General features: G+C 66.4%; 54 protein-coding genes and 1 tRNA gene (2 of these 55 only partly in view). 23 read left to right on the top strand and 32 right to left on the bottom strand.

The window, feature by feature from the left end; all coding sequences use genetic code 11:
• Both moaA and ASF26_RS19350 read left to right on the top strand, forming a co-directional pair.
• Positions 1–933, top strand: the 3' portion of a protein-coding gene (moaA, locus tag ASF26_RS19355; protein ID WP_056257884.1) for a GTP 3',8-cyclase MoaA. It extends 102 nt beyond the left edge of the window; 933 of the gene's 1035 nt are visible here — the last part of the coding sequence; its start codon lies off the left edge, out of view; the stop codon is at positions 931–933.
• A gap of 75 nt (positions 934–1008) precedes the next feature.
• Positions 1009–1875 carry an NAD(P)-dependent oxidoreductase gene (locus ASF26_RS19350; protein ID WP_056258206.1) on the top strand — a complete coding sequence of 289 codons (867 nt, stop codon included), beginning with the start codon at positions 1009–1011 and terminating at the stop codon, positions 1873–1875.
• Here the strand turns inward: ASF26_RS19350 and miaA are convergent.
• Entirely contained in the window at positions 1853–2806 is a 954-nt protein-coding gene (gene miaA, locus ASF26_RS19345; protein ID WP_056257880.1) for a tRNA (adenosine(37)-N6)-dimethylallyltransferase MiaA, read from the bottom strand. The genes ASF26_RS19350 and miaA overlap by 23 nt on opposite strands.
• 16 nt (positions 2807–2822) lie before the next feature.
• Between miaA and serB the strand changes: the two genes are divergently transcribed.
• Positions 2823–3719, top strand: a complete 897-nt coding sequence (gene serB, locus ASF26_RS19340) for a phosphoserine phosphatase SerB (protein WP_056258203.1) — start codon at positions 2823–2825, stop codon at positions 3717–3719.
• 10 nt (positions 3720–3729) lie between these two features.
• Here the strand turns inward: serB and ASF26_RS19335 are convergent, their stop codons facing one another.
• The 7 genes from ASF26_RS19335 to ASF26_RS19310 form a co-directional block, all read right to left on the bottom strand.
• Positions 3730–4095 carry a hypothetical protein gene (locus ASF26_RS19335; RefSeq protein ID WP_056257877.1) on the bottom strand — a complete coding sequence of 122 codons (366 nt, stop codon included), beginning with the start codon at positions 4093–4095 and terminating at the stop codon, positions 3730–3732.
• Positions 4096–4232: 137 nt separating this feature from the next.
• Positions 4233–5759 (bottom strand): Do family serine endopeptidase, encoded by a 1527-nt coding sequence (locus tag ASF26_RS19330; RefSeq protein ID WP_056257874.1) that lies wholly within the window; start codon positions 5757–5759, stop codon positions 4233–4235.
• Positions 5760–5841: 82 nt separating this feature from the next.
• Positions 5842–6795: a protease modulator HflC gene (locus tag ASF26_RS19325; RefSeq protein WP_056257869.1), complete on the bottom strand. Its 954-nt coding sequence runs from the start codon at positions 6793–6795 to the stop codon at positions 5842–5844.
• Entirely contained in the window at positions 6792–7967 is a 1176-nt protein-coding gene (gene hflK, locus ASF26_RS19320) for an FtsH protease activity modulator HflK (RefSeq protein ID WP_056257866.1), read from the bottom strand. Before hflK ends, ASF26_RS19325 begins: the two co-directional genes overlap by 4 nt.
• Before the next feature lie 185 nt (positions 7968–8152).
• The gene (locus ASF26_RS19315; RefSeq protein WP_056257863.1) at positions 8153–8647 is read right to left on the bottom strand and encodes a dihydrofolate reductase; all 495 of its coding nucleotides are present in this window, start codon (positions 8645–8647) and stop codon (positions 8153–8155) included.
• A gap of 30 nt (positions 8648–8677) precedes the next feature.
• A complete protein-coding gene (locus ASF26_RS22255) occupies positions 8678–9472 on the bottom strand; it encodes a thymidylate synthase (protein ID WP_082477717.1) in 795 nt (264 codons plus the stop codon).
• A gap of 134 nt (positions 9473–9606) precedes the next feature.
• Positions 9607–10458 carry a CPBP family intramembrane glutamic endopeptidase gene (locus ASF26_RS19310; RefSeq protein ID WP_244475995.1) on the bottom strand — a complete coding sequence of 284 codons (852 nt, stop codon included), beginning with the start codon at positions 10456–10458 and terminating at the stop codon, positions 9607–9609.
• 272 nt (positions 10459–10730) lie between these two features.
• On the opposite strand from ASF26_RS19310, the gene ASF26_RS19305 reads away from it, so the two are divergent.
• Positions 10731–11375, top strand: coding sequence for a ClpXP protease specificity-enhancing factor SspB (locus tag ASF26_RS19305; protein WP_056257854.1), 645 nt, complete (start codon positions 10731–10733; stop codon positions 11373–11375).
• A gap of 313 nt (positions 11376–11688) precedes the next feature.
• Here ASF26_RS19305 and ASF26_RS19300 read toward each other — a convergent pair whose 3' ends face one another.
• Positions 11689–13083: a cytochrome P450 gene (locus tag ASF26_RS19300; RefSeq protein WP_056144107.1), complete on the bottom strand. Its 1395-nt coding sequence runs from the start codon at positions 13081–13083 to the stop codon at positions 11689–11691.
• A 138-nt stretch (positions 13084–13221) separates the two neighbouring features.
• Between ASF26_RS19300 and fumC the strand changes: the two genes are divergently transcribed.
• From fumC to ASF26_RS19285, 3 genes are all read left to right on the top strand, one after another.
• On the top strand, positions 13222–14646 hold the full coding sequence (gene fumC, locus ASF26_RS19295) for a class II fumarate hydratase (RefSeq protein ID WP_056257849.1): 1425 nt from the start codon (positions 13222–13224) through the stop codon (positions 14644–14646).
• A 27-nt stretch (positions 14647–14673) separates the two neighbouring features.
• Complete coding sequence (locus tag ASF26_RS19290; RefSeq protein WP_018042562.1) at positions 14674–14865, top strand: DUF4169 family protein; 192 nt, start codon at positions 14674–14676, stop codon at positions 14863–14865.
• 185 nt (positions 14866–15050) lie between these two features.
• The gene (locus ASF26_RS19285; protein ID WP_056144100.1) at positions 15051–15269 is read left to right on the top strand and encodes a ribbon-helix-helix domain-containing protein; all 219 of its coding nucleotides are present in this window, start codon (positions 15051–15053) and stop codon (positions 15267–15269) included.
• Positions 15270–15281: 12 nt separating this feature from the next.
• On the opposite strand, the gene ASF26_RS19280 is transcribed toward ASF26_RS19285, so the two are convergent.
• The gene (locus ASF26_RS19280) at positions 15282–16049 is read right to left on the bottom strand and encodes a helix-turn-helix domain-containing protein (protein WP_056257846.1); all 768 of its coding nucleotides are present in this window, start codon (positions 16047–16049) and stop codon (positions 15282–15284) included.
• An 86-nt stretch (positions 16050–16135) separates the two neighbouring features.
• Here ASF26_RS19280 and ASF26_RS19275 point away from each other — a divergent pair, with 86 nt between their 5' ends.
• Positions 16136–17110, top strand: a complete 975-nt coding sequence (locus ASF26_RS19275; RefSeq protein ID WP_082477709.1) for an MBL fold metallo-hydrolase — start codon at positions 16136–16138, stop codon at positions 17108–17110.
• Between the two features lie 91 nt (positions 17111–17201).
• Here ASF26_RS19275 and ASF26_RS19270 read toward each other — a convergent pair whose 3' ends face one another.
• The 4 genes from ASF26_RS19270 to ASF26_RS19255 all read right to left on the bottom strand — a co-directional run bounded on the left by ASF26_RS19270 (position 17202) and on the right by ASF26_RS19255 (position 22608).
• Positions 17202–18587 (bottom strand): heterodisulfide reductase-related iron-sulfur binding cluster, encoded by a 1386-nt coding sequence (locus ASF26_RS19270; protein WP_056257841.1) that lies wholly within the window; start codon positions 18585–18587, stop codon positions 17202–17204.
• 192 nt (positions 18588–18779) lie between these two features.
• Positions 18780–19967: an FAD-binding protein gene (locus ASF26_RS19265; protein WP_056257838.1), complete on the bottom strand. Its 1188-nt coding sequence runs from the start codon at positions 19965–19967 to the stop codon at positions 18780–18782.
• Positions 19968–20055: 88 nt separating this feature from the next.
• Positions 20056–21504: a lipopolysaccharide biosynthesis protein gene (locus tag ASF26_RS19260; RefSeq protein WP_056257834.1), complete on the bottom strand. Its 1449-nt coding sequence runs from the start codon at positions 21502–21504 to the stop codon at positions 20056–20058.
• A 102-nt stretch (positions 21505–21606) separates the two neighbouring features.
• A complete protein-coding gene (locus tag ASF26_RS19255; protein ID WP_056257831.1) occupies positions 21607–22608 on the bottom strand; it encodes a magnesium transporter CorA family protein in 1002 nt (333 codons plus the stop codon).
• Positions 22609–22822: 214 nt separating this feature from the next.
• Between ASF26_RS19255 and groES the strand changes: the two genes are divergently transcribed.
• Both groES and groL read left to right on the top strand, forming a co-directional pair.
• Positions 22823–23110, top strand: a complete 288-nt coding sequence (gene groES, locus ASF26_RS19250; protein ID WP_018042554.1) for a co-chaperone GroES — start codon at positions 22823–22825, stop codon at positions 23108–23110.
• A gap of 94 nt (positions 23111–23204) precedes the next feature.
• Positions 23205–24848, top strand: a complete 1644-nt coding sequence (gene groL, locus ASF26_RS19245; RefSeq protein WP_018042553.1) for a chaperonin GroEL — start codon at positions 23205–23207, stop codon at positions 24846–24848.
• A 473-nt stretch (positions 24849–25321) separates the two neighbouring features.
• Here groL and ASF26_RS19240 read toward each other — a convergent pair whose 3' ends face one another.
• Positions 25322–26047, bottom strand: a complete 726-nt coding sequence (locus ASF26_RS19240) for a hypothetical protein (protein ID WP_056257826.1) — start codon at positions 26045–26047, stop codon at positions 25322–25324.
• A 361-nt stretch (positions 26048–26408) separates the two neighbouring features.
• Between ASF26_RS19240 and ASF26_RS19235 the strand changes: the two genes are divergently transcribed.
• On the top strand, positions 26409–26666 hold the full coding sequence (locus ASF26_RS19235; RefSeq protein WP_244476007.1) for a hypothetical protein: 258 nt from the start codon (positions 26409–26411) through the stop codon (positions 26664–26666).
• 142 nt (positions 26667–26808) lie between these two features.
• Positions 26809–28920: an ABC transporter ATP-binding protein/permease gene (locus tag ASF26_RS19230; protein WP_056257823.1), complete on the top strand. Its 2112-nt coding sequence runs from the start codon at positions 26809–26811 to the stop codon at positions 28918–28920.
• A gap of 9 nt (positions 28921–28929) precedes the next feature.
• Here ASF26_RS19230 and ASF26_RS19225 read toward each other — a convergent pair whose 3' ends face one another.
• The 3 genes from ASF26_RS19225 to ASF26_RS19215 all read right to left on the bottom strand — a co-directional run bounded on the left by ASF26_RS19225 (position 28930) and on the right by ASF26_RS19215 (position 30575).
• Positions 28930–29646, bottom strand: a complete 717-nt coding sequence (locus ASF26_RS19225) for an LrgB family protein (RefSeq protein WP_056257819.1) — start codon at positions 29644–29646, stop codon at positions 28930–28932.
• A complete protein-coding gene (locus ASF26_RS19220) occupies positions 29643–30038 on the bottom strand; it encodes a CidA/LrgA family protein (RefSeq protein WP_018042548.1) in 396 nt (131 codons plus the stop codon). The genes ASF26_RS19225 and ASF26_RS19220 overlap by 4 nt, the downstream gene beginning before the upstream one ends.
• Positions 30039–30107: 69 nt before the next feature.
• Complete coding sequence (locus ASF26_RS19215) at positions 30108–30575, bottom strand: TerB family tellurite resistance protein (RefSeq protein WP_056257816.1); 468 nt, start codon at positions 30573–30575, stop codon at positions 30108–30110.
• A 202-nt stretch (positions 30576–30777) separates the two neighbouring features.
• Between ASF26_RS19215 and ASF26_RS19210 the strand changes: the two genes are divergently transcribed.
• The 5 genes from ASF26_RS19210 to ASF26_RS22835 all read left to right on the top strand — a co-directional run bounded on the left by ASF26_RS19210 (position 30778) and on the right by ASF26_RS22835 (position 35352).
• Positions 30778–30853, top strand: a tRNA-Thr gene (locus ASF26_RS19210).
• 236 nt (positions 30854–31089) lie between these two features.
• A complete protein-coding gene (locus tag ASF26_RS19205) occupies positions 31090–31362 on the top strand; it encodes a hypothetical protein (protein WP_056257813.1) in 273 nt (90 codons plus the stop codon).
• A gap of 512 nt (positions 31363–31874) precedes the next feature.
• Entirely contained in the window at positions 31875–33122 is a 1248-nt protein-coding gene (locus ASF26_RS22840) for a hypothetical protein (RefSeq protein ID WP_156463050.1), read from the top strand.
• On the top strand, positions 33122–34636 hold the full coding sequence (locus ASF26_RS22250; protein ID WP_082477708.1) for an FAD-dependent oxidoreductase: 1515 nt from the start codon (positions 33122–33124) through the stop codon (positions 34634–34636). Before ASF26_RS22840 ends, ASF26_RS22250 begins: the two co-directional genes overlap by 1 nt.
• Positions 34637–34650: 14 nt before the next feature.
• Positions 34651–35352: a hypothetical protein gene (locus tag ASF26_RS22835; protein ID WP_156463049.1), complete on the top strand. Its 702-nt coding sequence runs from the start codon at positions 34651–34653 to the stop codon at positions 35350–35352.
• A 269-nt stretch (positions 35353–35621) separates the two neighbouring features.
• On the opposite strand, the gene ASF26_RS19195 is transcribed toward ASF26_RS22835, so the two are convergent.
• The 5 genes from ASF26_RS19195 to ptsP all read right to left on the bottom strand — a co-directional run bounded on the left by ASF26_RS19195 (position 35622) and on the right by ptsP (position 43897).
• On the bottom strand, positions 35622–36854 hold the full coding sequence (locus ASF26_RS19195) for a diguanylate cyclase (protein WP_056257804.1): 1233 nt from the start codon (positions 36852–36854) through the stop codon (positions 35622–35624).
• A gap of 146 nt (positions 36855–37000) precedes the next feature.
• A complete protein-coding gene (locus ASF26_RS19190) occupies positions 37001–38362 on the bottom strand; it encodes a carbohydrate porin (protein ID WP_056258187.1) in 1362 nt (453 codons plus the stop codon).
• Between the two features lie 251 nt (positions 38363–38613).
• Entirely contained in the window at positions 38614–40335 is a 1722-nt protein-coding gene (locus ASF26_RS19185; protein WP_056257799.1) for a fructose-specific PTS transporter subunit EIIC, read from the bottom strand.
• 56 nt (positions 40336–40391) lie between these two features.
• Positions 40392–41360 carry a 1-phosphofructokinase gene (gene pfkB / locus ASF26_RS19180; RefSeq protein WP_056257794.1) on the bottom strand — a complete coding sequence of 323 codons (969 nt, stop codon included), beginning with the start codon at positions 41358–41360 and terminating at the stop codon, positions 40392–40394.
• Positions 41357–43897 carry a phosphoenolpyruvate--protein phosphotransferase gene (gene ptsP / locus ASF26_RS19175; protein WP_056257790.1) on the bottom strand — a complete coding sequence of 847 codons (2541 nt, stop codon included), beginning with the start codon at positions 43895–43897 and terminating at the stop codon, positions 41357–41359. Before ptsP ends, pfkB begins: the two co-directional genes overlap by 4 nt.
• A 165-nt stretch (positions 43898–44062) precedes the next feature.
• Between ptsP and ASF26_RS19170 the strand changes: the two genes are divergently transcribed.
• Positions 44063–45046 (top strand): LacI family DNA-binding transcriptional regulator, encoded by a 984-nt coding sequence (locus ASF26_RS19170; protein WP_056257787.1) that lies wholly within the window; start codon positions 44063–44065, stop codon positions 45044–45046.
• A gap of 42 nt (positions 45047–45088) precedes the next feature.
• On the opposite strand, the gene ASF26_RS19165 is transcribed toward ASF26_RS19170, so the two are convergent.
• Complete coding sequence (locus ASF26_RS19165; protein WP_244475994.1) at positions 45089–46069, bottom strand: AraC family transcriptional regulator; 981 nt, start codon at positions 46067–46069, stop codon at positions 45089–45091.
• A gap of 199 nt (positions 46070–46268) precedes the next feature.
• Between ASF26_RS19165 and ASF26_RS19160 the strand changes: the two genes are divergently transcribed.
• Together ASF26_RS19160 and ASF26_RS19155 are read left to right on the top strand one after the other, a co-directional pair.
• Positions 46269–46712, top strand: a complete 444-nt coding sequence (locus ASF26_RS19160) for a hypothetical protein (protein ID WP_056257782.1) — start codon at positions 46269–46271, stop codon at positions 46710–46712.
• 44 nt (positions 46713–46756) lie between these two features.
• Positions 46757–47308 carry a DUF2380 domain-containing protein gene (locus ASF26_RS19155; RefSeq protein ID WP_244475993.1) on the top strand — a complete coding sequence of 184 codons (552 nt, stop codon included), beginning with the start codon at positions 46757–46759 and terminating at the stop codon, positions 47306–47308.
• 138 nt (positions 47309–47446) lie between these two features.
• Here the strand turns inward: ASF26_RS19155 and ASF26_RS19150 are convergent, their stop codons facing one another.
• From ASF26_RS19150 to ASF26_RS19130, 5 genes are all read right to left on the bottom strand, one after another.
• Complete coding sequence (locus tag ASF26_RS19150) at positions 47447–48019, bottom strand: NUDIX hydrolase (RefSeq protein WP_056257777.1); 573 nt, start codon at positions 48017–48019, stop codon at positions 47447–47449.
• 110 nt (positions 48020–48129) lie between these two features.
• Positions 48130–48366 carry a sulfurtransferase TusA family protein gene (locus tag ASF26_RS19145; protein ID WP_056144048.1) on the bottom strand — a complete coding sequence of 79 codons (237 nt, stop codon included), beginning with the start codon at positions 48364–48366 and terminating at the stop codon, positions 48130–48132.
• Between the two features lie 82 nt (positions 48367–48448).
• Positions 48449–48859 (bottom strand): hypothetical protein, encoded by a 411-nt coding sequence (locus tag ASF26_RS19140; protein ID WP_056257774.1) that lies wholly within the window; start codon positions 48857–48859, stop codon positions 48449–48451.
• Positions 48860–49011: 152 nt separating this feature from the next.
• Complete coding sequence (locus ASF26_RS19135; RefSeq protein WP_056257765.1) at positions 49012–50379, bottom strand: glutamate--cysteine ligase; 1368 nt, start codon at positions 50377–50379, stop codon at positions 49012–49014.
• A 129-nt stretch (positions 50380–50508) separates the two neighbouring features.
• Positions 50509–51261 carry a 16S rRNA (uracil(1498)-N(3))-methyltransferase gene (locus ASF26_RS19130; protein WP_056257761.1) on the bottom strand — a complete coding sequence of 251 codons (753 nt, stop codon included), beginning with the start codon at positions 51259–51261 and terminating at the stop codon, positions 50509–50511.
• Between the two features lie 236 nt (positions 51262–51497).
• Between ASF26_RS19130 and ASF26_RS19125 the strand changes: the two genes are divergently transcribed.
• Positions 51498–51977, top strand: a complete 480-nt coding sequence (locus ASF26_RS19125; RefSeq protein ID WP_056257757.1) for a hypothetical protein — start codon at positions 51498–51500, stop codon at positions 51975–51977.
• 38 nt (positions 51978–52015) lie between these two features.
• On the top strand, positions 52016–52972 hold the full coding sequence (gene ubiA, locus ASF26_RS19120; protein ID WP_056257754.1) for a 4-hydroxybenzoate octaprenyltransferase: 957 nt from the start codon (positions 52016–52018) through the stop codon (positions 52970–52972).
• 13 nt (positions 52973–52985) lie between these two features.
• On the opposite strand, the gene ASF26_RS19115 is transcribed toward ubiA, so the two are convergent.
• Complete coding sequence (locus ASF26_RS19115) at positions 52986–53498, bottom strand: DUF6101 family protein (protein ID WP_056258183.1); 513 nt, start codon at positions 53496–53498, stop codon at positions 52986–52988.
• A 322-nt stretch (positions 53499–53820) separates the two neighbouring features.
• Between ASF26_RS19115 and ASF26_RS19110 the strand changes: the two genes are divergently transcribed.
• Positions 53821–54648, top strand: a complete 828-nt coding sequence (locus ASF26_RS19110) for a 3'(2'),5'-bisphosphate nucleotidase CysQ (RefSeq protein WP_056257751.1) — start codon at positions 53821–53823, stop codon at positions 54646–54648.
• Between the two features lie 144 nt (positions 54649–54792).
• On the opposite strand, the gene ASF26_RS19105 is transcribed toward ASF26_RS19110, so the two are convergent.
• Positions 54793–55023, bottom strand: a complete 231-nt coding sequence (locus ASF26_RS19105) for a hypothetical protein (protein WP_018042523.1) — start codon at positions 55021–55023, stop codon at positions 54793–54795.
• Positions 55024–55228: 205 nt separating this feature from the next.
• Positions 55229–55401 carry the 3' portion of a cold-shock protein gene (locus ASF26_RS19100; RefSeq protein ID WP_026175704.1) on the bottom strand. 37 nt of this gene lie beyond the right edge of the window, so 173 of the gene's 210 nt are visible here — the last part of the coding sequence; its start codon lies beyond the right edge, outside the window; it ends in the stop codon at positions 55229–55231.

The raw sequence follows: 55401 nt of genomic DNA, 5'->3' as shown, positions 1-55401 counted from the left end.
CGCTGCGACCTGCGTTGCGTCTACTGCATGTCGGACGACATGAAGTTCCTGCCCAAGCGCGACCTGCTCACACTCGAGGAGCTGGACCGGCTCTGCGGCGTGTTCATCGACCGGGGCGTTCGCAAGCTGCGGATCACGGGCGGCGAGCCGCTCCTGCGCCGTGACATCATGCATCTCTTCCGGCGGCTGTCCCGCCATCTCGGCAGCGGCGCTCTCGAAGAGCTGACGATGACGACGAACGGGACGCAGCTCGGCCGTTTCGCCGCGGAACTCGCCGAGCTCGGCGTCAGGCGCGTGAACGTGTCCCTCGACACCCTCGACCCCGACAAGTTCCGCGCCGTCACCCGGCGCGGCGACCTGAAGGTAGTGCTCGACGGGATCGAGAAGGCGCGCAAGGCCGGGATCAAGGTCAAGATCAACGCCGTGGCGCTGAAGGGCGTCAACGAGGACGAGATCGCCGACATGATCGCCTGGGCGCATGGCGACGGCATGGACATGACCCTCATCGAGGTCATGCCCCTCGGCGAGGTCGAGGGCGACCGCACCGACCAGTTCCTGCCCCTCTCCGTCGCCCGCGCCCGCCTCGAGCAGCGCTACACCATGGTGCCCCTGCCCGACCGGACCGGTGGACCGGCCCGTTACGTGCGCATCGCCGAGACCGGCGGGCGCCTCGGCTTCATCACGCCGCTGACCCATAATTTCTGCGAGAGCTGCAATCGGGTCCGCCTCACCTGCACCGGCAAGCTCTACATGTGCCTCGGCCAGGAGGATGCCGCCGACCTGCGCCATGCCCTGCGCGCCTCGCCGGACGACGCCCTCGTCACGCAGGCCGTCACCGATGCCATCGCGCGCAAGCCCAAGGGCCATGACTTCGTTATCGAGCGCGCCCGTCCGGCCGCCGTGCCGCGCCACATGAGCGTCACCGGCGGCTGATTTCGTCTGGCGTTTGACCCCTCCGGCCATCGTATCTAGACCCGCCTCCATCGAAATGACGGATGGAGACGGATGATGGCGAAGGTCGCGTTCCTGGGCCTCGGCGTGATGGGCGGCCCGATGGCGGGTCACCTCGCCAAAAAAGGTCACGCCGTCACCGTCTACAATCGGACGACGGCCAAGGCGGAAGCCTGGGTGAAGGCCAATGGCGGCGCCTTCGCGGCGACGCCCCGCGAGGCGGCGGCGGGGCAGGAGATCGTCTTCGCCTGCGTCGGCAACGACGACGACCTGCGCGGCGTGACGCTGGGTGAGGACGGCGCCTTCGCCGGAATGGAGAAGGGCGCGATCTTCGTCGATCACACCACGGCCTCGGCCGAGGTGGCGCGCGAACTGTGCCAGGCCGCGTCTGAACTCGGCCTCGGCTTCATCGACGCTCCGGTGTCCGGCGGACAGGCCGGTGCCGAGAACGCGGCGCTGACCGTGATGTGCGGCGGGGACGAGGTCACCTACGCCAAGGTCGAGCCCGCGATCCTCAGCTTCGCCAAGGCCTCGCGGCTGATGGGACCGGCGGGCTCCGGCCAGCTCACCAAGATGGTCAACCAGATCTGCATCGCCGGCATCGTCCAGGGACTGTCCGAGGCGATCCACTTCGCCAAGCGCGCCGAACTCGACGTGGACGCGGTGCTCGACGTGATCTCGAAGGGCGCGGCCGGTTCCTGGCAGATGGAGAATCGCGGCCGGACCATGAATGCCGAGAAATTCGATTTCGGCTTCGCCGTCGACTGGATGCGCAAGGATCTCGGCATCCTGCTGGCGGAAGCCCGGCGCAACGGCGCCAAGCTCCCGGTCACCGCCCTCGTCGACCAGTTCTATGCCGACGTGCAGGCCATGGGCGGCAACCGCTGGGACACGTCGAGCCTCATCGCCCGCCTGGAGAAATAAGGCTCGTTGCCACGGCGAGGGCCGCGTCGGGATCGGTCCAGGCCCAATCCTCGCCCATCTGGTGGCGGAACCAGGTGAATTGCCGCTTGGCGTAGCGCCTTGTATCGCCCTGGCCGCGCTGGATCGCCTCCGCGAGGGGGATCGTCCCGTCGAGATGGGCGATGAGTCCCGGCACGCCGTGGGCGCGCATGATGGGCAGGAGCGGATCGAGGCGGCGCTCCCGCAGGGCCGCGACCTCGTCGAGGGCGCCCTCCTCCATCATCGCCATGAAACGGCGGTCGATCCGGTCGCGCAGGGTCTCGCGCTCGGGAGCGAGGAACAGCTTGACCAGACGTTTGCCCGCCAGGGGCCCGGCGACGCGCTCGCCGTGAAACGCCGAGATCGGCCGCCCGGTGGTGGCGAAGATTTCGAGCGCGCGCATGATCCGGGCGCGGTCGGTGGGGCGCAGGGTTTCCGCCCCAACGGGGTCGACCTCCGCGAGGTCGGCATGGAGCAGGTTGGTAGCCCTCTGCTCCGCCCGCTCGCGAAGCGCGGCGCGCACCTCGTCGGGCACAGGCGGCAGGTCCGACAAACCCTCCTCCAGGGCGCGAAAATACAGGCCGGTGCCGCCGACGAAGATCGGGAGCCGGCCGTTCAGATCGACGAGGAGGCGCGTGGCATCGCGGGCGAAATGCCCGGCCGAGTAATTCACCGCGCCATCCACCTCCCCGTAGAGTCGGTGGGGCGCCAGCTTCTCCTCCTCGACGCTCGGCCGCGCCGACAACCGCCGCAGGTCGGCATAGACCTGCATGGAATCGGTGTTGATGACGACGCCGTCGTAACGGCGCGCGAGTTCCGTCGCGAGGCCGGACTTGCCCGAGGCAGTGGGCCCTGCGATGAGGATCGCCGCCGGGGGCGCCTGTCTGTGTGATCCGTCCGTGACCGGCGGCAAGGCGTGGACACTCCCGATGACCCTCGTCGCGACCCTGATAGCAAACGAGAGCCGGCCCGCCATCACTGATGCGGTGCTGGCGGAAGCCCGTTCCGTGCTGCGGACCGACCATCAGCCGCGCATCCTCCATGGCGAGGTGGCGGCCGAGATCCTGTTTCCGGGCTCTGCGGAGGACGTTTCCGCAATGGCGCGGCGGCTGCGGGCGGCTTTCGCCGCCGAACCGTTCGACGTCGCCGTGCAGGTGGCCGGCGCCCACCGCCGCAAGCGGCTGTTCCTGGCCGACATGGATTCGACCATGATCGAGCAGGAATGCATCGACGAGCTCGCCGGCACGATCGGCCTGAAGGACCGCGTCGCCGCCATCACCGAGCGGGCCATGCGCGGAGAGATCGCCTTCGAACCGGCCCTGCGGGAACGCGTCGCCCTGCTGCGCGACCTGCCGGTGGGCGTGGTGGACGACCTCATCCGGGATCGCATCACCCTGACGCCGGGGGGGCGCAGCCTCGTTAGGACGCTGAAGGCCAACGGCGCCCATACCTGCCTCGTCTCGGGCGGCTTCACCCTGTTCACGGGACCGATTGCGGCGACGATCGGGTTCGACGAGGCCCACGCCACCACCCTCGGGGTGAAGGACGGTCATCTCACGGGCGAGGTGCTGGAGCCCATCGTCGGCAAAGAGACGAAGCGCGCGACGCTCATCGCCCTGCGCTCGCGCTTCGGCCTCGACCGTGCGGACACGCTGGCGGTGGGCGACGGGGCGAACGATCTCGACATGCTGGGCGAGGCTGGCCTCGGCGTGGCGTTCCGGGCCAAGCCCAAGGTCGCGGCGGCGGCGGATGTCCGCATCGACCACGGCGACCTGACCGCGCTTCTCTACCTGCAGGGTTACGGGGCGAACGAATTCGTCGCCTAGCACCGGCCGGTCAGCGGATGATCCGTGCCAATGCGATGACGGCGCCGAGAATGATCAGCGTCTGAAAGCCGATCGTCCCGAACATCCACTTGATGATATCAGCTTTCGTGGCTTCGATCTTCGCTTCCAGCCGTGCCTCGGCTTCGCGAAGGTCTGATCTCGTGGACATCTTGAGCGCTTCGATATCCGCTCGGGTCGACAAGCGGAGCGCCTCGATGTCGACTTTCACCGATCCGATATCGGACTTCGTGACGATGTCGCCCTGAAACAGTTCCGTAAACGCGTCCGCGAGGCCCTCGGCCTGTTCGGACGACAGCTTCGCCTTCTCGCGAAGGGAGCGGGCGAATTTCAAGGTGTCGAAGGCGACCGCCGTCATCGGTTGCTCATCTCTCGAGCGTCGCGATCAGCCTACGCGCCAGCCGCCGAGTCGCACAAGGCGAATGTCCCGGCCGGGCGGCATGGCGAGGCCCATCCCGCGCACGGGACGAGCCGATGTTGTCGATGGGACAGCGCCTATTCGAGACCGATCGCCACGAAACGCACGTCGCCCGATGCGGCGGCCACAAGGAGGAGAACGGATTTGCGGTTCTCCTTCTTCAGCTGATCGACCCGCTTCGTCACATCGGCAGGCGAGGAGACGGATTCCTGGCCGACCTCCACGATGACTTCGCCGGGCTTGATCTGCTTGTCGGCGGCGGTGGAATTCGGGTCGACGCGTGTCACGACCACGCCCTTCACGCTGTCCTTGATGCTGAAGCGGCGGCGCAGCTCGTCGGTGATCCCCGACAGGTTGAGTCCGAGAGCCTGACGGATGGCGGGCTCGGCGGCGTCCGGCTGCTTGGCATTGGCGAGCTGCGGCTTCTCGGGGTCGTCGAGGCGGCCGAGGGTGACGGATTTCGTCGTCTCGACGCCCTTCCGGACCACGATGACCTCGACCACCTTGCCCACCGGCGTGGACGCGACGATGCGCGGCAGGTCGCTGGAGGATTTCACCACAGTCCCGTTGAACTTCGTGATGACGTCGCCGATCTCGAGGCCCGACGTCTTGGCGGGGCCCTTCTCGTCGACGCCCGCGATCAGCGCGCCTTTGGCGCCGCCCTTCAGGCCGAGGGCATCGGCGGTGGCGTCGTCGACGTTCTGGATGCGCACGCCGAGCCAGCCGCGACGGACCTCGCCGAACTCGCGGAGCTGGTCGATGACCTGCGACGCGGTGGCGGAGGGAACGGCGAAGCCGATGCCCACCGAGCCGCCCGTCGGCGACAGGATCGCCGTGTTGATGCCGATGACCTCGCCGTCCATGTTGAACAGCGGTCCGCCGGAATTGCCCTTGTTGATGGCCGCGTCGGTCTGGATGTAATTGTCGTAGGGGCCGGATTCGATGTTCCGCCCGCGCGCGGACACGATGCCGGCCGAGACCGAGCCGCCGAGGCCGAACGGGTTGCCGATGGCGATGACCCAATCGCCGGGTCGCATTTTCTCGGAATCTCCGAACGGCACCGCCTTTAGCGGCTTGTCGGCCTCGGGCTTCACCCGCAGGACGGCGAGATCGATCTTGGGATCCTTGCCGATGATCTCGGCCTTCAGCTTGGTGCCGTTGTGCAGGATCACCTGGATGTCGTTGGCGTCGCCGATGACGTGGTTGTTGGTCACTACGATGCCCGAGGCGTCGATGATGAACCCCGAGCCGAGGGAATTCGACTTGCGCGACTGCTGGCGCGGGGAATCCCCTTCGCCGCGCTGGCCCCGCTTGTTGAAGAACTCCTCGAAGAGATCCTCGAACGGCGTACCCTGGGGTAGCTGGGGCATCGTCCGGCCGGGCGCCTTGGCTTCCACCGTGGTGGAGGCCGAGATGTTCACTACCGCGTCGGTGACCTTGTCGGCGAGGTCGGCCAGCGATTCGGGACCCTTGGCGAGGGCCGGGCCGGCAAGGCCGGTGACGGCCACGGCGGTTGCCAGCGACAGGGCGGCGAAGGCCGAGCGCGCAGAACGGCGGAATGCCCGGGGACGTCGCGCCGTCATGGCGCCCGCAACGGAAATCATGGTCGACCTCTTGTTGGAACGAGGCATTAGATCGTCCGCCGTGGCGGACGATCAAGGGTCGGTCGGGCGATGAGACCGGGCGTCAGCGAGCCGTGCCGGTCGTCGCGCCCGCCTCCGCCGCTCCGGTAGCCCGCGGGGCGGTGGCCGGAGCGCGGCCCTGCGGATCGTTGAAGTAGCGGAAGAAGTCCGAGTTCGGGTTGATGACGAGGCGCGTCTCCGGCCCCTTAAGGCTCGTCTCGTAGGCCTGCATCGACCGGTAGAAAGCGAAGAAATCCGCGTCCTTGCCAAAAGCCTCGACGAGGATGCGGTTCCTGTCGCCGTCGCCCTGGCCGCGCAGAGTCTCGGCGGTCTGGTTGGCCTCGGACAGGACCACCGTCACGTCACGGTCAGCTTTGGCCTTGATCGTCGCCGAGATCTGGTCGCCGTTGGCGCGGATGTCGGCGGCTTCGCGGTTCCGTTCCGTGATCATCCGCTTGTAGACGGCGGTGGAGTTCTGCGCCGGCAGATCGACGCGGGTCATGCGCAGGTCGACGATCTCGACGCCGAGCTCCTTGGCCTGTGTATTCACGTCCCCCTGGATGACGTTCATCAGGTGCGAGCGCTCGGTCCGCACGATGGCGTCACGGGTCGAGCGGGCCAGCACGTTGCGCAACGACGAGTTGGTAAAGCTCGCCAGCAGCGTGTTGGCGCGCAGCACGTTGTTGGCCGACTGGTAGAAGCGCAGCGGATCGATGATGCGATAGCGGGCGAAGGCATCGACTTCGAGGTTCTGCCTGTCGGCGGTCAGGAGCGTCTGAACCGGGAGGTCGAGGTCGAGGACGCGCTTGTCGAACAGGACGACGTTCTCGATGAACGGGACCTTGAAGTAGAGGCCGGGCTTCTCGGTGCCCGTCTGGTTGAGGACCGTGCGGACACGGCCGAACTGGATCACCAGCGCCTGTTGCATCTGGCCCACGGTGAAGACCGAGGCGTAGAGGGCGACGGCGATCACCGCCAGGAGGAAGACGCCGCCGGTGCGGAGTGCGGAACCGTTCATCGGGCGGCTCCCGGATTGGCGTTGCGATTGCCGAATTCGGTCAGCGGAAGCACCGGAACGACACCCGCGCCCGTTGCACCACCGGCCACGCCGGTACCGTTCTGGTCGATGATGACCTTGTTGACCGAGCCCAGGACCCGCTCCATCGTTTCGAGGAAGATGCGCTCACGGCTGATCGCCGGTGCGAGCTTGTAGGATTCGTAGACCTGCTGGAAGCGAGCCGCCTGACCGGTGGCATCCGCCGTCGCCTGCGTCTTGTAGGCCTCGGCCGCCTGCACGATCTGCGAGGCCTTACCCCGAGCCTGCGGAACCTCGCGGCTCGCATAGGTGCGGGCTTCGTTCTGTGCGCGCTCGGCATCCTGCTGAGCGGCGTTGACGTCAATGAAGGCGGGCCTGACATCCGGCGGCGGATTGACCGCCACGAGCTGGACCACCTCGATCCGCACGCCGGCGCCGTACTCGTCGAGGGCTTTCTGGGTGATCTCCTTGACCTCCTGGGCCACGCTCGACTGCTCGTTGGTGAGGATCGCCTGGATGTTGCGGCGACCGATCACCTCGCGCATGGCGCTCTCAGAGATCGCCTTGATGGTGCCTTCGGGATTCTCGAGGTTGAAGACGTAGTCGGACGCCTTCAGCGGGTTGATGCGCCATTGCACCTCGAAATCAAGGTCGACGATGTTCTCGTCGCCAGTGAGCATCAGGCTCTCTTCGGGCAGATCGCGGGACCGCGACTGCGACCCGACGCCGGCGCGGTAGCCGATCTGGACGCTGTTCACCTGACCGACATTCGGCTTGGTCACGGCGCCGATCGGATAGGGGAAATTGTAATGCGGGCCCTGCCCGGTGGTGTTGGTGTAGCGGCCGAAGATGGTCTCGATGCCGACCTGCTGCGGTGCGACCGTGTAGATGCCGGTGGCGAGCCAGACGAACAGGACGATGCCGCCCGCTATGGCGACACCCTTTCCGCCGCCCATGGAACCGCCCGGAATGATCCCACGCAGGCGGTCCTGGCCGCGACGGAGGATCTCTTCGAGGTCCGGCGGCGTTTTTCCGCCGCCGCCGCCGCCACCGCTACCCCACGGGCCGCCCCCGCCTCCATTGCCGCCGCCGCCACGGCCCCAGGGCCCTCCCCCGTTGCCGCCACCGCCGCCGCTTTGATTGCTCCAAGGCATGCTCGCCGATATCTCCTGCTGAGGCAGTGTCGTTCGGGTCCGACCCGGCGCGCTTTCGCCTCGGGCCGATCCGTCCCACGGTACTGAGTGTCGCCACTCCGTCCTGTCAAGGCTGGCAAGTGGGCATCGCGAAGAGGAAAGGCAACAGCGCCGAGCGCTCTTGCGCGATGCGTCGCGGCGTAGAGTTACCGGACCCGTTCCAGATCAACGAACGCGAAGGCGCATTCATCCCGCTCGCCGGGCGGGTGCGCGACACGCGAGACTTCGCGGAAATCGACCGCGTCGTAGGCCGGGAACACCGTATCCCCCTCCGGGCTGATCTCGACATCGGTGAAATGGATGCGGTCGGCATGGGGCAGCGCCAGGGCATAGATCTCGCCGCCCCCCGCCACCATCAGCTCCTCCGCCTCCCCAGCCGCCGCCAGGGCGCCTGCCCAATCGTGGACGACGGCCACCTCTGCCGCCGAGAACGACCGGTCGCGGGTCAGCACGATGATGCGCCGGCCCGGCAGCGGCCGACCGATGGAGTCGTAGGTCTTGCGGCCCATCAGGACCGGCTTGCCCATGGTCAGCGCCTTGAAGCGGCGCAGGTCGCTGCCCAGGCGCCAGATCAGGCCGTTGTCGCGGCCAATGACCCCGTTGCGGGCCACCGCCGCGATGAGGCTGATAGAATTCACCAAGCTCTGCTTACCTTTTGAACACAAAATTTCTCAAACCGCGACCGGAGCTCGTATCGCAGGATCAGGATTGTAATCCTCGATTTTGATGTCCTCAAATTTAAAATCTAAAATATTTCTGACTAGCGGATTCAGTCGCAAAGTCGGCAGCCGTTTAGGTTCGCGGGATAGCTGCTCCCTTGCTTGATCTAGATGGTTCAAGTACAAATGTGCATCGCCAAGTGTATGAATAAAGTCACCGGGTATTAGCCCAGAAACTTGGGCTATCATGGAGGTAAGAAGTGCGTAGCTAGCTATGTTAAAAGGTACTCCAAGAAACACGTCTGCAGATCTTTGGTAGAGCTGGCATGACAACCGCCCATTCAATACGTAAAACTGAAACAAGCAATGGCAAGGCGCGAGCGCCATCTTTTCGAGCTGCGCCGGATTCCATGCTGATACTATCAGGCGACGCGAGTCTGGGTTAGAGCGTATTTCATTTATAACCCAGCTTATTTGATCTATAGATTCTCCATTTTCTTTTGGCCATGAGCGCCACTGTTCGCCATAAACTGGCCCTAACTGCCCACAACTGTCTGCCCACTCATCCCATATTGTAACGCCATTATCTTGAAGGCGTTTGATGTTAGTTTCACCAGACAAAAACCAAAGTAACTCATGGATTATTGAGCGAAGATGCAACTTCTTCGTCGTTACAAGCGGAAATCCTTCGCTCAAATCAAAGCGCATCTGATGGCCAAATATAGACAGCGTACCCGTGCCAGTGCGATCTTCCTTGCGGACGCCCTGCTCGAGGATTTTGGTTAGTAGCGCGTGATATGTCTGCATGGTCAGCTCTCCGCGATAAATTAAAAGGCTCGCGGTCCCTAATTCCTCTAAACTCGACTCAGTGGCTGCGGGGTCATTATGGCACAAATCTTCAAAAAGCGAGTCGCTGCCGGAACTTAGACTCTGACAGGCGCTCAGGCGGGCGCCGGCCACAGCAAGTAGGCGACCACGGCGAGGTTACTCCAAACGTGGAGCAGGATGCAGGGCCAGAGCCGCCCGGTCCGCCAGCGCAGCCAGCCGAGCATCAGGGCCAGGGGAATCAGCGAGACAGGGCGGGCGATGCTGCCGACCTGGATGTGAAGCAGCACGAACAGGGCGGAGGTGGAGAGGATCGCACCCCACGGCTTGAGGAAGCGCGAGGCCCGCTCGAACATCGCCCCGCGCATGAGCACCTCTTCCGCCACCGGCGCCAGCACGATGGTGAAGGCGAGCCAGGCGATGGCTCCGGTCCTGCTGAGCAGCGGCGACAGGCCGACATTGCGGCCGAACGCCATGTGGAAGACCTCCGCCGTCCCGATCACCCACAGGATGTGGAGGAACGGCCAGAGCAGGAGAATGGCGAGAAGCCGCGAGGGTGCGAGGCCCGGCGCCTCCACGGGGGTCAGCGCGAGCCTGGAGCGCCACGCCCCGCCGCTGGATCGGATCGCCGCGCCGATGACGATGGCGACTATGAGGCACTGGCGCAGGATATCGCTCGCCACCTCGCGCAGGACCAGCTGCTGCGGATACAACCGGGGGTGGCGGGCCTTGGTGGCGAAGGGGTCTATGCCCTGCAGGATGTCCGCGCCGACGCGCACGACGAGCAGGGCGGCGATGGCCGCCGCGAGCATCACGAACAGGGTCGCCAGGACGAGGCCGATGGCATCGCGAAACGCCGCCGCGGCGAGGCGGATCGGGGAACGGCGCGACCGCGCGCCGCCGGTGGCGGCCAGCATTGCGCCGATTGCCCGGTCGTCGGACAACTCCACGTCAGGATCGGGCTTCAAAAGCGACGCCTCTCCCTCTATATTCGTGTCGTTCGGTCGAAAGGCCGAACTGGGTGCCTGACAATCTTCGGCCGAGGCCGCTCGATCCCGGCGCTTTCACCAGAATCCCGGGTACGTGGATACGGTGTCAATTCACCGCCCCCCGTGGAGACCACGGTGGGAACGGCGCGATTGAAACCGGCGCCCGAGTCCGGCAAGCCTTCACGTCAATTCACCGACCCGGTGCGCCGTCGGCGCGACATTCCGGCAGGTACCGGGCAAAGCGACAAGCGATGGCAGACGATCTCATCCGTTACGACCTCCTGGTTCAGGATGCCCTGCGCGGCGTCGTGCGCAAGGTGCTGACCGACGCGGCCCGCGAAGGTCTCGCCGGCGAGCACCATTTCTACGTGTCGTTCCGGACGGAGGCGCCGGGGGTGCGGATGTCGCAGCGCCTGCGGGAGAAGTACCCCCAGGACATGACCATCGTCCTCCAGCATCAGTTCTGGGATCTCGGCGTCACCGAGCATTCCTTCGAGGTCGGCCTGTCCTTCTCCGGGGTTCCCGAGCGCCTGCTCGTGCCCTTCGACGCCTTGAGCGGGTTCTTCGACCCCTCGGTCCAGTTCGGCCTCAAGTTCGACCTGAACGAGACGGCGGACGAGGACGTGCAGGACGATGCGCCGCAACCTCCCGGCACGAAGAACGCCACGCGGGGCGCGGCCTCCGAGCCGAGCGAGATCATGCCGAAGGGCAACGCCGTCTCGGCGATCGGCGCCAGCGTGCCCAAGCTCCTCCCCGCGCAGGGCGCGAGCCAGAACCTCGACAAGACCGAGGACGGTCCCGACGGCAAGGCGGCGCGCCCCGCGGCCAAGAAGCCCGACGGCGGCGAAGCCGGTGCCGAAGTCGTCAGCCTCGACGCTTTCCGGAAGAAGAGTTGAGATTAAAGTCGCTTCGCTGCTTTTCGCGATGCCCGACGAATCGGGCTGTGCCTCGCTCCACCCGTCCGGGGCTACTGGATTCACACATTTGCTCGACGGCTGTTCCCGTTATTCAATAGGGTTCGGCCTAAGGCGCGACGTGCTCCCTCTCCTTCCAGGAGAGGGGACCCGCGAATTGGTGAGTGTCGTAGCCATCGGGGGAAGGGACGTTGGTTACGCTGAGTCTGCGCGAGCGTGGTCGTGAGACCTCGCCCCCCTCTCCTCAACGTCTGCAGCGCAGCGGAGGGTGATCCGCGACCCGCCGCAGCGGGTCTCAGCCCCGCCGCTCCACCTGCATCCGCAAGCCGTGTTCCGGCCGCAGCGTCACCCGCTGGAGCGGCGTGACGGGGGCGTGGTCGGGTGACAGCGAGAAGCGCGCGGCGCGGGCGATGTGCGCCAGCACGATCACCGCCTCCTGCAGCGAGAAGCTCTGGCCGATGCAGACGCGGGGGCCTGCGCCGAACGGCAGATAGGAGAAGCGCTGAACGGTGGCCCGGTTCTCCGGCAGGAAGCGCTCCGGCATGAACGCCTCGGGATCGTCCCACAGGGTGCGGTGGCGGTGGAGCACGTAGGGCGCCACCATGATGAGCGAGCCCTTGGGGATCTTGATCCGGCCGATCCGATCCTCCGCGATGGCCTGTCGGCTCAGGAACGGCACCGGCGGGAACAGCCGCATCGTCTCCTCCATCACCGCCTTGGTGAAGGGGAGCGCGTCGGCATCGAACCCGTCGCCCTGCACCGCATCGACCTCGCGCTCGACGCGGGCACGGGCCTCGTGATCCTGCGACAGGCAATAGAGCGCCCAGGTGAGCGCGTTCGCCGTGGTCTCGTGGCCGGCGGCGATGAAGGTGACGATGTTGGCTTTGACCTCCAGATCGCTGAGGCCCTTGCCGGTTTCCGGGTCCTGCGCCTGAAGCAGCAGGGTCAGGAGGTCGGAGGGGGCCGTTCCGGCGTCGAGCTGGGTGCGCCGGCGCGCGATGAGGGCGTTCACCACCTCCTCGAAGAAGCGGATCGCCGGCCGCGCCCGGAGCCGGCCGATGCGCGGCACGAAAGCCGGCACGCCGAACACGTCCATCGGGTCCACCGGCCCGACCGATTCGAGGAACCGGGTGATGGCGCGGCCCAGCGCATCGGGGTCGCTGGAAAGACCCTCGGTGAAGATCGTCCGCTCCAGCACGTCGAGGGTGACGCGGGTCATTTCCAGGGGCACGTCGACGGTGGTGGCGTCGCGCCGGGCGAGGCGGCGGCCGATTCGCGCGCCCGCCTCGTTCATGGGGGCGGCGAAGCCGAGGACGTGGCGGGCCGAGAAGATCGGCGCCAGGGTGCGCCGCTGCAGCTTCCACTCCTCGCCCTCCGCCGTGAGGAGGCCGTTGCCGAGCCCCGGCGCGAGCACCCGGCGCTGCAGGTCGTCCTTACGGTAGTTGGCGGCGTTCTCCACGAACAGGTAGCGGATCAGGGCCGGGTCGCTGACCACGGTGACGCGGCCCATCGCGCCTTCGCGCGCCACCACGGGCTCCACGAAATGCTCGTCGAGCCAGGTGGTGATCGGGTTGGCGCGCACCGCCTTGAGGAAGGCGAGCAACCCCGGCTGTTCGCGCCGGGGGCGCGGGACGACGGGGCGGAAGCGCGGGAGGGCGTCGGGCTCCAGGGTCGCGGCGTCCAACGGCATCGGCAATCGTCCTCGCTTCGTCCCGGAGCGTGCCTGACTCCGGCACGGACCTGTGACGCCTTTGAAAGAAAGCACCATCGCGGTTTTCGGCCGCACCGTTTAAGTAGGGCCGCATACCCCGCCATCTAAGAGGCCACGATGTCGCCGCTCGAAAGCCCCACCGAAACGTCCGCCACCCGGACCGAGTCCGACACGTTCGGCCCCATCGAGGTTCCGGCCCATCGCTACTGGGGCGCGCAGACCCAGCGCTCGATCCAGAACTTCAAGATCGGCACCGAGAAGATGCCGGCCCCCCTCGTCCATGCCCTCGGGATGGTGAAGCAGGCCGCCGCCCTGGTGAACCAGGATCTCGGCGCCCTCGACCCGAAGGTGGCCCAGGCCGTCGCCGCCTCCGCCGCCGAGGTGGTGTCGGGCGAGCACGACCAGGAATTCCCCCTCGTGGTCTGGCAGACGGGCTCGGGCACCCAGTCGAACATGAACGCCAACGAGGTCATCGCGAGCCTGGCCAACGAGCTGCTCGGCGGAAAGCGGGGCGGCAAGTCGCCGGTCCACCCCAACGACCACGTGAATCGCGGCCAATCCTCCAACGACGTGTTCCCCACGGCGATGCACATCGCGGTCTCGCGCGAGATCAACGACCGGCTGCTGCCCTCCCTGAAGCACCTGCACGACGCGCTCCAGGCGAAGTCCGAGGCGTTCGCCGACATCGTCAAGATCGGGCGCACCCATTTGCAGGACGCGACGCCCGTCTCCCTCGGCCAGGAATTTTCCGGCTATGTCGCGCAGGTGGCGTTGGGCACCGAGCGGGTGAAGGCGACGCTTCCGGGCGTGCTTGCTCTCGCGCAGGGCGGCACGGCGGTCGGCACCGGCCTCAACGCCCATCCGGAATTCGCGGAGAAGTTCGCGGCCAAGGTCGCCGAGCTGACCGGCCTGCCCTTCACCTCGGCCGCCAACAAGTTCGAGGCGCTGGCCACCCACGACGCCCTCGTCTTCACGCAGGGCGCGCTGTCCGCCCTGGCGGCGGGCCTGTTCAAGATCGCCCAGGACATCCGCTTCCTCGGCTCCGGCCCGCGCTCGGGCCTCGGCGAACTCTCCCTGCCGGAGAACGAGCCGGGCTCGTCGATCATGCCGGGCAAGGTCAACCCGACGCAGTGCGAGGCCCTGACCATGGTCTGCGCCCAGGTGATCGGCAACGGCACCACGGTGAGCTTCGCCGGCTCCCAGGGTAATTTCGAGCTCAACGTGTTCAAGCCGGTCATCGCCAACGCGGTGCTGCAATCGATCCGCATCCTCGCCGATGCGGCCGTGAGCTTCGCCGACAATTGCGTCGTCGGCATCAAGGCCAACGAGGACAAGATCGCCGACTTGATGAGCCGCTCGCTCATGCTGGTGACGGCGCTCGCCCCCTCCATCGGCTACGACAAGGCCGCCGAGATCGCCAAGACCGCGCACAAGCGCGGCACCACCCTGAAGGAAGAGGCCCTGCGCCTCGGCTACGTCACGGAGGAGGAGTTCGACCGCGTCGTGCGCCCCGAGACCATGCTGGCGCCAAGCATCGACTAACTAAGGCGTCGACTGACGAGGTTCGATATGGCCGAGATCATCAACCTGCGCTCGGTCCGCAAGGGCAAGGCGCGGGCCGAGAAGGAGGCGAAGGCGGAGGACAACCGCATCGCCTTCGGCCGGCCGAAGAAGGCCAGGACCCTGGCCGAGGCCAAGAAAGCCATCGAGTTCTCGCGCCACGAAGGCCACAAGCTCGTGGGACCGGATTCGGACGGGTGAGGGTTCACGCAGCGCTTCACGCTCCCTCCCGACGAGGTTGCTGGATTCGCGCATCTGCTCGACCGCTACCCGCTCATCCAAGCGGGTTCGACCTGAGGCGCGACGGGCCCCCTCTCGTGGAAGGAGAGGGACCCGCGCTGTCCGCGAGACGTGTGAAGAGCGTAGCCCGAGGAGGGGTGAGGGGGGTGACCACCGGCACTACCAAACGCTCGGTGATGATCGCCGGCCACCGCACCAGCGTGTCGTTGGAGACGCCGTTCTGGGAGGCTTTGCGCGAGATCGCCGCCGCCCGCGGGCAGTCGGTTCAGGTGCTGATCGGCGAGATCGACGAGGCGCGGGGCGCGCAGAACTTGTCGTCGGCGATCCGGGTGTTCGTGCTGGCTGAAGTGCGCCGGCCGAACTGAGGCCACTGGCGTCTATGGCCGCCGGATACCGACGAGACTCGCCGAGGCGGGTGCACCGAACGTCTGGCGGAAGGCGTTGGCGAAATGGGCCTGATCGGCGAAGGCCGCGTCGTGGGCCGCGACCGTGAAGGTTTCACCTCGAATGACGGCGTCGATCGCCCGCCGCATGCGCAGCCACGAGCGATAGCGCCGGAATGGAACTCCCACCTCGCGGGTGAACAGGTGCTGCATCCGCGAGGAGGACAGCCCGACGGAGGCCGCGAGGCGCGGCGCCGACATGCTCGCGTCCTGGCGGGTGCCGAGGTCCGCCATGATCCGGGTGATGCGCCCATCGAGCGTCGGTTCGTTCCGGCGCACCGCGAAGCCGGCCAGATCGGCGATGGCCTGCCCGGCCCAGACCGTGGCGCGCCGGCATTCGTAGAGCGCACGCAAGGGCTCGATCTCACCCCGCATGGCGACGCGTGCGCCGTCGATGTCCTCGCCGGCGGCGATCAGGCCCAGGAGAGCCCGCGCTCCGGCCTCTGGCTCGAGATAGAGGACGCCCAAGGGGTCGCCGGCACAATCGAGTTCGTGCCGCATCCCCGCCGGGACGAAGGCCGTGCGGCAGGCAATCCACGGACCGGGCCTGAACCGGATGCGGAAAGGGCCATACAGGCCGGCCAGATAGACCGGCGCACCATGCTGGTGGCTGGCGTTGTAGGCGAGCGGTCCGGCAAAAAAGGTATGCCCGCCCTCGACGTGCCAAAGGGGGCCGAGGGCGGGGGCAGCACGTTCGTTCAAGCGGTCTCCCCTCCCCGCGCGCTAGTCCGGTCATCCCCGCCTCGCAGCCCACCGGCGCGGCAGGGACATCCGGAGATCCTGCGACGATGATCACATTGAGCCGCCGCCTTGTCACGGGCGCCCTCGCGGGCCTCGCTCTTTCCGGCGCGAGGCCGGCCCTAGCCGGTACGGCCGCCCTGGCCGAGGCACCTGCGTTGCGGCGCATCCGGCTCGGCGCCTTCACCATCACCACCCTGCTCGACGCGGACGAAACCATCGACGGGCCATGGCCGATCGTCGGCGAGGACCGCCCGAGAGAGGAGGTGCAAGCGCTGATGCGGGAGAACCGGCTTCCACCGGACCGCTTCACGCCGGGCTTCACCCCGACGCTGATCGAGACCGGCACACAGCGCATTCTCTTCGATACCGGAAACGGCGAGGTCGGCTTCATCCCAAGGCCGGCGGGAGGGCGGCTGGGTCAGGCGCTACGGCGCGCCGGAATTGCGCCGGAGACGATCGACCTCGTGGTGATCACGCATTGCCATACAGATCATATCGGCGGCCTCCTGGACGGCGGTGTTCCGCAATTTCCCAACGCGGCCTACGTCGTGGGAGAGGCGGAATACCGCTTCTGGACCGCGGAGGAGCGCCTGTCGGCGCCGGCGGACAGCAACACCTACCGATCGGCCGCGGTGGTGCACAGCCACCTCGTCCCGCTGCGCGAACGCATCCGCTTCGTCGGACCCGGCGACACGGTCGCGCCCGGCATCGACGTGGTGGCCGCCTTCGGGCACACGCCGGGGCACCTTGCCTTCCATTGCGAGAGCGAGGGGCAACGGATGCTCGTGTGGGGCGATTGCGCCCATCACGAGGTGGCATCCCTGATTCACCCCGAATGGCACGCGTTGTTCGATCTCGACAAGGCTCAAGGCATCGCGACCCGTCGGGCTATTTACGCGATGGTCGCCACCGAAAGGCTGCTGGTGGCGGGCTATCACACGGCGTTCCCGTCGCTCGGCCATGTCGAAGCGCGAGGAACGGGCTTTCGCTGGATTCCGGTGAGCGAGTCCGGAACTCCCTGAGCCCCCTCTTCCCGTCAGCGGCCGATCCTAGCCATCGACAGGACATGCGCAGGTCTTGGCGAAATGCGTAGGTGTAGGCGTCGCTTCGGGCCTACTCCGCCGCCTCCAGCACCCGCGTCCCGCCCAATCCTTCCAGTACCGCCGGCTTCGGCCCGCCCGTCGCCCAGTCCAGCAGTTCCACCGTGTGCACGATGGGGATGCGCGTGCCGTTCCCGATCTGCGTGGCGCAGCCGATATTGCCGGTGGCGATGAGATCGGGGCGCATACGCTCGATATTGGCCACCTTCCGGTCGCGCAGGCGCCCGGCGATCTCCGGCTGGAGGATGTTGTAGGTGCCGGCCGAGCCGCAGCAGATATGGCCCTCGGGCACGTCCTTCACGGTGAAGCCGGCCTTCTTGAGCAGATTCTTCGGCTCGGTGCGGATGCCCTGGCCGTGCTGCATCGAGCAGGCGGAATGGTAGGCGACCACGAGGTCGCTCTCGAACAGGGGCGGCATCAGGCCGAGGCTGGCGACGTATTCGGTGACGTCCTTGGCGAGAGCCGAGACCCGCGCCGCCTTGTCCGCATAGGCCGGGTCGTCGCGGAACATGAAGCCGTAATCCTTGATCGTCGTGCCGCAGCCCGAGGCCGTGACGATGATCGCGTCGAGGCCGTCGCCGTCCATCTCGGCGATCCAGGCATCGAGGGTGCGCTTGGCCTGGGCGTGGGAGGTCTCGGACTTGCCCATATGGTGGGTGAGCGCGCCGCAGCACCCCTCCCCCTTCGCCTGAACCACCTCGACGCCGTGGCGGGTGAGAAGCCGGACTGCCGCCTCGTTGAAATCCGGCCGCAACACGCTCTGGGCGCAGCCGCGCAGGAGGGCGACCCGGCCGGCGCGGGCGGGTGCGGCCTCGCCCTGGAGCAGGGCGCTGGCTTCCCGCGCGCGGTTGTCGGCGGGGAAGGTGCCGGGCCGGTCGTTGACGGTGCGGTTGGGCAGGAGCGCGGGGGCGAGGTCGAGCATCGCCGCAAGCCGGTTGCCGACACGGGGCAACTGGGCGACGAGGGGCCGGAACGGCGCGCCGATCTTGGCGGCCAGGAGCGCCAGGCGGAAGCGATTCGGATAGGGCAGCACGAAGGCGAGGACACTGCGCAGGAGCCTGTCGCTCAAGGGCCGGCGATAGGTTTCCTCGATATGCGTGCGGGCGTGATCCACGAGGTGCATGTAATGCACGCCCGAGGGACAGGTCGTCATGCAGGACAGGCAGGACAGGCAGCGGTCGACATGCTTGACCACCTCCGGTGTCGCCGGCTTGCCGCCCTCCAGCATGTCCTTGATGAGGTAGATGCGGCCGCGCGGGGAATCGAGCTCGTCGCCGAGGAGGAGATAGGTCGGGCAGGTGGCGGTGCAGAACCCGCAATGCACGCAGGTCCGCAGGATCTTCTCGGACGCCGCCATCGCCGGCTCGGCGAGTTGCGTCAGGCTGAAATTGGTCTGCACGGCGTTTCCTCAGGGTCCCGATCACGTCAGCCATCCTGGCGATCTTCCGCCGCCCGGCGCTGTTTCCCGCAGCTTAGAGGGAATTTAGGCGGAAGCCGAGGCTTGGAACGGCTCTAAGTGGCAGCCTGCCGCACTCCGACGGCCCAGACGTCGCAGGGCGAGCGCGCCCCACGAGCGCTCACCTCGCGACGGTCAAATCCCCGCATACATCCGGCCGGGATTGAACACCCCCTTCGGATCGTGGGCCGCCTTGATCCCGGCCGTCATCCGCAGCAGCGGGTCCGACAGGGGCTCGAAGACGGCGGTCGCCGCGCGCACCGCGTCCGGCGCCCGCACCAGGGTGGCGTGGCCTCCGGTGGAGCGCAGGACGTCGCGGATGGTCTCGGCGCCGGCATCGCCCTCGGCCGAGGTGGCGAGCCAGACGAGGCCGCCGCCCCAATCGTAGAACCAGCGCGCCTGGCGCCGCGCCGCGATGGCGGCGGTGACGGCGGGTCCTTTGGTCGGCGTGGTGGAGATCCGCCATACGGCGGCTGCGCGCGGTTCCGTCAGCGGGATCACGTCGCGGATCGCGGCCCACAGGACGGCACCGATCCCGTCCTCGATGATCTCCGGCTCGCCGAAGCGCCGCAGCAGCTTGCGCAACTCGCCGAGGCGGTAATCGAGGGAGTCCGAAAAGCCCTCCAGGCGCATCAGGGTGCGGGGGCTCGGCCCGTCGAGGCCGCTCGGCAGGTGAGCGGCGCCCGTGAGTTCGAACGGCGATCCGAGGGCGGCGCTGAGAGCCGCCACCGCCGTTGCATCGTCCAGGCCGGAAAAGGCCAGGGTCGCCGTCCGCTCCTGCACCGGAAGGACCTTGAAGGTCACCTCGGTGAGAAGGCCGAGGGTGCCCCACGAGCCGGCCATGAGCTTGACGAGGTCGAGGCCGGTGACGTTCTTCATCACCCGGCCGCCGGACTTGATGGCCTCGCCGCGCCCGTTGACGAAACGGACGCCGATCAGGCTGTCGCGGGCCGCACCCGCATTGATCCGGCGCGGTCCCGCATTGTTGGTGGCCGCCACCGCGCCGAAGGTCGGCTCGCCGGTCGAGCCCATCAGGATGCGGTGGTCCATCGGCTCGAAGGGCAGCATCTGGCCGCGTTCCGCCAGCAGGGCCTGCACCTGCGCGAGGGGGGTGCCGGCGCGGGCGGCGACCACCATCTCGGCCGGCTCGTAGAGCGTGATGCCGGAGAGTTTCAGGGAGGAGAGGGTCGATTCGTCCTGTGCCGGGCGGCCGATGGCGGCCTTGGTGCCCCCGCCCACGAGACGCATCGGCTCGGCGCGGCCGGCGGCATCGGCGACGATGGCTTGCGCCTCGCCCTCGTCCTGAGGCTCGTATGTCCGCATCGTTTCCCGCCCGTTGTGATGCTCGCCGGCATCCTTTGCCGAACCATATGCGGGAAGCGATGCCACCCTTTCAAGCGGCGCTCCTGTCTCAGGCCGTCGGGGTGACGGCGCGCTGCCGCAGATAGGCGGCGGCGAGGCCGCGCAGGCCGGCGATGTCGAACAGCGCCACGAGCAGGGCATAGACCAGCACGCCGAGGGGCAGGGAGATGGCGAGGGTTAGGGCCGGGTCCATGTGCCGGAACGGCGCGAGGCAAGCCATCATCGCCAGGGTGGCGGTGCAGGCGGCAAAGACGTCCCACCAGTCGATCCGCAGGCGCTGCGGTCCGGCGAGAGCGCGGACCGCCAGCCACAGGGTCGAGGCGACCAGGCCGGCGCTCTGCGCCATGGCGATGCCGGGCGCCCCGAAATGCGTGGGCAGGACGAGCAGGCAGGCGGCATTCACGCCTAGGCCGACGATGGCGGCGGCGATGACGGGTACTGTCTTGCGGCGGATCTGGAAGATCGGGTTGAGGCCGAAATTGAGCAGGGTGCCGCAGAGCAGGCCCGGGATGAGGATCATCGCATAGAGGGCGAAGGGCCCGCGATACGCCTCCGGCACGATGAGCCCTTGGATCGCCGGAAGCACCGCCCAGAGCCCGCCGGCGCAGGGCACCATCAGCGCCACCACGATGCCTGCGTTGCGGCCGATCTGGGCCTCGGCCGCCACGTGGCCCTCGTGCTCGTCCACCCGTACGGCGAGCTGGAACAGGATGAGATCGAGGGCCGTGCCGATCATGCTGAGGCTGCGGGTGGCGACATCCGCGGCCAGGGCGAAATAGCCGGCCTCCGCCAGTCCGAACCACATGGCGATGGCGCTGCGGTTGAGGAACGGCGTGATCTGGTAGATCGCGTTCGCGACGATAAGCGGCAGCCCGTAGGCGCGAAACAGCCGCCAGGTCTCGCCCATGCGCACGCGGACGATGGGCACCTTCGGATCGAGCAGAGGCCTGCGCAGCACGAGGACGGGCAGGAACTGGCTGAGCCCGCAGGCGACGAGCACCCAAACCGGCTGGGGAAACAGCCAGGCCGCCCCCGCCATGAGCAGGAAGGCGAGGCCGTTCTTGACGATGGTCAGCTTCAGGTAGAGGCCGCCGTCGAAGCGTGCCCGCGTCAGGGCCGCGTGATAATCGAACAGGCCGATGCCGAAGGCGGCCAGCCCCGCCCCCGCCGCGATGGCGAAGCGCCCTTGCGCATCCATCTCCACCGTCGCGCCGACCACCGCGCACAGGGCGGAAGCGACCAGCAGGACGAGGGTGAGGACGGCGTAGGCGCGGTCCAGCCCGTGACGGATCCAGGGTTCCTCCTGCCGGACGCGGTTGGAATAGAACCGGGTCGCCGAGAGCCGAAGCCATTCGAAGACCAGGGTGTTGAGGACCACGGCACCTGTAGTGGCGAGGCCGAACAGGCCGAAATCCGCCGGCCCCATCAGCTTGGCGAGGAGCAGGCCGAGGCAGAAATTGAGCCCGGCATTCAGGATGAAGGCGGCGATCACGGCCATGCGGTCGACTCTGGTCGCCGGGTGCCCGGCTCTGCTCCCGATCCTTGCGCGCCGGCCCGAAAAGAATTCCCTAAATCCCGAACCCGCCGGGTCGGCCCAGCCTCAGAACCAGCCGCGCAGCTTGAAGAAGACGACGGGGATGATCGCGCTGATGACGATCAGCGACAGACCATAGGGATAGCCGTAGACCCAGTCGAGTTCCGGCATGTGCTTGAAGTTCATGCCGTACATGGAGGCGATGAGGGTCGGCGGCACGCCCACCACCGAGACCACGGTGAGCACGCGGAAGGTGTTGTTCTGCTCGATGCTGATGAGGCCGAGGGTGGCGTCGAGGAGGAACTGCACGTTCTCCGAAAGCCGGATCTCGAACTCGTCGAGGGAGGCGATGTCCCGGCGCAGGGTCTCGAAGCGCGGCATCTCGGTGGCGCCGAGGAGGTGTTCGCACTCGCCGGCGACGAAGGGGAGGATGCGCTCGAGGCCGAGCAGGCTCGAGCGGATCTTGCCGAGTGCCTTGCCTCGCCGGCCGACGCTGCGGAGGATGCGGCGCAGCGCGAGGTCGCGCCGGCGCGGGGTCTTGCCGGAATCGCCTGCGGTGCCCCCTGCCCTCACGTCGAAATCGAAGATCCGGGTGGAGAGCGCGTCGAGATCGGCGCCCATCTCCTCCAGGGCGTCGGCGAGGCTGTCGACCAGCTCCTCCACCAGGAGGAGGAAGATCTCGGTGCCGGTCTGGCAATCCCCGTCGCCGTCGCCGATGCGCTTCTTGACCTCCTCGAAGGCTCTGAGCTCGTTGAACCTGACCGTGATGAGCCGGTCCCGGGTCAGGACGAAGCCGAGCGGGGTCAGCTGCGAATCCACCTTGTCGAAGGTGATCATCGGGGTGGAGAGCGAGAGCCCGTTCTTGAGCCGCCGCAGCCGGCTGGAATTCTCGACCTCGCTCAAAGCTTTTCGCGAGGGGACGCGCAGGCCGGTGGCGGCCTCGATATGCTCCGCCTCCTCGGCACTCGGATTGTTGAGATCGATCCAGATCGCGTGGCTCGGCACGCCGCCGCCATTGGCTGCGCCGGAATGCACGACCGCGCCCTGCGGTCCCTGAAGGCTGATCATGGGGTGATTGTCATCCGTCTGTCAGCGACCGGAGAGCAGAACATGCTGCGCAAACGCGGCATGACGCGTCGTCCGCGTCTTGACTCGCAAGGGGCTTGAGCCTACCTCCGCCCTTGCTTTGGCACTCTTTGCTCGAGAGTGCTAACAGCCTGGGTTGGGCGAGCCCTTCGGCCGCATCAACGCCATCCATGAATTTGAAGCAAGAGGGCAGCTCATGAAGTTCCGTCCGCTGCACGACCGTGTCGTCGTCCGCCGTATCGAAGGCGAAGAGAAGACCAAGGGGGGCATCATCATCCCCGATACCGCCAAGGAGAAGCCGCAAGAGGGCGAGATCGTCGCCGTCGGCCCTGGCGCCCGTGACGAGGCCGGCCGCGTGAACCCGCTCGACGTCAAGGCCGGTGACCGCGTCCTGTTTGGCAAGTGGTCCGGCACCGAAGTCAAGATCGACGGTCAGGACCTCCTGATCATGAAGGAATCCGACATCATGGGCGTCGTCGCCTAAAGCGACCCGGCCCTCTTCCTTCTTCCCATCCAAGCCCTTCGAGCGCGCACTTCGATGAGCGCCTCAGGGCTTCGAACCTCATGAGGATTTGAACATGGCAGCGAAAGAAGTACGCTTCGGCTCCGATGCCCGCGAGAAGATGCTCCGCGGCGTCGACATTCTCGCCGATGCAGTGAAGGTCACGCTCGGCCCCAAGGGTCGCAACGTCGTCATCGAGAAGAGCTTCGGCGCTCCCCGCATCACCAAGGACGGCGTCACCGTCGCCAAGGAGATCGAGCTCTCCGACAAGTTCGAGAACATGGGCGCCCAGATGGTGCGCGAAGTGGCCTCGAAGACCAACGACATCGCTGGCGACGGCACCACCACCGCCACCGTCCTGGCCCAGGCCATCGTCCGTGAAGGCGCCAAGTACGTGGCCGCCGGCATGAACCCGATGGACCTGAAGCGCGGCATCGACCTCGCCACCACCGCCGCCGTGAAGGACATCACGAGCCGCGCCAAGAAGGTCGCCTCGTCCGAGGAAGTCGCCCAGGTCGGCACCATCTCGGCCAATGGCGACAAGGAAATCGGCGAGATGATCGCCCATGCCATGCAGAAGGTCGGCAACGAGGGTGTCATCACCGTCGAGGAAGCCAAGACCGCCGAGACCGAGCTCGACGTCGTCGAGGGCATGCAGTTCGACCGCGGCTACCTCTCCCCGTACTTCATCACGAACGCGGAGAAGATGGTCGCCGAGCTCGAGGACCCCTACATCCTCATCCACGAGAAGAAGCTCTCGTCGCTCCAGGCGATGCTGCCGGTTCTCGAGGCCGTGGTGCAGACCGGCAAGCCGCTCGTCATCATCGCCGAGGACATCGAGGGTGAGGCTCTCGCCACGCTCGTCGTCAACAAGCTGCGCGGTGGCCTCAAGGTCGCTGCCGTCAAGGCTCCGGGCTTCGGCGATCGCCGCAAGGCCATGCTCGAGGACATCGCGATCCTGACCCAGGGTCAGATGATCGCCGAGGACCTCGGCATCAAGCTCGAGAACGTTACCCTCCCGATGCTCGGCCGCGCCAAGCGCATCCGCATCGAGAAGGAGACCACCACGATCATCGACGGTCTCGGCGAGAAGGCGGACATCGAAGCCCGCGTCGGCCAGATCAAGGCGCAGATCGAGGAGACCACCTCGGACTACGACCGTGAGAAGCTCCAGGAGCGCCTGGCCAAGCTCGCCGGCGGCGTCGCGGTCATCCGCGTCGGCGGCGCGACCGAGGTCGAGGTCAAGGAGAAGAAGGACCGCGTCGACGACGCGCTCAACGCCACCCGCGCTGCGGTGGAAGAGGGTATCGTCCCCGGCGGCGGCACCGCTCTCCTCCGTGCCCGTGAGGCCGTCCGCGCTCTCCAGAGCGACAATCCGGACGTCCAGGCCGGCATCAAGATCGTGCTGAAGGCCCTTGAGGCCCCGATCCGCCAGATCGCCGCCAACTCGGGCGTCGAAGGCTCGATCGTGGTCGGCAAGATCACCGACAACACCTCTTCGATCACCTACGGCTTCAACGCCCAGACCGAAGAGTATGTCGACATGATCCAGGCCGGCATCGTCGACCCGGCGAAGGTCGTGCGCACCGCCCTGCAGGACGCTTCCTCCATCGCCGGCCTCCTCGTCACCACCGAGGCCATGATCGCCGATGCTCCCAAGAAGGACGGCGGCGCTCCCCAGATGCCGGGCGGCGGCGGCATGGGCGGCATGGACTTCTAAGAAGTCCACGCTCTCCATCGGAACGGATGCTCTCGCGGTTTTGGCCGCGAGGGCGGAAAGGGTCGTCGCAAGACGGCCCTTTTTTCGTTGTGGGCGGGACATGTCGAGTGTCCGCGATCGGGCTACTGGATTCATACAGCTACGTTGTCGAAGCAGACCGCGTCCCTCTCCCCCTTGTGGGGAGAGGTTAGGAGTGGGGGTGGCTCCGCCAGCCTCCGCAGCAACAGGAGGGTCGCCCGACCACCCCCACCTCCAAACTCCTCCCCACAAGGGGTAGGAGGGCCGCGCATCCCACGACATATGCGAATGCCGTCGCCTTCCAGAAGACGGAGTCCGTCGCGCCTCATCTCGAACCCTCTTGGGTAGAGGGGACACCTGTTGAGCGGATCCGCAGATCAATCAGCCCCAATCGGGGGCGGGCAGCGCTCCATGCTCGTGCGGCGGAGATGTTTTATCCACGATCCCGCTCGCGCCTATCCCGCGCGGCGCCGGCACCGGACGTAGGAGGCGTCGCCCTTGGCGCTCGACCATGTCAGGCGGTTGCCGTCGACCAGAAGCTTCACCTGGGACGACCAGCGCCGGCCGCCATCGCTGCAGGAGGCCGACACGCTCCAGTTCGCGCCGATGCGCCGCCCGTCGCGGAAGGTGCACACCGTGTTGCCGGCCCGAGCCCCGCTTTCGGTGATCCGCGCCGGTATGTATCCCCGCCGCCGCGCGCCGCGGCCGCACGCGGATTCGTTGGGTCCCCAAAGACCGACATAGGCTGCCGGCTCGACCGGGGGCGACGCGGCCGTGACCGCGTCGGCACGGGGTGCCATTTCGGGATCCTGCCGCAAGGCGGCGGACCGGATGCCGGGCTGGACCGTTGGGGCGACCACGGCATCCCGGCCCGACGGACCGGACCCGACACCCACATCGGACCAGGGAGCGCTGCCACGGGGCGAGCGCGCCCCACCCGCCCGATCCTCGAACGGACCGGGTTCGTTGAAGGCCGTCTGGATCGTGTCGATCTCCGGACGCGCCGGCGGGTCGTCGGTCAGCAGAACGGTGCTGTAGCCGAGGAGCACGCCCCAGCCCATGGCGAGCGAGACGGGAAGCACCAGGGCGCGGCTCGACCTGACGGAGCCGTTCGCTACGGCCGGCGACGGCGCTCCCTCGTCGCTCCCCCTCGCATCCCTCTCTTCGACGCCCGCGGTCATCGTCGTCTCCCGTAAGGCTCCCCCTGGGGCGGAACCGATCTCGCAGCGGCGGCCGCTTCACCGTTCGGCGACTTGAACAGCCTCCGCCCCCCTTCGACAACCGGACCCTTATGCACTCATGAAGCCGGCTTTGGTCAGGACAGGCCTGTGGCTATTCTGTCCCGGCGCCATCGATAGCGGTGGATAGGCTCCGCGAATAGGGCGAGCAAACGGCAAGCCCTTCCCGTCCCTCACCAAAACTGCCATGCTCAAGCTTGTGAGAAACAAGTCAGTTATCCGTGCCATCGTGATGAGACGCTTCGCCTTCGCCGTCTGCGTCACCATCGCAGTCCCAGCCGGTGCTCAAGCACCCCCCTCCACCATGCGGATGGCCTGCGCGGATGCGATGGCGCTCGTGAAGCGGGACGGATCAGCGGTCCTGTCGTGGCCGGCGGGCAAGCCGGAGAAGCCAAGCAGGATTGAGCCACCGGGCTGGACCGAGCGCTTCGTCAGCGACCGGAGCCAGTGCGGGATGACGGAGATCGCCGAACTCCGCTTCGTGCCCACCCGCGACAATCTGGAATGCCCGGTCGGCTACCGATGTCGCGAACCGGATTACGGCGATTGGGATTGGCCCTGATCCGATCTGACGCATCCGGCGGCGCCTTCCCCCGCCACGATCTCGCCACGACCGGCCGTCACTGCCGCCGTCACGGTCCGGTCCCGATCCGGCGGGCGAAGTCGTCGTCGCCTATTTGAATCATCCACTTGAGGAGACGCGCGTGGCCGTACTCAGGACAGGCCTCGGCCTGCAGGCCGCCATTACGGCGCTCTTCGCACTCGTACTTCTGATCCTGCCGGGCACCGCAACGCCACTCTACGTCGGCCTCAGCGGCTTTGCGATGGTGGTGATCCTCCTCGCCTCCGCCAAGCTGTCCGATTACCTGAAGGTGTTCGTATCGGTTTATGGCATCGGCTACCTGTTCCTGGCCGGAGCCAAACAACTCGCGGCCTCGGGCCTCCTGCCGGAGACCCTGGCAGCTCTGCTGCCACCGGCCTTCGCGGCTACGGGCGCGGTGGTCTTTGCCGGTATCGTGTTCGGAATCTCCCATCTCGAACCGATCCGCGCGATCACCCGTATCGCCGACCCGTTCTTCGCCGCACGCGAGGAGCCGAACCGGGAAATCCGGCCATTTCACTTCTTCGGCAGCACCGAAGGTCGAGTGGCGCGACGTCTCGTGGCGCTCTCCATCTTCATCACCTTCGCCCAGGTCGCGCTCCAGCTGCGCCTGAACTTCTGGTACCGCGACCTCTTCAACGCGCTGCAGGAATATAACGCCGACGCGTTCTGGTATCAGCTTGTCTGGATCTTCGTGCCTCTGGCGACGATCTGGGTCATCATCGGCATGTTCGACACCTTCGTCGATGCCTCGCTCCACATCCGCTGGCGCACCTGGCTGGCCCGCAGCCTCTACAGCCGCTGGCTCGATGGCGGCACGCACTACCGGATCCCTTTCACCGATGAGCCGGCCGATAACCCGGATCAGCGCATCCAGAGCGACGTCAATCTCTTCATCCAGCAGACGACGAGCCTGTCGATCCGGCTCCTGTCGCAGGCCGCCACCCTGGTCTCGTTCATGGTCATCCTCTGGGGCCTGTCGCGGGATTTCGTCCTTCCCTTCACCGATACGGTAGTGCCCGGCTTTCTCGTCTGGCTGGTCATTGTCTATGCGGTGGTCGGCACTTGGTTGACCCATCTCATTGGCCGCCCGCTCATCGGGCTCGATTTCCGGCAGGAAAAGGTCGAGGCCGATTTCCGTTTCTCCCTTGCGCGGACGCGGATCTATTCCGAGCAGATAGCCCTTCTGCGTGGCGAGCGCTCGGAGACCGTGCGCCTGCGCGAACTCTTCCAAGAGATCATCGGGAACTATCTCGCCATCATCTATCGGCGGATCAAGATCGGCAGCTTCACCCTGTCGTACAACCAGATCAGCGTGGTGTTCCCCTACATCCTCGCCGCTCCGTCCTACTTCCTGAAGAAGATCACCCTCGGCCAGTTCCAGCAAACCGCGAACGCTTTCAGCAGCGTCCAGGGCTCACTGTCCTTCTTCATCGATTCCTACACCACCATCGCGTCTTACCGCGCCAACACCAACCGCCTGACGTCGTTCAAGCGGGCAATGACCAAGGCGGAAGCCCTCTCCGGAGCCGGATACGGTCTCGTCCAGGGCAATGGTAGCGGCCCGAACGTCACCGCCTCCGGTCTGACCCTCGCCCTTCCCGACGGCCGCGAGATCGTCACCGCCGGCTCGTTCACCCTCGGCAAGGGGGCGGCGACGCTGCTCACCGGGCCGTCCGGGTCCGGCAAGTCGACCCTGTTCCGCGCGATCGCCGGCATCTGGCCGTTCGGGAAGGGCCGGGTCGACGTGCCGGAAGGCCAGTCCGCGCTGGTTCTGCCACAGCGGCCCTACATCCCGCTCGGGACCCTGCGCGGTGCCGTCGTCTATCCCAGCACCACCGACCAGTTCTCCGACGAGGCGATCCGCGAGGCGCTGATCGCCGCGCAGCTTCCGCAACTCGCCGATCGTCTCGACGAGGTCGATGCCTGGGATCAGCGCCTCTCCGGTGGCGAACAGCAGCGGCTGGCCATCGCCCGCGCCGTGTTGGCAAAGCCCGCCTGGCTCTTCCTCGACGAATCCACCGCCGCCCTCGACGAGCCGAGCGAGGCCGGCATCTACCGGATGCTGCGCGAGCGCCTGCCGGGGACGACGATCGTCTCCATCGGCCATCGCTCGACCCTGCATGCCCTCCACGACACGCGCATCGACATGAAGCCGGGCCAGGATGGGCGCTTCACGCCGACGGAACTTTCCGGAGCCGCGGGCGCGAAGTAGGGGGCAGCCTCAGCGCAGGAACGTCACCGCGAGCGGCGCCAGGATCGCGGTGATGAGGGCGTTGAGGCCAAGCGCTATGCCGGCGAAGGCGCCGGCCACCTCGTTCACCTGGAACGCCCTCGCCGTGCCGACGCCATGGGCGGCCAGACCCGCCGCGAAGCCCCGCGCGCGCATGTCCTCGATGCGGAGCAGGTTCATGAGCGGGGTGACCAGGATGCCGCCGGTCATGCCGGTCAGCATCACCAGCACCGCCGCCAGGGTCGGATCGCCGCCGAGATTCTGGGCGATGCCCATGGCCACGCCGGTCGTCACCGATTTCGGCACCGAGGCGACGATGACGTCGTGCGGGATACCGAAGGCGGTTCCGAGTGTCGTCGCCGAGATCAGCGCCACCACCGAGCCGACGAGGAGGGCCGCCAGCATCGGCGCCAGCGAGCGAAGCACCGTCGCGCGGTATTCGTAGAGCGGGATCGCCAGGGCCACGGTCGCCGGCCCCAGCAGGAAGTGGACGAACTGCGCGCCCTCGAAATAGGTGGGATAGGGCGTCCCCGTCAGCTTCAGCACGCAGGCCATCAGGATGATGGCGACCACCACGGGATTGGCGAGGGGATGCCGGTTCGTCGCCGTGGCGACGCGGTCGGCCACGGCGTAGACCATGAGCGTGACGGTCAGCCACAGCAGAGGCGTGCGCGAGAGATAGACCCAGAGGGCGAAATCGCCGGTCATGGCCGCTCCCCCGGTGCGACCCAGCGCTTGACGGCCACGAAGGTGAGCGCCGTCGCCGTCAGGGTCGCCAGCGTCGAGACGACGACCACGCAGGCGAGGGCCAGGCCATGGGCTTCGAGCACGTCGAGCCGGCCGACGATCCCGGCGCCGGCCGGGATGAACATCAGCGAGAGATGGGCGAGCAGCCCTTTTCCCGAGCGCTCCAGGGTGCCGTCCACGAGGGGCGCGGCGAGGATGCGGGCGGCCTGGCCGCGCCAACGGTCCCGGACCACCATGAAGAGAAGGAGGAGCGCCATCCCGATGACGGGGCCGGGCACCGGAAGGGCCGCTCCCCGTGCCAGCGCTTCACCGACGAGCTGAGCCAGGAGGATCAGCGTCAAACTGACGATCATCGCGCCACGATCCTCCCGCCACGCCCGATATGGCCCGCCGATCCCAGAGATCGCGCCTGCAAGGCCGCCCTACGATACCGCTCCGGTCTCGGCGCCGGCGCGCGCGAGGCGGATCGCCGTGTCGTCGAACCGGAGCAGCCGCCCGAGCCGCCAGACCAGCGCTTCCTCGAATTCATGAACGGTGCCATCGGCGCTGGCCACGGACCAGGCCATCGACAGCAGCCGCGCCCGCTCGGACTCGCCGAATTCGTGGCCCATCATTTCGACCAGCAGCGCCATGTCGCGGGTCTGCGAATCGACGCTGGCCGCGCGGGCGATGAGCGCCTCGGCCTGCTCGCGGTTGCCGGCGTAGCGCCCTTCCACGAGGCGGCACAGCCGCTCCGACTCGGCCCCGTCGAGGACGCCGTCCACCCGCGCCACATGGACGAGAAGAGCGATGGCCGCCAGACGCTCGTCGACGGCCTCCGCCTCCTCCGGGCTCGCGGACAGGCCGAACGCGTCGGCGGCATAGGCACGCAAGCGGGCGATGAGGGACATGACGGTTCCTGACAGACGCCGCGAGCCTTCGAAGCCGCACCGCCCCACGTCAAGGCGGCAAGGACGCCCCCCGAACCGTCAGACGGCTTGCGTGGCACAGTTGCATCAGGAAGACGTCACCGAGCGCCTTGCCATCGGCCGATCAGACGTCTATGACCCCGCAACGATCCGACGCGACACGCAGCGTTACACCACGGATCTCGCCGCAATAGCTCAGCTGGTAGAGCACCTCATTCGTAATGAGGGGGTCGGGGGTTCGAATCCCTCTTGCGGCACCAGCATCCTTTCGAGTTGCCGGTTTGTCCGTCATGGATCTGAGCGAGCGCTCAAGCGGTTCGGCACCGAAAGTTCAGTCCATTCTTGTCCTTACAAGCTGAGCCTTCCGTTTAAGCCGGCATCGCAAGACATGGACGGGCCGAACGGTTTGAGGAGCAGGCGACTAGGTCGGTCGCCGCATGATAAATAGCTCCGTCGAGCCCGTCTGGCTCCTTGATCGGAGAGCATCGTAATCGTCATGGAAGATTGGAAAGACGGCGTCGATCCGGAGTTGTTCAATACGGATCTCAGGCCGCAGGACGATGTCGTCATTGTCGGCGATATCGAGGCCATCAATCCACGCGGCGGAAAATTGACTTTGAAGAAAGGGAGTTTCTTCAAAGTTAGAATGTTGGGAGGCATTCTGTTCTGCCGTCCCAAAGGCGGCGGAAAGCACGACGAGATCGCAGTCATGCCGGCGGACTTCCGGAACGTTCAATTCCTGCAGCTGAAGGTGGTGTCCGTTGAATGACCCGTTGCGGCGTGAGCCGAGCGCGGCGAGGCGTCTTGTCGGTCATGACGCTGTGTTCGCCATAGGGATCATTGAATGGGCCGGATACCGACCCGATGCCCTGGCAGTTAAAAGGGCGCTCAGGGCCTCTACGAGATTCTGACGCCACCAAAGCCTGGGATCAAACACTTGATGCTGTCGATGGCGTTGGCTTCGCTGCCTCAGCTGGCCTCGGCCAGCGCTGCCAGCAGCCCGGTGAGAGCCAGCGGTTGAAGTGGTTGTAAACGGTTGTAGACAAGCTATTATATTCACGACGTGGGTGATGGTGGTTCCCAAAGGCCCTCTACCGGATCAGGGCGCGCAGCGAGCAGACCTTCGGAAAGCTCAAACGCTTCAAGCGCATCGCCCTACCCTGTGAAAAACCAAAGCCAGTTTCTCAGCCTTCGCCTCCCTCGCACTCGGATTTATCTTCATAAGGTCCGTTCACACCGCCTCGTCGATTTTGATTGCAATAACTTTAAGGGAAATAAATCTTGAGTGATAATAATCCTCCGAATATTGATGCCGAAGAGATCAAAGCTGCAGGGGCTCCCAAAGCGGTTGCGGCGCTCCTGACGTCCGTTTCCGATCTCGCCGACGACGACCTCATGTCCGCAAGCCGTGCCTCGGACGGCACTCCACTCGTTATCACCAAGTCAAGCCTCGCAACGTGGATCGAGAGCATTGTTATGGATCCCCTCACCTATACCCATGATAACTCTATGAGCGTGCCCGTTACTCCGGTGACCGTCGTCGCGGTACCTGCTGATGGCGCGCGGCTCGTTGAGGTGTGGGGGCAGGTCTACGGGGACATTGGTACCGTCACATTCACGATGGCCGGAGCGACGCCAGTTCCTGCTTCGCCGCCGGGCTTCACCGTGCCGGCATCGCCTGATGGTACGCCCTTTCAATTCTCCTATCCCGAGGCAGGCGCAATCAATGCTATCGCCTCGCCGGTTCCACTCGCCACGACGCTCAAGTTTCGCACAACTACAACTCGAAATCCAAACTCAAGCTTCTCGGCGGACGCTTTTCTTGCCAGCCTGACGGCGTCTCTCAGTGATTCGCAGCTTGCGGCGACCAAAATCTTGTACGAAAGCCTTCAATCGGCAGGTATTCTTGCCCGACATTCCTCCGGTGGTGTATATATCTGGCTTGCTGGCAATGAAGTCGACGCGTTGCGTAATTGGGCCGGCGGGCCATCATTAATGACGATCGCTAGCCCATTGTTTACGCCCTGGTCGGGATTTTCATTTGATGGCGCGTCTCAGGCATTACGGACGCAAGTCATGATGCCAGTGTCAGGGATGCAGGACGATCACACACTTGGCGTCTATTCGGACAGCACGACAGTCATTGGCCCTAATAAAATTGCCGGCGGCTGCGGGTCTATTTCCATTGGTTCAAATCGTACCGAGAAATGCTCGGCAGTGCGCAGCAGCAGTGCGACGAGCGATGTGGTAAATTTTAACGGGATGGGAGGCCTGCAAATGGTGACCCGTACCTCGCCTGAGTACTTCATCGCAACACGAAACGAGATCGATATCCCCGTGAAGCGCGTTTCCGTCGCGTCCAAGTCGCGGGAAGTTTACTTCGGTGCGATTGGGGGCGCATCCATGCCGATCAATTTCTGCCCTCTCGATTTGAAAGCAGGCCTGTTTGGCCCCTCATTAACGCGTCAGCAGCGGGAGGCGTTTCGAGTGGCCTTCCAAGTTTTCAAGAATTCCGTAGAAGCCCGATAATGCCCTTTTTTGATGTCCTCATCTATGGTGCGACAATGCCAGGCATCGTCGCTGGCACTCGTCTCGCACGACTTGGCTATTCAGTGGGAATTCTGGAATGGACGCCATTTGCCGGCGGTCTCACTACAGGTGGCCTCGGCATTCCAGATTATGTAAACAGAACTCAGAACTGGGGTATTACGCACGAATATTTCCAGGCAGTCGAGGCTGCTGCTAAAGCGTCTGGTGCCACGGAGGCGACCTATGGACGCCACTCCACCAGTGGATTGATCCGCCGCTTTACGCCGGGCTGGGCGCGAACCGCGCGGGACGCCTTGCTGGCAACGCCGGGTCTTACCCTAATCACGGATATCGAGCTCCAAGAGGTTACCAAGGACGCGGTCACGAAACAGCTTTTAGCCGTGACCGCAAACGGTGTGACCTACACGTTTCGCGCCTGGGCCGATGCTTCCTACGAGGGAGACCTACTCCGCATGGCCGGAGTAACCATGACCTTTGGCCGCGAAGGACGTGCAAGCTACGATGAGTTTGCCGCTGGATATCAGCCTCAGTGGTCGCGTTTTCGCTCAACCCCTTTCACCACCGCCCGAGGAGATCGTTTCCGCTACGCAACACCGGTTCCCACTGGGATGCGAGGGCAGGCTGATTACAAGACACAGGCCTATAGCTTCCGGATGACCCTTTCGACCGAACCGAACCGCCGGACGTTCGAGCCGCCGCCCGGTTACAAAGCAGCCGATTTCGTTGACTTTGTGAATCAAGCCAACGTGAGTCGTTGGTATACTATTAAGAATTTATCGTCATATCAGTCTCCCACGCCATTCCTCCACTCCACAAATGGTGGAGATGTGCGCGCACTTGCATGGGAGTATCCCCGCCTCTATTCAAAGGTAGATCGCCTGAGATTTCAAGAGCGCATGTTCTACATTGTAGCTGGCCGGTATTATTCAGCTATGACAGATTCTGCCTCGCCTGCGGCGTTACGCGGCAGCATCGCCAAACATGGCTTACCCGCTCACGAGAACTCGTCCGAATTCATCGGCACACCGGGCTGGTCTTCAGCAATATACATGCGTATCGTCAATCGTATGGTCGGCCAATACGTTCTGTCATGGAAAGATGCTACTGTTCCGTATAACAGCAGCAAACCCGATCCTATTTGCCTCGGCGGTTACCCAATCGACAGGCATGCAATCCACTTTTTTGCAGCCATGGACGGTGGTCATTACCGTGAAGGCGCTCCGCAAGATCCGGGGCGGAAGATTTATCAAGTGCCGTTTCGCGCAGTGAAGCCTCACCCTTCACAGGTAACGAACGGTCTTGCCATCGTTCCGGTATCCATGACCGACATCATTGCCTGCTCCTACCGCATGGAACCAACATGGATGGTCACGGGGGATGCGTGTGGGATCGCTCTCGCCCTCGCCCTTGAACAGAACATCCCCATTGCCAATCTCGCCTATGGCGCTCTGCGAGAGCGTCTCGTCGATGCTGGCGCTCGCATCACCCCCTGACGGAGCGGAACAGTATGGGCATCTCAATCGGTCGCGGTGGTACCAGTTCCACTAGAGACACCTCGACGCAAACGATTATAGGCGAAGCTGGTCAAGTCTATAAAAACGGCACACAACTTTACACCCGCGAACCTTATGCCGCCGAACCAATGTATATCACCCATGCTGATACCATTAGCGGACCACCTCGCTGGGGGATCCGCCCCACCTATTATCAGCTTGGCGCGCTGATCGGCGCGAAAGGCCATACGACGAGCGATCAGGGATTCCAAATAAAGGGTGCCTTTGAGTATATTATTCAAAAAATAATCATTTGTCATGCTTCGGCTGCGCCGACTACGATGGTGGGAGGACTTTATACAAATCTGGGAAAGGGCGGCGATGCCATCCTGCCTGCGGATCAAATCTACACAACACTCACCGGCGACGCCTACAGCATCATACAGATAAACATACCACCCGCATTACGTGCGGCGGACTGGCTCTATTTGTCTCTCACCACTCCGAACGACGAAGCGATTACCTTTGATGTCTTGGTCTACGGAGAGCAGATCGTCCCGATGGAGGTACCCCCGATGGATGACGCCCCGTATGCCAGTATGGGCGCCAAGCCGTCATCAGCAGATGGAAACAAGTCGCACTCTGCTGATAGATTTAAAAAAACAAAAAAGGCTCGGTTGGCCAGAAAGTTGTCGCGTCAAAGGTCGAGTAGTTAGATGCTGTTATTGATTTTTGTGGATCGAAACTCAGATTAGGAGGCATGAACCTTTCGCGCGCTGCTGCCCCATCCAATGTCTTTGATGATGAATGGGCGCAAGTCGCCCTCTACCTAACGCTGTTGCGGAAGGACGCGCGGCAGCGTGGATACAGATTGCGTGGGGCGTTCAACGGAATGCGCCGCGCTTGTCACTCGGTCCGAGTACAAATCGTTAAGCGATCAGATTATGCCGCGTCATCGGTCTCCGGTGCCCGAACGGATGAAGAGTTAGGCGGCCTGTTCGGTCTGTCGGCTTGAATTCGTCGGCGGGACCACGGCATGGGTTTCCACGCGATTCCGACCGGCCCTTTTGGCTGCATAGAGCGCCGCGTCCGCGGCACTGAGCAGTTGCGAGGCGGTTAGGCCCACATGCCGGGTCGCGCCGTGGGCCGCGGTCACGCCGATGCTCACGGTGACGACACCGCCATCCGGCAGGCCGGGATGGGGAATCGCCAGGTCCATCACCGCCAGCCGCAGGCTTTCGCCCACATCGCCGATCGTCTCGGTCGTGGCCCCGGGAACGAAGGCAGCAAATTCCTCGCCGCCGTAGCGGCAGACCAGGCCACCCCAGCGAGCGAGATCGCGTTTCAGGGTGTCGGCGACGCTCACCAGGCAGCCATCGCCCTCGGCGTGGCCGGCCGTGTCGTTAAGACGCTTGAAATGGTCAATATCGACGAGGAGCACGCCGAACCATTCGTGTCGGGTCGCGGCAAGCTCCCAATGTTCATTTAGTTGCTCGGTGAAGAGCCGGCGGTTCGCGGCACCGGTGAGAGGGTCGGTCTCCGAAAGGATCGTGAGGCGGGCGCAGGCCCGGGCCAGTTCGTCCGCCTGTTCCCTCTCCCGCAGACCGAGGAGGAAACTCTTCTTGCGGTCCCATTCGCGCGAATAGGCGAGCTTGATCGGCACCAGGATGAGCGCCGCCACGAGGAGGGGCACGCCCGTATGCCCATCCGGTCCGAACCCGGACACGAAGACGAAGCCGACATACAGCAGAAATGCCGATCCGCAGAACCACAGGCTGTAGCGGAACGACAGGGGCGAGATCATCCCAACGATGAGGGGAACGATGGCGGCGAGGATGAGGTAGGTGTCGGCGTGTTCCTGTGGCACGATCCTGGCGCTGTTGAGGATGATCGCCATGTCCGCGAGTGCCGTGATCGTCGCGGCCGCTCCCTGCCGGCGCAGGGAGGGCCGCCCGCGCAAAGCCACGATCCACCCCAACGCGAGGGGAATGAAGACACCGACCGTCAACCCGGCGGGCACCGCGATCGCATCGCGGCCGAACAGGTCGAAATCGATTTTCAACGAAATGATGTTGAAGAGGACAAAGACCAGCAGCCACGACTGCAAGTACAGGCCACGCGGAGGCACGTCCTCGGCATGGTATTGAGCTTCGAGGCGCTGCGGCAGGCGAAGGCGATGCCAGGGCCGGCTCAATCCGACCTCGATGGACGTGGGCATCAGGTCACGACGCTCCGGCGCGGTTAGTTCAACTGTTCCACCGCATCATAAAATGAGAGCACCGTAAACGCAAAGGTCCCCCTTCCCCGCTTCGGTTGGCGTTTCGACGGCGCAGCGACGAGGCGCGAGCCGATCGGGGGGACGCATCAATCGGAGCCGGGGCCTTTCGCAAAGCCGGCCAGGGTGAAGAGGTCGACGGACAGTTTGGCGCCGACGACGAAGGCATCCGGAATGGGCTTGCGATAGGTGGGAAACCGGGTCTGGTCCGGGTCGACAATGTATTGCAGGTTCGGCGTCAGGCGGATCGCGGGCGTGACCTGGATGCCGTAATTGAGCTCCATCATCACCTGCCGGCTCGGGATCTTGCGATCGATGCCCAGCGCGGCCTTGGCCAGCCGGATGTTCTGCAGGGCGAGATCGCTGAACGCCTGCGTGTTGATGACGAAGCCCGGCGTATCGAAGGGCCGGCCGGCGAAGGTGCCGGTCTGCAGGGCGCCGATCTCGAGGAAGTAATCCTCGTTGAGACGCCCCGACGTGCCGGCCATGGCGACGCCGAACAGGGTCAGCCCCTGGGGCGCGGTGGGGTCGGGCCGCCAGACCATCTGGTCGAACCGGGCATAGACGCCCGAGCGCCCGAACCGGGTGCCGAGGGGCAATCCGGTGAGAACCGCCGGCCGGCCGGTGACGTCGCGCATGGGATCGACATAGTCGGAGGCGTCGTACCAGCCGCCGATCCCGTAATTGCGCGGCAGGCGATCGTTGGCGAAGGTGGTGGAATAGCCGAGCTCGAACGGCATGATCGCGCCGGTGGCGCCCTTGGTGGAGAAATCGAGGCCGTTGTCGCCCGGCTGCTGGTGCAGCGGGTTCACCTCGTAGATTCCGCCATGGACGAACACCCTGTCGGTGAGCCAGGCCTTGGCGTGCGCGCCCCAGCTCGCCACCGGCCAGAAGGTGAAGTTCGAGGTCTTGAACACGAAGGTCGGGTTGCCGCAGGCGGAATTCGATTGAAAATTGCAGTAGATCGGTGAGTTGAGGAAGGCGATGTTGGCAACCAACCGCCCGAACTCGACGTCGAGCCGATTGTCGAACAGCTTCTGCTGGTAGCTGAGCAGGGTGAGCCGCGTCGTCTGCCCGCCGCCGAAGATCTCCTGGACCGACGTGTTGTTGCCGATGGAATCGTCGGAGAGGCTGCGCCCGTGGCGGTTGGTGACCGCGATGTGGAACGAGCCGCCCGCGATCCCGGCGAGACGGTCGAGGTCGCCGTCGATGCCGAAGAAGAGCTGCCCCGCGTAGGCCGAGCCCTGGCGGATGCCGCCGATCGGGTTCGCGGCTGCCTGGCCGGTGTAGTTGGCGCTCAACGCGAGTCCATTGCCGATATCGAACACACCGACCGGCAGGGTCGCCGGGGTCGCGCTCTGCCCGAGGGTATCGGCGGCACCGGCCGCGCTCTCGGCGCCCGTGTTGTCCTGGCCGTCCGGCTGGCCGGCGGTCGTGCCGCGCGGCGCCATCTGCGCGAGGGCCCCGGACGTCGTCGCCGCGCAAAGCGCGAGCGCTGCGAGTATCGTCGATCCTGCCTTCATCCTGTTCCCCCTCGATGATTCCGATGCTGTCGCGGATCCGCTCCTGCTGCCGGCTCCGATGCGTGTCCCTCTCCCCTCCGCGGGAGCGAGGGTCGGGAGAGGGGAGCGCGTTGTCCGGAAAGGTCGTCCCCTCTCGTGCCTGCTCCGCAAAGGGGCGGGAAGGGTCTCGATAGGGGCCTTCAGGCCGACCGCGTCTTCAGCAGCCCCACCATCAGGCCCGTGACGACCGTCCCGGCGACGAGGGCGATCACGGCCCAGGGCAGGTTCGTGACGGCGTTGGGGATCGGCAGCACGAACAGGCCGCCATGGGGCACCTTCAGGGTCACGCCGGCGGCGAGCGCGATGGCACCGGCCAGGGCCGAGCCCGCCACCATGGCGGGGATCACCCGCAGGGGGTCGGCCGCCGCGAAGGGAATCGCGCCCTCGGTGATGAAGGCGGCGCCGAGCACGGCTGCCGCGCCGCCGGCCTCGCGCTCGGGTTGCGAGAAGCGGTTCGGGAACAGCCGGGTGGCCAGCGCGATCCCGAGCGGGGGCGTCATGCCGCCGAGCATCACCGCCGCCATGGGCGCGTCGACGCCGGAGGAGAGGAGGGCCGCGGCAGAGGCATAGGCGGCCTTGTTGATCGGGCCGCCCATGTCGACGGCCATCATCCCACCGAGGATCAGGCCGAGAACGAGGGCGCTCGCCCCTTGCATGCCCTTCAGCCAATCGGTGAGCCCGGCCAGAATCGCGGCGACGGGCACGCCCACCACGTAGACCATCAGCAGGCCGGTGATGGTGGTGGCGAGCAGCGGCAGGATCAGGACGGGTTTCAACCCTTCGAGATTCCGGTGCAGCCGGATGTATCGATTGAGGACATGCGTGGCGTAGCCGGCGATGAAGCCCGCCGCGATGCCGCCGAGGAACCCGGCCTGGAGGTTCGCCGCCAGCATGCCGCCGATCATGCCCGGTGCGATGCCGGGCCGGTCGGCGATGGAATAGGCGATGTAGCCGGCCAGTGCCGGGACGATGAGGGCGAAGGCCGCCTTGGCGCCGATCTCGCCCAGGGCGTAGCCGAGGCTGCCGGCATGGTCCGGCTTCATCGCGTCGATGCCGCCGACGGCGAAGGCCAGGGCGATGAGGAGGCCACCCGCCACCACGAAAGGCAACATGAAGGAGACGCCGGTCATCAGATGCTTGTAGGCGCCGGCCCTGCTCTCGGCGGCGGCCGGCCGGGATGGCGTCTCCTCCGTCTCGGCACCGTGGAGCTGCCCCTGGACCTGCGCTTCGGCGAGAGCGGTGGCGATCAGCCCTTTCCCGTCGCGGATCGCCGCCTTGGTGTTGGTGGCGTAGAGCCGCTTGCTTGAAAAGCGGGAGCGGTCGACCCCGGTATCGGCGGCGATGAGGACGATGTCGGCCGACGCGATCTCGGCGGCGGTGAGCGCATCGCGGGCACCCACCGAACCTTGCGTCTCCACCCTCACCTCGTGGCCCAGCGCCTGCGCGGCGGCCTGGATGCCTTCGGCCGCCATGAAAGTGTGGGCGATGCCGGTGGGGCAGGAGGTGACGGCGACGATCCGCATCCTGCCGCCCGCGTCGGGCGCTGCCGGCGCGGTGTCACTGCCCGCCAGGAAGCGACCGAGCACCGAATCGGCGTCGGTCAGCACCTCCTCGATACCGATCCGGACCTTGCGCATGGTGCCGAAACGACCCTCCCCGAGATCGCCCTCTCCGATCAACAGGACGGAATCGCCCCGGGCGATGGCGGATTCGGCCAGTGGATTGCCGCCGACCCCCTTGCCCCTGAGTTCGAGGTCGAGGGCCTGCCCGAGGCGGGCGGCGGCCTGGCGCAAGGCCTCACCGGCCAGCACCGCATGGGTGCCGAGATCCCCGCCCCCGACGACGGCCAACATCTGGGCCATGGTTTCCTCCGCCTGTTCTTGGTTGTGTCCGGGCCGCGCCCTTCGGATCCATCACCTCAGGGTGAGGTTCGGGGTGGGACGTTCATGGTCTCGACCCGCACGGTCTCGACGATGGCGAGGATCGTCCCTCGGCTCGGCAGATTGGCGCCGGGAAGGGTCAGCTTGCCGGCGGCGAAGGCCAGCGCCAGCCGCGCGGTCTCGGCGAGGGGCAGGCCCGCATGGAGGCCGGCGACGAGGCCCGCCACCAGGGCATCCCCCGCCCCCACGGTGCTCGACACTTCCGTCGGCGGCGGATGGGCGAGGAGCGCCTCGTCCCGCGTGACGAAGAGGGCGCCGTCGCCTCCCAGCGACACCACCACGAGGGGAATGCCGCGGGCGACCAGGCCACGCGCCGTGGCGACGACCTCCGGCAGGGTCTCGAGGGGCCGGCCGGCCCAGTCCGCCAGTTCCTGGCGGTTGGGCTTGATCACCTCGGGCAGGTGATCGGACGCGAGGGCCGCCGTGAGGGCCGGGCCGGACACGTCCAGCACCACGCGGACGCCGCGCGCCGTCAACAGCTGCGTCAGGGCCGCATAGGTCTCGACCCCGAGCCCCCCCGGCAGGCTGCCCGCGAGGACGACGAGGCTCCCCTCCGTGGCGACTTGGCGCAGGACCGCCCGGATGGTGTCGAGCGCACCCGACGTCGCGGCGAGGCCTGGCAGGTTGATGTCCGTGGTGTCGTTGGTGGCGGCGTCGAGGAGTTTCAGGTTGGTGCGGGTCTCGCCGGGGATCCAGGCGAAGCGGTCGTCGATCCCCTTGCGGGCGAACAGGGCCTCGAACGGGGTGGCGTTGTCCGAGCCGAGGATGCCGGTGGCCGAGACCTTCAGGCCCCAATCGGCGAGGCAGGAGGCGACGTTGACGCCCTTGCCGCCCGCATCCGAGCGCACGGCGCGTGCCCGGTGGACGTGACCCGGCGTCAGCGCGTCGAGGGTGACAGTCTGGTCGATGGCCGGGTTGAGGGTGACGGTGACGATGGCGGCGCTCATGCCTCGGCTCCTTCGAGGGCGCGGACGGCGGCGGCGTCCTCCCGGTCGCAGGCGCGGGCGGCGAGGGCCCGCAGCGCGCTCATCTCCGAGGCCCGGAGCCGCGCCTTCACGGCGGGGACGTCGCGGGGCGTCATCGAGAGTTCGTGGACGCCGAGGCCGGCGAGGAGGCTCGCTCCGAACGGATCGCCGGCGATGCCGCCGCAGACGCCCACCCAGCGCCGGTGCCGCGCCGCGCCCGCGCAGGTCATCCGGATCAGGCGCAGGACGGCCGGGTGCAGGCTGTCGGCCTCCGGTGCGAGTTCGGTGTTCTGCCGGTCGATGGCGAGGGCGTATTGCGTGAGGTCGTTGGTGCCGATGGAGAAGAAGTCGCAATATGTCGCCAGGGCATCGGCCTGGATCGCGGCGGCGGGCACCTCGATCATGATGCCGATGGGCAGTTCCGGCGCGTCGAGTTCGGCGCGGATACGCTCGCAATGGCCGCGCAGGGCGGTGATCTCGGGGATCGAGGTGATCATCGGAAACATGATCGACAGCGGGGCGTCCTTGCCCCCGGGCGCGTCGGCCGCGATCCCGTCCCTGGCCGCGCGGTAGAGGGCGCGCAGCTGCGGCTCCATCAGGTCCGGCCGGCGCAGCAGAAGGCGCGCGCCGCGCACGCCGAGGAAGGGGTTCTCCTCCCTCGGCAGGTGGAGATGCGCCACCTGCTTGTCGCCGCCTATATCGAGCGCCCGCACGATCAGGGGCCGGCCCTCCAGGGCGCGCAGCATGGCGCGGTAGGTGGCGTATTGATCGTCCTCGGAAGGGGGGTCGCCCCGTTCCAAGAACAGGAACTCGGTGCGCATGAGGCCGACGCCTTCCGCGCCCTGGTCGAGGGCCAGCGGCACCTGCTCGGAAGTGTTGACGTTGGCGCCGATGGCGACGGAATGCCCGTCCCTGGTGCGGGCGGGGAGCGCGCGCTCACGCGCCTCTTCCTCGTCGATGGCGCGCTGGCGGTCGCGCCAGTCGCGGGCCGAGGCGAGGTCGGCCTCGCTCGGATCGAGGTAAAGCCGGCCGGTGCCGCCGTCGAGGATCGCCGATCCGTGGTTCTGCAATGCCATCAGCGTCGGCCCACCGGCCACCATCGCCGGGATGCCGAGGGTGCGGGCGAGGATCGCGGTATGCGAGGTCGGGCCGCCCTGCGCCGTGGCGAGGCCGATGACGTGGGACGGATCGAGCCCGGCGGTGTCGGAGGGCGCGAGATCGGCGGCGATGAGGATGCAGGGGACGTCCGGCAGATCGTGGCCGCTCTTCAGCGAAGGGTCGATCTGCGCCAGCACGCGCCGGCCGACATCGCGCAGATCGGCGGCGCGGGCGGCCAGGACCGGGTTGCCGAGGGCCGAGAGCCGCCCGGCCATCCGCTCCACCGCCGCATTCCAGGCGAAGGCGACTCCGTGGCCCTCGACCATGAGCTGGCAGGCCAGCGTGATCAGGTCGGTATCGGCGATGAGTTCGCCCTGAGCGCGGAAGATGCCGGCATCGGCCTTGCCGAGGCGGCGCTCGGTATCGTCGGCGAGCGCCCTCAACTGACCTCCGGTGGTGGCCAGCGCCGCGTGCAGGCGGTCTCCCCCGGTGGTGAGCGGCTCCGGCTCGTCCGGCACCGCGATCTCGACGGTGGCCAGCACATGGATCGGACCGATGCTGATGCCGGGGCTCGCCCCGATTCCCGCGATGGTGCGCGGCGAGTCCGACGGGTTCCAGCCGGCGACCGGCCCGGCCGCCCTGGCGGCGGCGTCTTCGGCGGCCTTCGCTGACGCTTTTTCGCCTGCGGTGAGAGAAGTGACTGCGGCGCAGACCTTTGCCAGCGCACCGGCCTCGTCGTCGCCCTCGGCCGAGATCGTCACCTCGTCGCCGCAGCGCAGACCGAGCTGGAGCAGGGCGATGAGGTTCTTGGCGTCGGCGATCTCCGATCCGTGCCGGACCTGGATGCGGGCCGGGCAGAGCCGCGCCACCTCGACCCAATGCGAGGCCGGCCGGGCATGGAGACCGGTGGGATAGTCCACGGTCCAGTCGAAGCGCTGGCGAAGGTCGGCGGCGGGGCCGGCCGACCCCGTCACGGGCGTATCCTCGGAGAGGGCCGCCGCGATGTCCTCCTTGGCGCCGGTCTTCCGCAGGGTCGCGAGGCGCGCCTCGTCCTGGATCAGCCGCGTGAGCCGGCGCAGGATCGTGATGTGGGTATCCGATTGCGCCGCGATGGCGACCACGAGGTGGGCGATCTGGCCATCGTGCCACGCCACGCCGTCCGGCACCTGAAGGATCGCCAGCCCGCTCTCGCGCACCAGATGGCGGTCGTCGACCATGCCGTGGGGGATGACCACGCCGTGGCCGAGATAGGTGTTCGCCACCGTCTCCCGGCGCAGCATGCTCGCGCCATAGGCCGCATCGATGCAGCCCCCCGTCACCAGCAAGTGCGACGCCTCGCGGATGGCGTCCTCCTTGGTCGCGGGCGTCGCGCCGAGGCGGATCAGCAATCGGGGTGTCAGGACCGGCGTCGGTGCGAGCATGGCGTGCCCTCCCTGTTGTCGTTGATGGCAATGAAAACGTTTTCACTCTTTCTGTCAATGACGACCGGCGAAATAATTCAGCTTGCCGCCTTGCCGACTTGGAACGGGAATGCCAGAACGTCGTCATGGTGCTGAAAACGTTTCCTCCCGCCTGAGGCCGTCCCCATGACGATCGGCATCCGCGACGTCGCCCGCGCCGCCGGGGTCTCCACCGCGACGGTCTCGCGCGCCCTCGGGCGCGGCCCCGTCAGCGAGGCCTTGAAGCGTCAGGTGGAGGAGGCCGTGCGCCTCACCGGCTATCGCCCGAACCTGTCGGCGCGGCGCCTGCGCTCGCAAGCGACCCGGACCATCGGGCTGATCGTCGCCGACATCCGCAACCCGTTCTTCACGGCGGTGAGCCGGGCCGTGGAGGATGCGGCCTATGCGGCCGGCATGCGGCTGATCCTGTGCAACACCGACGAGGATCCCGACCGCGAGGCGATGTATCTCCGGCTGATGGAGGAGGAGCGCGTCACCGGCGTGATCTTCGCGCCCACGCGGATCACGGCGGACAGGCTCGCCGCCCGCGACCTCGACGTCCCCGTCGTCTTCATCGACAGGACCGGACCGCCCGGCGCCCATGACAGCGTCGTTCTCGACAACGAGGCCGCCGCCGCCCTCTTGGTGGACCATCTGATCGGATGCGGCTACCGGCGGATCGGCGGCCTGTTCGGCTCCACCTCGTCCACCGCCCGGGAACGCCGGGCCGGCTACGAGACGGCGATCCGGCGCGCGGGCCTCGTGCCCGACATGCGCTCGGCACCACCCAACGCCGCCGCTTCCGAACTCTGCGTCGGCCGCTGGCTCTCGGAGGCGACGCCTCCCGACGCGCTGATCCTCTCCAACGGGCTGATGCTGATGGGGGCGGTGCGTGCCGCGCGGTCGGCGGGCCTCGGCGTACCGGACGATCTCGGCCTTGCCGGGTTCGACAACGATTCCTGGACCGACCTCGTCGATCCCGGCCTCACGGTGATCGAGCAACCCGTCGCCGAGATCGGCGCCCAGGCCATGTCGCTCCTGTTCGACCGCCTGAAGGCGCCGGACCAGCCGATCCGCAAGGTCACCCTGAGCGGACGGCTGGTGGTGCGGGGGTCTTCGCAGCGAGGGTGAGGGATGTCAGTTCGTTGGGTATCGTCGACCCGATCTTACCCTTCAAGAGACTTTGGTTTGCCGCCCGACGCAGACGTCTCGCCGCCAGCGACTTGGTGTCGTTCCCGTCCACTCCAAGAACGCTCGAGTGAAATGGGAGGTATCCGCATAGCCGAGCTCACATGCGATCCGTGCGATGGATAGTGTTTCCCCAGTCAGCAAGGTCTTGGCGCGCTGAGCCATGATACGATCCCGGATGTCGGAGTACCGCGTCCCCAAATCATCCAATCGACGCTGCAAGGTTCGGCGGGAGAGGCCAAGGCGGCGCGCGACTCCATCAATGGAGGGTCGCGCTTCGTCCAGGTCGAGTTCGATCAGGTGGGCGACGCAGGCCGCGAGATCATCGCCGATCGGCTCGTCCTCCGCCGTCGCCAGCCGGTCAGGATCGTCGCGGTTCGGGTTGGGTGTGTCGAGGTGGAACGCGGGAAAGATCAGGCCTGCCCGCGACCCGAATGCGATCTCGGAGCCGAACTGTTCCTGGATCTCGCCGCGCCCGGACATGGTCGCGCCTGTCACCACGGCGTGGTCCGGCCGCCATGTCGGTCCGAGAAAATGGCGCACCGTGCCAAGCAGATAGCCGAGCGCCAGGATTTCGTTGGCCTGTCGCCCACTCTCGATCCGTTCGAGGACGGTGTATCCATAGAAGGCGTTCGCACCTTTCCGGCGCAGTCCCGTCCAGGTCGCGGTCTGGAGAAGAAGCGGTGTGACGATCTCCACCCGCGCCAGGGCCGATCCAAGTGTCTCGGCGGTACGGACCTGTACGCCAATGGGTCCGAGACCGGCTATCCCGATACCCGTCGACAGTCGTGCAGGCAGGGAGGGGTCACCGATCTCGCGAATGGCCGCATTGACAAGCCTGAGTTGATCACGCAGCAGGATCAGTCGGTCGGGCGTGTCGAGGAGCGTGAGCGGTATCTCGGCTCGCCCGAAGACCCGTGTCAGCGAGCCGCCGGCCGCCGATACCGCCTCGGCGATGGGTCCCATCGTCCGTGCCCTGGTCAGACCGTATCCCGCCATAAACGTTTCCCGCCACAAGGGTCGATGCGTTGGCACCAAATGGCAAGAGCGAGCGCAGGAGCCGGTGTAGGTCTGCGGATGCCGACGGGTACGGTCGACTTGCGAGAATGACGATGTCGCAAGACGCCAGCGCTCGGTAACGGCCAAGTCGCAGCCGGAGAACGCTATGGCAACATTCGCATTCGACGACCGCCACATTACGTGGCGGACCGTCGATGGCTTCGATCACGCCGCTTACCACATCCTGAATGTCGACGAGAACGCTCGGATCGTCGACCTGCTCTTCAAGTTCGCGGCAAACGAGCGGATCGCCCTGCACAGGCACGGCGCGGCCTATCGCACCCTCGTCCTGCAGGGTGAACTGAGGATCTACCGTTCGGACGGAACGCTGAAAGAAATCCGCCCGGTCGGTAGCTATGTTGCGGGACAGGCGGGGGGTGAGCCCCACACCGAGGGCGGCGGCAATCAGGACGTGATCGTCTATTTCACGAACCGCGACATCGACGGGCCAGTCTACGAAATCCTCGACGAAAGCCATGCGGTCATCGCGACCTTCGGCATGCCCGAGTTCAAGGCGCTTTTCGAGGCCCAGGGCGCCAGAGGTGCATGATGGTCAACGCTCTTAACATGGGCAGACACAGTCGGAGCGCAACGATGCGGATTGGTACGACGGCGTGGGTCCAGGGTAGCAACAGCCTCGCGACGATGGGTGCGGTTGGGCTACTGCTTGCCGCTCTCGCTTCACCATGCGCTTACGCGGCGGAGGTGTCGCAAACGTCATTGGTCGTCTTACCGATCAAGCTGCTCGACACGTCGGGTGAACCAACGGATCAAACCTCTGAGCACACCGAGCGACTTGCGCGATTGGCCGATGGACTCGCGACCAACCTGACCCGTTCCGGGCTGTATCGAGCGACAGTCCTGCCGGCCGACAATCTCCGGCAGGATTGCCCGTCCGAAGCCGTTGCCTGCCTGCTGAAGGCCGCACAGACGCGCGGCGCCGAACTCATCCTCGTCGGCGTCGTCCATAAGAGCAGCACACTCATCATGCAGCTATGGGCGCGTTTGGTAGATGCCCGTTCGGGCCAAGATCTATACTCGCGAGACCTTAATTTCCGTGGCGATACGGACGAGTCCTGGCAGCGGGCGGAAAGATTCCTAGTAGCCGAGATCCGTGACGAAACAATAAAAGTCCACGGAAAGTGATTTTAAAGAAACGATCTCGTCGTAGGTTGAATTTCCAGTATCGAACTCATAAAATTTACAACTAGTTCTCGCACCAATTATACTTTTATCCGTCGTATAGATGCGGAGAAGCTATTTCCACCCTTGGCAGATGCATTCCTACGCCCCCGCAAACAATTCCGGCCGGCGCAGCCGCAGCGCGAAAAGCAACACCAGGGTCTTCATGTCGGTGATCTCGCCCTGGTCGCTCATGGCGGCGAGGGTGGCGAGGGGCATCTCGTGGACGGTGATGGTCTCGTGCTCGTCGGCGAGACCGCCCCCGGGGCCGGAGCGGTCGGCGGCGGTATAGGCGCCGAGGAAGAGGTCCATCTGTTCGGTGGAGATGCCGGGCATCGACCAGCCGGTCGTCAGCCGTTCCAGGGGGCCGAGGCGGACGCCGGTCTCCTCGAAGGCCTCGCGGCGGGCGCCGTCCTCGGGCTCGGATTCGTCGAGGAGCCCGGCCGGGACTTCGAGGAGCGACAGGGTGCCGGCGGCAAAGAAGGTGGGCGGCCGGAACTGTTCCACCAGCAGGGCCACGCGGCGCTCGGGATCGTAGGGCAGCACCCCGACGGCGCGGCCGTGATCCTCGATCTCGCGGGTCAGGCGCGTGCCGTCCGGCATCGTGACCTCGGCCACGAGAAATCGGCTCCAGCCATCGTGCAGGATGCGGGTGCCACGGATCACCGGCGCCATCGATTCGTTCCCGTCTTCCGGCCGCGGGCGGTCGCGCGGCCTTCTTCGGGATCACCTAACCGCGAGTTGCCGCATCAATGAGGCGAAGACGGTGCGGAATGAACGAGTTTTCAGGCGCCACCCTTCTCGATGGTGAAGCTGAAGACGCCGTCGTCCCGGCCCTGACCGACGAGACGATCGCCCTCCTGAGTAACGAGATGGGGGATGTCGATCACCGAGACCGGATCTGTGCAGAGCACGGTCAGTTGCGCCCCCGGTTCCAGGCCGCGTAGGGCCTTGCGGGTGCGCAGCACCGGCAGGGGGCATTTCAGGCCGCTGAGATCGAGGACGGGCGGCGCGTCGGTCATATCAGCCCCGCGATACGAAAACCCCGCCCGAGGCCGGAGCCTGGAGCGGGGCGTGAGCCGAAGACGAGGCTCGGTGGAGATGTCAGTAGCCGTAGGCCGGATAGCCGTAGGCCGGGGCGTAGCCATAGGCGGGCGCGTAGCCATAGGCCGGGGCATACCCGTAGCCGGGTGCGTAGCCGCGGTCGTAATAGCCGTAGCGGGGAGCCTGGCTCGCCGCGATGGCGCCACCGATGATGCCGAGGGCGGCGCCCGCAGCGATAGCTCCACCGATACCGGGTCCACGGCGATAGCCGCCGCCGTAATAGCCGCGACGGTAGCCGTAGCCGCCGCCGTAATAACGGCCGTATCGCACGGTCTCCACGGCCGAACCGCTGCCGGCGACCTGCGCCGAGGTCAGCGCGGGCATCGGGGCGGCCTGTGCGCCGGAGAGAGGAGCTGCCGCAAGACCGACGGCGGTCGAACCGGCAAGGACCAGAGACATGATGCGCGACATGCGTGCGATCTCCTAATTCGAGTGAACCTGATCCGTAAAAACACCATCTCCGATGAACCGTTCCGGAACAGAGGAGGCACTATCGGCCGGACGTGTGCTCCGACACAATTGTCGCGACGCGAGGACATGGTTTCATGGTCAATGGCGTCTCTTCAGAACACGCATTCGGTGAAGGCCGGCTCCACGGAGCGGCGCCACGGACCTTCGTAATCGGTGAGCCTGTCCTCCGCCCGCGAACGACCGCTGGCGACGATGGCTTCCAACGGTTGCAGATGAAGTGTCTCGTCGCGCCCCTGCTCATCGCGGCGCCCGCGCGCCTCGAGTCCCTTGCGGGCGATGGCCAAGGCTTCCGCCGCCACGGTTCCAAGACTGCGGCCCGCGATCGGCGTGGCAAGGCCGAGGCGCGGGACCATGGCGCGCAGGCATTCCCGCTCAGAGGCGCTCCAGGCCTTGGCAATGTCCCAGGCCGCTTCGAGCCCGGCCTCGTCGTAGAGAAGGCCGACCCAGAAGGCCGCCTGCGCCACGATCATGTCCGCGCCGCCCACATCAGAGCCGCGCATCTCGATGTAGCGCTTCAGCCTGACCTCGGGGAAAGCGGTGGAGGCGTGGTTGGCCCAGTCGGACATCGTGGCCCGCTCGCCGGGAAGGGCCGCGAGGCGCCCCTCCATGAGGTCGCGGAACGAGGCGCCGCTGACGTCGTGATAGGTCTCGCCGCGCTTGACGAAATACATCGGCATGTCGAGCAGCCAGTCGACATAGGCCTCGTAGCCGAACCCGGCCTCGAAGGCGCGGGGAAGCATGCCGGTCCGGTCGGCGTCGGTGTCGCGCCAGATCTCCGAGCGGCGGGAGAGGAAGCCGTTGGGGCGGCCATCGGTGAAGGGAGAATTGGCGAACAGAGCCGTCGCCACCGGCTGCAGCGCCAGGGCGACGCGCATCTTGGCCGCCATGTCGGCCTCGGAGGAGAAGTCGAGATTCACTTGCACCGTGGCGGTGCGCAACATCATGTCGAGGCCGAGGGAGCCGACCTTGGGCATGTAGCCGGCCATGATCTTGTAGCGGCTCTTGGGCATGACCGGCGTGCCCTCGCGCGTCCATTTCGGGCTCATGCCGAGGTCGAGGAAGCCGATGCCGAGGGGATCGGCCGCCCGCGCGGTGGCTTCGAGATGGATGCGCAACTCACGCTCGGTGGCGTGGACGTCCGGAAGCGGCGCGCCGGAGAGTTCGAACTGCCCGCCGGGCTCGAGGGAGATCGCACCGCCATCCGCGCCGGCGAGGCCGATCAGGTGGCCCGCATCCTCGATCGCCTCCCAGCCGGTCTCGCGCGCGACGCCTTCGAGCAGAGCACGGATGCCGGTCTCGCCCTCGTAGGGGACAGGCGTGTTGCCGTTTCGGTAGAACGGAACCTTCTCGTGCTCGGTACCTACGGCGAAGCGCTCGCGCGGTTTCTCGCCCTCGGCGAACCACGCGATCAGTTCGTCCCGCTTGGTCAGCGGTGTGGTGTCGGACGTATCGCGCGCCATGCGCTGCCTCGTGGTGAAGGTCGTTTGTGGTGAGAGGCGCGCCGGACCGCAGCGGAGGAGCCTCCTGAGAGATGGCGACTCCTTAGTCCAGCGGCGAGGCAGGAACAACGTAGGCCAAGGGAGGCCCGCTCAGCGAGTGTCGCCGAGCACAGACTGCACCAGAGCCAGTGCCACCACGGCGGCGGTGTCCGCGCGCAGGATGCGTGGTCCGAGGGACAGCGCCACGGTGTTCGGCCGGGCGGCGATCATGTCCCTCTCCTCCGGCGAGAACCCGCCTTCGGGCCCAATCAGCACGGCCAGCGGCGGTGGCGCCGCCGGATCCGCCGCCTCGCGCAGGGCCGCCACGGGATCGATGACGGGGGCGTCCTCGTCGCAGAAGACGAGGAGGCGAGCGGGGTCGAGCTCCGCAAGGGCAACGGGAAGCCGGACCGCCTCGGGGAGATCGGGAATCGCCAGGATGCCGCATTGCTCGGCCGCCTCGATGGCGTTGGCGCGCAGGCGATCCAGGTTGATCCGCTCGCCCTGGGTGTAGCGGGTGAAGACGGGGCGGATGGTGCCGGCGCCCATCTCCACCGCCTTCTGGGCCAGGTAATCCAGCCGGGCGGCCTTCAACGGCGCGAAGAGGTAGTGCAGGTCGGCCCTATCGGGTTGCGGGCGCAGCCGCCCGACGACGATCAGTTCCGCGCTCTTGCGGCCGTTCTGGGCGATGCGGGTGCGCCACTCGCCGTCGCGCCCGTTGAAGACGAGGACCGGATCGTCCGGGCCGCGTCGCAGGACGTTCAGCAGGTAGTTCGCCTGCGCGCGTTCCAGCGGGAGAACCGTCCCTTCGCGGAGCTCCGGCTCGACGAAGAGGCGCGGGGCGGTGAAGTCGTACTGTGCCATGGATCGGGGTGGTCGCTCGCGGCACCAAACCTGTCAACGCGCAAGAGCGGCCAGGGTGATGCGAAAACGCAACAGCGTCGGATTATGTCGCGTTTCCCCAAGCGCATTTATTACCGCCCGTTTACGTCTCGAAAGACGCCACATTCCTATGGCGAGACGTCTTGCAGGATAGGCAATCGCTCCGGCGGCCACGAATCGGGCACCGGTGGGGATTGGGGGAGAGGGAAGCCTAGCTAATGTCATCGAAGACCATCGCGGCGGTCGCCGGAGCCCTGCTGGGTTCCGCCCTCCTCGCCGGCCCTGCTTTCGCGCAGAACGCGGAATGCGGCGACATCCAGAAGACGCTTCAGTCGCGCAAGGATCTCGTGGCCAAGGCGAATGCCGCCTCGAACTCGAAGAAGAAGATGACCCCGGCCGAGGCCTGCGCCCTGTTCGGCAAGCTGCAGGCCAACGGCAACGAAGGCGTCAAGTGGATCGCCGCCAACAAGGAATGGTGCTCGATTCCGGATTCCTTCGCCGAAGGCTTCAAGGCCGACCATCTGAAGGTCGCCGGCATCCGCACCAAGATCTGCGGCGTCGCCGCCCAGGCCGCGAAGATGGAAGCCCAGGCACGGGCGCAGGCCCAGAACGGCGGCGGCGGCGGCGGTGGCGGTGGCGGCATGCTCGGCGGCCCCGGCCTCACCGGCAGCCTGAAGATGCCGCAGGGCGCGCTCTGAACCTTGGCTGAGTCGCCGCGTCACGGCCTCGTTTCCGCATGGCGGGCGTGACCTCCCGGCCCGGTGCGGATGGCAGGGTCGCGGATGCGGTCGCCGGGCACTGGGTCGATCGTCTCGCCCCGCGCGGCCTGCGCCCCTATCTCAGGCTGGCGCGGATCGACCGTCCCATCGGATGGTGGCTGCTGCTGCTGCCATGCTGGTGGTCGGCCGCCCTCGCGGCGCTCGCCGGCCACAAGCCGTTTCCGGACCCGGCCCATCTCGTCCTGTTCCTCATCGGCGCCATCGCCATGAGGGGGGCGGGGTCGACCTACAACGACATCGCCGACCGCGACCTCGACGCTCAGGTGGAGCGCACGCGCTCGCGCCCCCTCCCCTCCGGGCAGGTGCGGACACGCTCCGCCGCGATCTTCCTGGTGCTGCAGGCGCTGGTGGGGCTGGCGGTGCTGTTGCAGTTCAACCGTACCGCCATTCTCGTCGGCATGGCGTCGCTCGTGCCGGTGGCGATCTATCCGTTCATGAAACGGGTGATGTCGATGCCCCAGGCAGTGCTGGGCCTCGCCTTTTCGTGGGGCGCGCTGATGGGGTGGGTCGCCGCCTTCGGCGATCTCGGCGCACCGGCGCTGCTGCTCTATGCCGGCACGGTGGCGTGGGTCGTCGGCTACGACACGATCTACGCGGTGCAGGATATCGAGGACGACGAGATCGCCGGCATCCGCTCCTCGGCCCGCTTGTTCGGACGCGGTTTAAGGCCGGCCATCGGCCTCTGCTACGCGGTTTCGGTCGCTTCCATCGCCGCCGCATCGACCCTGGCGGGGGCCGGCCCCGTGGGCGCTCTCGGCGTCACCCTCTTCGCTCTCCATCTCGGATGGCAGGTCGTCCGTCTGAAACCCGGCGACGGGCGCGGGGCGCTCAGGCTCTTCCGCTCTAACCGCGATGCCGGGCTGATCCTCTTTGCCGGACTGGCGGCGGATGCCGTCTGGCAGGGGCTGTCCTGAGCCCGATCCGGCCTCAGGACAGGGCGCCGCCGACGATCTCGTTCTCGCCGCGATAGATCAGCGGACGCACGGGCAGCACGCCGGTCTTGCGGCGGACGAGGAAGCGCGGGCGACGGCCGTTGAGCAGGCCGTGGCGGCGGCGGGCGCGAGTGGTGCCGAGGGCGACTCGGCCGAGCTGCCGCGACACGACGGCGAGGGTGCCGTCTTCCCGCACGATCATCCGCGGCAGGCCCGTGCGGGCCGAACAATCGCGCCAGATCGCCACGACATCCTCGTCACCGTAAGGGCCGAGGCGGCCGAGCGTGGTGCCGGCGCCATCCACCAGAAGAAGCGCGAAACGGTCTTCGTCGCACGCATCGCTGTCCTCGGAGGCGAAAGCGAGGGCGACGCCGACGGCTTCGGTGCCGCCACCGATGCGGCCGGTGATCGGAAGCGACGAGGGGGGAAACGTCGTGGTGGGCAGCGTGACACCGTCCTGGAGGCAGGCATCCGCAGCGGTGCCGACAGTTGTCTCGGTCTGATTCATGTTTGAGAAAGTGTTCATCGGATCGACGCCCTGTTGGTGTGGTCGGCCTCTTGAGGGCCGCCTCTTATGACAAGCAGAATCACGTCTAACCTCATCACACCAGCTTAATAGCCAGAGTTAAGCGATGGTGGATGGGCCGGAAGCGTTCGGAATGCTCAACACTTCCTTGCCGCATTCGTCAGGATCCGGGGGCATCGCCCGCGCGCGATCCTTGTGGGCGTCGCGGGCTCACCCTACAAAGAAATGGATCCCTTGCACCGCCCTGCGCGTGGAAGACGGATTCGCCGCCGCCACCGATAGAACCCCGACGATCCGGAGACGCATGTCCGACACGATGTCGCCCAAAGCCGCCCAGGCGCTGCTTCCCGCCCTGAGGGAGGCGATCCGTGAGGCGGCGTCCCTGGCCCTCCCCTTCTTCAGGTCGGGGGCGCAGACGACCGCGCGGACGTGGTCGAAAGCCGGCGGGTCGCCGGTGACGGAAGCCGACGTCGCGGTGGATACGTTCCTGAAGATCCGACTCAGCGCGCTACTGCCCGAGGCGGCCTGGCTGTCGGAGGAAACCAGCGACGATGCCATTCGGCTCGGCTCGGACCTCGTCTGGATCGTCGATCCCATCGACGGGACGCGAGCCTTCCTCACCGGCCACCCGGACTGGTCGATTTCGGTGGCGCTCCTGGCGGGCGGACAACCGATCCTCGGCTTCGTCCACGCGCCGGTTGCCGACCGGTTCTACGAGGCCGTGGCGGGGGGCGGGGCGACCTGCAACGGCGCGCCGCTGTCCGTCTCGACCCAGACCGGCCTCACGGGGGCGAAGGTGACCGGACCGAAGCCGATGATCGACAAGCTCGCGCGTGGCGGCTCGACGAACGGCGAGGCCGTCGCTGTCCGGATCGTCCCTCGGGTGCCGTCCCTTGCCTTGCGGGTGGCGCGGGTCGCCGAGGGATCGATCGATGTCGGCCTGGTCTCGTCCGATGCGCGCGATTGGGACCTCGCCGGGGCGGATCTACTCCTTCGCGAGGCGGGCGGATCGGTGAGCGACCTGAAAGGAACGCGCACGACCTATAACCGCCCGGACCCCGTCCACGGCGCCCTCATCGCAATGTCGCACGGCTTGCGCGACGATGTCGTCGCGGCCCTGACGCGGGGATGATGTCGTCTCTCCGCGTCTCCCCATAAGCCCCCTCGGGCTATGGGGAGACTGGCTCCGGACACGCGAACGCCGAGCCCTATGAGGAACTCGGCGTGAAACGTCATCGAGCGCGAGGAGACTGTCCCCGGCGCGGAAATGCCCCGATCAGGCGTGTTCGCGAACCGCGACCACGTCGGGAGCCACACCCAGCCGCTCGGCCAGATGCCAGCGCAATTCACGGGGCGAGTGGTAATTGTAAGAGGTGTCGATGAGGTGGCTGAGATCGATGTCCTGCGCTTCACGCGACGTCGTCTGCTTCAGCTTTCCTACCTTGAAGGTCGCCGCATCGGTGATCGGCGAACGGACGCCGCGGCGTCGGGTATATTCGAACAACATGTTTTCTTGTGATCTTTCAGATTTTCTTGGTGTGCGAAACGACGAGCTTTGCCTCTCGTTCCGTAAGTCAAAGGATTTTGGGGTTGAGGATGGGTCATCCCTGAGACGAACTCGTCTCCCCGGAGGAGCGCGTCGGGATGCCAGCGAAGCCGGCGCTCGATGAGGCCGGTAGTGACGCCAGCCCCGAGGGCTGGCGCCGGGTGCGTCAGGCCGCCTGGAGGTTACCAGCCGAATCCTTGCCGCTGCGCTTGTCGGTCTGAATCTCGTAGGAGACCTTCTGACCTTCAATGAGGTTGCGCATTCCCGCGCGCTCGACGGCGGAGATGTGAACGAACACGTCCTTGCCGCCGTCATCGGGCTGAATGAAGCCGTAGCCTT

The organism is Methylobacterium sp. Leaf93, assembly GCF_001422345.1.
In the GTDB taxonomy this organism is placed as follows: domain Bacteria; phylum Pseudomonadota; class Alphaproteobacteria; order Rhizobiales; family Beijerinckiaceae; genus Methylobacterium; species Methylobacterium bullatum.
Note: the sequence above shows the minus strand (reverse complement) of the source record. Positions and strands in the feature narration are given on the sequence as shown.

Excerpts from the sequence above, each read along its gene's own strand:
- groES (WP_018042554.1), top strand. The coding sequence starts at position 22,823 with ATGAAGTTCCGTCCGCTGCACGACCGTGTCGTCGTCCGCCGTATCGAA.
- ASF26_RS19115 (WP_056258183.1), bottom strand. The coding sequence starts at position 53,498 with ATGAATCAGACCGAGACAACTGTCGGCACCGCTGCGGATGCCTGCCTC.
- ASF26_RS19215 (WP_056257816.1), bottom strand. The coding sequence starts at position 30,575 with ATGTCCCTCATCGCCCGCTTGCGTGCCTATGCCGCCGACGCGTTCGGC.
- ASF26_RS19255 (WP_056257831.1), bottom strand. The coding sequence starts at position 22,608 with ATGATCAGCCTTCAGGGACCGCAGGGCGCGGTCGTGCATTCCGGCGCA.
- ubiA (WP_056257754.1), top strand. The coding sequence starts at position 52,016 with ATGGCGGGCGTGACCTCCCGGCCCGGTGCGGATGGCAGGGTCGCGGAT.
- ASF26_RS19160 (WP_056257782.1), top strand. The coding sequence starts at position 46,269 with ATGGCAACATTCGCATTCGACGACCGCCACATTACGTGGCGGACCGTC.
- ASF26_RS19235 (WP_244476007.1), top strand. The coding sequence starts at position 26,409 with ATGCGGATGGCCTGCGCGGATGCGATGGCGCTCGTGAAGCGGGACGGA.
- ASF26_RS19105 (WP_018042523.1), bottom strand. The coding sequence starts at position 55,023 with ATGTTGTTCGAATATACCCGACGCCGCGGCGTCCGTTCGCCGATCACC.
- ASF26_RS19165 (WP_244475994.1), bottom strand. The coding sequence starts at position 46,069 with ATGGGACCCATCGCCGAGGCGGTATCGGCGGCCGGCGGCTCGCTGACA.
- ASF26_RS19170 (WP_056257787.1), top strand. The coding sequence starts at position 44,063 with ATGACGATCGGCATCCGCGACGTCGCCCGCGCCGCCGGGGTCTCCACC.
- groL (WP_018042553.1), top strand. The coding sequence starts at position 23,205 with ATGGCAGCGAAAGAAGTACGCTTCGGCTCCGATGCCCGCGAGAAGATG.
- ASF26_RS19325 (WP_056257869.1), bottom strand. The coding sequence starts at position 6,795 with ATGAACGGTTCCGCACTCCGCACCGGCGGCGTCTTCCTCCTGGCGGTG.
- ASF26_RS19335 (WP_056257877.1), bottom strand. The coding sequence starts at position 4,095 with ATGACGGCGGTCGCCTTCGACACCTTGAAATTCGCCCGCTCCCTTCGC.
- ptsP (WP_056257790.1), bottom strand. The coding sequence starts at position 43,897 with ATGCTCGCACCGACGCCGGTCCTGACACCCCGATTGCTGATCCGCCTC.
- serB (WP_056258203.1), top strand. The coding sequence starts at position 2,823 with ATGACCCTCGTCGCGACCCTGATAGCAAACGAGAGCCGGCCCGCCATC.
- ASF26_RS19240 (WP_056257826.1), bottom strand. The coding sequence starts at position 26,047 with ATGACCGCGGGCGTCGAAGAGAGGGATGCGAGGGGGAGCGACGAGGGA.
- ASF26_RS19145 (WP_056144048.1), bottom strand. The coding sequence starts at position 48,366 with ATGACCGACGCGCCGCCCGTCCTCGATCTCAGCGGCCTGAAATGCCCC.
- ASF26_RS19350 (WP_056258206.1), top strand. The coding sequence starts at position 1,009 with ATGGCGAAGGTCGCGTTCCTGGGCCTCGGCGTGATGGGCGGCCCGATG.
- ASF26_RS19290 (WP_018042562.1), top strand. The coding sequence starts at position 14,674 with ATGGCCGAGATCATCAACCTGCGCTCGGTCCGCAAGGGCAAGGCGCGG.
- ASF26_RS19150 (WP_056257777.1), bottom strand. The coding sequence starts at position 48,019 with ATGGCGCCGGTGATCCGTGGCACCCGCATCCTGCACGATGGCTGGAGC.
- ASF26_RS19140 (WP_056257774.1), bottom strand. The coding sequence starts at position 48,859 with ATGTCGCGCATCATGTCTCTGGTCCTTGCCGGTTCGACCGCCGTCGGT.
- ASF26_RS19125 (WP_056257757.1), top strand. The coding sequence starts at position 51,498 with ATGTCATCGAAGACCATCGCGGCGGTCGCCGGAGCCCTGCTGGGTTCC.
- ASF26_RS19265 (WP_056257838.1), bottom strand. The coding sequence starts at position 19,967 with ATGCGGACATACGAGCCTCAGGACGAGGGCGAGGCGCAAGCCATCGTC.
- ASF26_RS19300 (WP_056144107.1), bottom strand. The coding sequence starts at position 13,083 with ATGCCGTTGGACGCCGCGACCCTGGAGCCCGACGCCCTCCCGCGCTTC.
- ASF26_RS19225 (WP_056257819.1), bottom strand. The coding sequence starts at position 29,646 with ATGACCGGCGATTTCGCCCTCTGGGTCTATCTCTCGCGCACGCCTCTG.
- ASF26_RS19195 (WP_056257804.1), bottom strand. The coding sequence starts at position 36,854 with ATGCCCACGTCCATCGAGGTCGGATTGAGCCGGCCCTGGCATCGCCTT.
- ASF26_RS19305 (WP_056257854.1), top strand. The coding sequence starts at position 10,731 with ATGGCAGACGATCTCATCCGTTACGACCTCCTGGTTCAGGATGCCCTG.
- ASF26_RS22835 (WP_156463049.1), top strand. The coding sequence starts at position 34,651 with ATGGGCATCTCAATCGGTCGCGGTGGTACCAGTTCCACTAGAGACACC.
- ASF26_RS19275 (WP_082477709.1), top strand. The coding sequence starts at position 16,136 with ATGATCACATTGAGCCGCCGCCTTGTCACGGGCGCCCTCGCGGGCCTC.
- ASF26_RS19220 (WP_018042548.1), bottom strand. The coding sequence starts at position 30,038 with ATGATCGTCAGTTTGACGCTGATCCTCCTGGCTCAGCTCGTCGGTGAA.
- ASF26_RS22255 (WP_082477717.1), bottom strand. The coding sequence starts at position 9,472 with ATGCAGACATATCACGCGCTACTAACCAAAATCCTCGAGCAGGGCGTC.
- ASF26_RS19135 (WP_056257765.1), bottom strand. The coding sequence starts at position 50,379 with ATGGCGCGCGATACGTCCGACACCACACCGCTGACCAAGCGGGACGAA.
- ASF26_RS19260 (WP_056257834.1), bottom strand. The coding sequence starts at position 21,504 with ATGGCCGTGATCGCCGCCTTCATCCTGAATGCCGGGCTCAATTTCTGC.
- ASF26_RS19190 (WP_056258187.1), bottom strand. The coding sequence starts at position 38,362 with ATGGCGCCGCGCGGCACGACCGCCGGCCAGCCGGACGGCCAGGACAAC.
- ASF26_RS19205 (WP_056257813.1), top strand. The coding sequence starts at position 31,090 with ATGGAAGATTGGAAAGACGGCGTCGATCCGGAGTTGTTCAATACGGAT.
- ASF26_RS19110 (WP_056257751.1), top strand. The coding sequence starts at position 53,821 with ATGTCCGACACGATGTCGCCCAAAGCCGCCCAGGCGCTGCTTCCCGCC.
- ASF26_RS19330 (WP_056257874.1), bottom strand. The coding sequence starts at position 5,759 with ATGATTTCCGTTGCGGGCGCCATGACGGCGCGACGTCCCCGGGCATTC.
- ASF26_RS19130 (WP_056257761.1), bottom strand. The coding sequence starts at position 51,261 with ATGGCACAGTACGACTTCACCGCCCCGCGCCTCTTCGTCGAGCCGGAG.
- ASF26_RS22250 (WP_082477708.1), top strand. The coding sequence starts at position 33,122 with ATGCCCTTTTTTGATGTCCTCATCTATGGTGCGACAATGCCAGGCATC.
- ASF26_RS19185 (WP_056257799.1), bottom strand. The coding sequence starts at position 40,335 with ATGGCCCAGATGTTGGCCGTCGTCGGGGGCGGGGATCTCGGCACCCAT.
- fumC (WP_056257849.1), top strand. The coding sequence starts at position 13,222 with ATGTCGCCGCTCGAAAGCCCCACCGAAACGTCCGCCACCCGGACCGAG.
- pfkB (WP_056257794.1), bottom strand. The coding sequence starts at position 41,360 with ATGAGCGCCGCCATCGTCACCGTCACCCTCAACCCGGCCATCGACCAG.
- ASF26_RS19155 (WP_244475993.1), top strand. The coding sequence starts at position 46,757 with ATGCGGATTGGTACGACGGCGTGGGTCCAGGGTAGCAACAGCCTCGCG.
- hflK (WP_056257866.1), bottom strand. The coding sequence starts at position 7,967 with ATGCCTTGGAGCAATCAAAGCGGCGGCGGTGGCGGCAACGGGGGAGGG.